This window comes from Streptomyces roseolilacinus, from assembly GCF_014649335.1.
Classification (GTDB): Bacteria; Actinomycetota; Actinomycetes; order Streptomycetales; family Streptomycetaceae; genus Streptomyces; species Streptomyces roseolilacinus.
Window position 1 is genome coordinate 1 of record NZ_BMSV01000004.1, and the last position, 57218, is coordinate 57218.

General features: G+C 74.0%; 48 protein-coding genes (1 of these 48 running past the window's edge). 21 read left to right on the forward strand and 27 right to left on the reverse strand.

Translation table 11 applies throughout. From position 1 onward, the window contains the following. Positions 1 to 424: 424 nt before the first annotated feature. The gene (locus IE106_RS10290; RefSeq protein WP_189532285.1) at positions 425 to 1432 is read right to left on the reverse strand and encodes a stage II sporulation protein M; all 1008 of its coding nucleotides are present in this window, start codon (positions 1430 to 1432) and stop codon (positions 425 to 427) included. A 120-nt stretch (positions 1433 to 1552) separates the two neighbouring features. Between IE106_RS10290 and IE106_RS10295 the strand changes: the two genes are divergently transcribed. Further along, positions 1553 to 2536 (forward strand): RDD family protein, encoded by a 984-nt coding sequence (locus tag IE106_RS10295; RefSeq protein WP_189532287.1) that lies wholly within the window; start codon positions 1553 to 1555, stop codon positions 2534 to 2536. 22 nt (positions 2537 to 2558) lie between these two features. On the opposite strand, the gene IE106_RS10300 is transcribed toward IE106_RS10295, so the two are convergent. The 8 genes from IE106_RS10300 to IE106_RS10335 all read right to left on the reverse strand — a co-directional run bounded on the left by IE106_RS10300 (position 2559) and on the right by IE106_RS10335 (position 11038). Continuing rightward, a complete protein-coding gene (locus tag IE106_RS10300) occupies positions 2559 to 3173 on the reverse strand; it encodes a hypothetical protein (protein WP_189532289.1) in 615 nt (204 codons plus the stop codon). Between the two features lie 136 nt (positions 3174 to 3309). Beyond that, on the reverse strand, positions 3310 to 4767 hold the full coding sequence (gene ahcY, locus IE106_RS10305) for an adenosylhomocysteinase (RefSeq protein ID WP_189532291.1): 1458 nt from the start codon (positions 4765 to 4767) through the stop codon (positions 3310 to 3312). 312 nt (positions 4768 to 5079) lie between these two features. Continuing rightward, positions 5080 to 5997, reverse strand: a complete 918-nt coding sequence (locus IE106_RS10310; protein WP_189532293.1) for a cation diffusion facilitator family transporter — start codon at positions 5995 to 5997, stop codon at positions 5080 to 5082. 97 nt (positions 5998 to 6094) lie between these two features. Next, positions 6095 to 7270 carry a mannose-6-phosphate isomerase, class I gene (gene manA, locus IE106_RS10315; protein ID WP_189532295.1) on the reverse strand — a complete coding sequence of 392 codons (1176 nt, stop codon included), beginning with the start codon at positions 7268 to 7270 and terminating at the stop codon, positions 6095 to 6097. A gap of 200 nt (positions 7271 to 7470) precedes the next feature. Beyond that, positions 7471 to 8610: an SIS domain-containing protein gene (locus tag IE106_RS10320; protein WP_189532296.1), complete on the reverse strand. Its 1140-nt coding sequence runs from the start codon at positions 8608 to 8610 to the stop codon at positions 7471 to 7473. Between the two features lie 47 nt (positions 8611 to 8657). Beyond that, positions 8658 to 8840 carry a Trm112 family protein gene (locus IE106_RS10325; protein ID WP_189532297.1) on the reverse strand — a complete coding sequence of 61 codons (183 nt, stop codon included), beginning with the start codon at positions 8838 to 8840 and terminating at the stop codon, positions 8658 to 8660. 292 nt (positions 8841 to 9132) lie between these two features. Further along, positions 9133 to 10494 carry a phosphomannomutase/phosphoglucomutase gene (locus IE106_RS10330; RefSeq protein ID WP_189532298.1) on the reverse strand — a complete coding sequence of 454 codons (1362 nt, stop codon included), beginning with the start codon at positions 10492 to 10494 and terminating at the stop codon, positions 9133 to 9135. A 115-nt stretch (positions 10495 to 10609) separates the two neighbouring features. Further along, entirely contained in the window at positions 10610 to 11038 is a 429-nt protein-coding gene (locus tag IE106_RS10335; RefSeq protein WP_189532299.1) for a DUF3499 domain-containing protein, read from the reverse strand. A 284-nt stretch (positions 11039 to 11322) separates the two neighbouring features. On the opposite strand from IE106_RS10335, the gene IE106_RS10340 reads away from it, so the two are divergent. Continuing rightward, positions 11323 to 11751, forward strand: a complete 429-nt coding sequence (locus tag IE106_RS10340; protein WP_189532300.1) for a metallopeptidase family protein — start codon at positions 11323 to 11325, stop codon at positions 11749 to 11751. A gap of 77 nt (positions 11752 to 11828) precedes the next feature. Here the strand turns inward: IE106_RS10340 and IE106_RS10345 are convergent, their stop codons facing one another. The 3 genes from IE106_RS10345 to IE106_RS10355 all read right to left on the reverse strand — a co-directional run bounded on the left by IE106_RS10345 (position 11829) and on the right by IE106_RS10355 (position 17659). Continuing rightward, a complete protein-coding gene (locus IE106_RS10345) occupies positions 11829 to 13484 on the reverse strand; it encodes a DUF5719 family protein (protein WP_189532302.1) in 1656 nt (551 codons plus the stop codon). Beyond that, positions 13481 to 17173, reverse strand: a complete 3693-nt coding sequence (locus IE106_RS10350; RefSeq protein ID WP_189532304.1) for a glycosyltransferase family 2 protein — start codon at positions 17171 to 17173, stop codon at positions 13481 to 13483. The genes IE106_RS10345 and IE106_RS10350 overlap by 4 nt, the downstream gene beginning before the upstream one ends. A gap of 222 nt (positions 17174 to 17395) precedes the next feature. After that, positions 17396 to 17659 carry a WhiB family transcriptional regulator gene (locus IE106_RS10355; protein ID WP_023588371.1) on the reverse strand — a complete coding sequence of 88 codons (264 nt, stop codon included), beginning with the start codon at positions 17657 to 17659 and terminating at the stop codon, positions 17396 to 17398. Between the two features lie 703 nt (positions 17660 to 18362). On the opposite strand from IE106_RS10355, the gene IE106_RS10360 reads away from it, so the two are divergent. The 3 genes from IE106_RS10360 to IE106_RS10370 are packed head-to-tail and all read left to right on the forward strand — an operon-like array spanning position 18363 to position 21160. After that, positions 18363 to 18890 carry a cysteine dioxygenase gene (locus IE106_RS10360; RefSeq protein WP_189532306.1) on the forward strand — a complete coding sequence of 176 codons (528 nt, stop codon included), beginning with the start codon at positions 18363 to 18365 and terminating at the stop codon, positions 18888 to 18890. A 12-nt stretch (positions 18891 to 18902) separates the two neighbouring features. Then, positions 18903 to 19859 (forward strand): 2-phospho-L-lactate transferase, encoded by a 957-nt coding sequence (gene cofD, locus IE106_RS10365; protein ID WP_189532308.1) that lies wholly within the window; start codon positions 18903 to 18905, stop codon positions 19857 to 19859. Beyond that, positions 19856 to 21160: a coenzyme F420-0:L-glutamate ligase gene (locus IE106_RS10370; protein WP_189532310.1), complete on the forward strand. Its 1305-nt coding sequence runs from the start codon at positions 19856 to 19858 to the stop codon at positions 21158 to 21160. The genes cofD and IE106_RS10370 overlap by 4 nt, the downstream gene beginning before the upstream one ends. A 178-nt stretch (positions 21161 to 21338) precedes the next feature. Here the strand turns inward: IE106_RS10370 and IE106_RS10375 are convergent, their stop codons facing one another. The 3 genes from IE106_RS10375 to IE106_RS10385 all read right to left on the reverse strand — a co-directional run bounded on the left by IE106_RS10375 (position 21339) and on the right by IE106_RS10385 (position 25381). Then, on the reverse strand, positions 21339 to 22505 hold the full coding sequence (locus IE106_RS10375; RefSeq protein WP_373295931.1) for a DNA-3-methyladenine glycosylase family protein: 1167 nt from the start codon (positions 22503 to 22505) through the stop codon (positions 21339 to 21341). A gap of 65 nt (positions 22506 to 22570) precedes the next feature. After that, the gene (gene manB / locus IE106_RS10380) at positions 22571 to 23653 is read right to left on the reverse strand and encodes a mannose-1-phosphate guanylyltransferase (protein ID WP_189532314.1); all 1083 of its coding nucleotides are present in this window, start codon (positions 23651 to 23653) and stop codon (positions 22571 to 22573) included. 153 nt (positions 23654 to 23806) lie between these two features. Beyond that, positions 23807 to 25381 (reverse strand): peptidoglycan recognition protein family protein, encoded by a 1575-nt coding sequence (locus IE106_RS10385; protein ID WP_189532316.1) that lies wholly within the window; start codon positions 25379 to 25381, stop codon positions 23807 to 23809. Between the two features lie 128 nt (positions 25382 to 25509). Here IE106_RS10385 and IE106_RS10390 point away from each other — a divergent pair, with 128 nt between their 5' ends. The 4 genes from IE106_RS10390 (at position 25510) to IE106_RS10405 (ending at position 31664) form a co-directional block, all read left to right on the forward strand. Further along, entirely contained in the window at positions 25510 to 26283 is a 774-nt protein-coding gene (locus IE106_RS10390; RefSeq protein WP_189532318.1) for a TIGR03089 family protein, read from the forward strand. 260 nt (positions 26284 to 26543) lie between these two features. After that, the gene (locus tag IE106_RS10395) at positions 26544 to 27743 is read left to right on the forward strand and encodes an LCP family protein (protein WP_189532321.1); all 1200 of its coding nucleotides are present in this window, start codon (positions 26544 to 26546) and stop codon (positions 27741 to 27743) included. 259 nt (positions 27744 to 28002) lie between these two features. Continuing rightward, positions 28003 to 29826 carry an LCP family protein gene (locus tag IE106_RS10400; RefSeq protein ID WP_189532323.1) on the forward strand — a complete coding sequence of 608 codons (1824 nt, stop codon included), beginning with the start codon at positions 28003 to 28005 and terminating at the stop codon, positions 29824 to 29826. A 341-nt stretch (positions 29827 to 30167) separates the two neighbouring features. Then, positions 30168 to 31664, forward strand: coding sequence for an LCP family protein (locus IE106_RS10405; protein WP_229840258.1), 1497 nt, complete (start codon positions 30168 to 30170; stop codon positions 31662 to 31664). Between the two features lie 70 nt (positions 31665 to 31734). On the opposite strand, the gene IE106_RS10410 is transcribed toward IE106_RS10405, so the two are convergent. After that, complete coding sequence (locus IE106_RS10410; protein WP_189532326.1) at positions 31735 to 33018, reverse strand: LCP family protein; 1284 nt, start codon at positions 33016 to 33018, stop codon at positions 31735 to 31737. A gap of 119 nt (positions 33019 to 33137) precedes the next feature. Between IE106_RS10410 and IE106_RS10415 the strand changes: the two genes are divergently transcribed. Next, positions 33138 to 33671 carry an acyl-CoA thioesterase gene (locus IE106_RS10415; RefSeq protein ID WP_189532328.1) on the forward strand — a complete coding sequence of 178 codons (534 nt, stop codon included), beginning with the start codon at positions 33138 to 33140 and terminating at the stop codon, positions 33669 to 33671. 18 nt (positions 33672 to 33689) lie between these two features. Here the strand turns inward: IE106_RS10415 and IE106_RS10420 are convergent, their stop codons facing one another. Further along, entirely contained in the window at positions 33690 to 35225 is a 1536-nt protein-coding gene (locus tag IE106_RS10420) for an LCP family protein (RefSeq protein ID WP_373295932.1), read from the reverse strand. A 208-nt stretch (positions 35226 to 35433) separates the two neighbouring features. Between IE106_RS10420 and IE106_RS10425 the strand changes: the two genes are divergently transcribed. Further along, a complete protein-coding gene (locus IE106_RS10425) occupies positions 35434 to 36444 on the forward strand; it encodes a glycosyltransferase family 2 protein (protein ID WP_189532333.1) in 1011 nt (336 codons plus the stop codon). Positions 36445 to 36537: 93 nt separating this feature from the next. Here the strand turns inward: IE106_RS10425 and IE106_RS10430 are convergent, their stop codons facing one another. Beyond that, a complete protein-coding gene (locus tag IE106_RS10430; RefSeq protein WP_189532334.1) occupies positions 36538 to 36813 on the reverse strand; it encodes a GntR family transcriptional regulator in 276 nt (91 codons plus the stop codon). Between the two features lie 175 nt (positions 36814 to 36988). Between IE106_RS10430 and IE106_RS10435 the strand changes: the two genes are divergently transcribed. Then, positions 36989 to 37321 carry a hypothetical protein gene (locus tag IE106_RS10435; protein WP_189532336.1) on the forward strand — a complete coding sequence of 111 codons (333 nt, stop codon included), beginning with the start codon at positions 36989 to 36991 and terminating at the stop codon, positions 37319 to 37321. Continuing rightward, complete coding sequence (locus IE106_RS10440) at positions 37318 to 37518, forward strand: hypothetical protein (RefSeq protein WP_189533245.1); 201 nt, start codon at positions 37318 to 37320, stop codon at positions 37516 to 37518. The genes IE106_RS10435 and IE106_RS10440 overlap by 4 nt, the downstream gene beginning before the upstream one ends. Before the next feature lie 157 nt (positions 37519 to 37675). Here IE106_RS10440 and IE106_RS10445 read toward each other — a convergent pair whose 3' ends face one another. Beyond that, positions 37676 to 38248, reverse strand: a complete 573-nt coding sequence (locus IE106_RS10445) for an ArsR/SmtB family transcription factor (RefSeq protein WP_189532338.1) — start codon at positions 38246 to 38248, stop codon at positions 37676 to 37678. Between the two features lie 77 nt (positions 38249 to 38325). Here IE106_RS10445 and IE106_RS10450 point away from each other — a divergent pair, with 77 nt between their 5' ends. Then, entirely contained in the window at positions 38326 to 39057 is a 732-nt protein-coding gene (locus tag IE106_RS10450; protein WP_189532340.1) for a hypothetical protein, read from the forward strand. 264 nt (positions 39058 to 39321) lie between these two features. On the opposite strand, the gene IE106_RS10455 is transcribed toward IE106_RS10450, so the two are convergent. Continuing rightward, a complete protein-coding gene (locus IE106_RS10455; RefSeq protein WP_189532342.1) occupies positions 39322 to 40479 on the reverse strand; it encodes an acyl-CoA dehydrogenase in 1158 nt (385 codons plus the stop codon). A gap of 196 nt (positions 40480 to 40675) precedes the next feature. Here IE106_RS10455 and IE106_RS10460 point away from each other — a divergent pair, with 196 nt between their 5' ends. Then, positions 40676 to 42019, forward strand: coding sequence for a UDP-glucose dehydrogenase family protein (locus IE106_RS10460; protein ID WP_189532344.1), 1344 nt, complete (start codon positions 40676 to 40678; stop codon positions 42017 to 42019). A gap of 100 nt (positions 42020 to 42119) precedes the next feature. Here IE106_RS10460 and IE106_RS10465 read toward each other — a convergent pair whose 3' ends face one another. The 4 genes from IE106_RS10465 to IE106_RS10480 all read right to left on the reverse strand — a co-directional run bounded on the left by IE106_RS10465 (position 42120) and on the right by IE106_RS10480 (position 47365). Next, positions 42120 to 44351 (reverse strand): FG-GAP repeat domain-containing protein, encoded by a 2232-nt coding sequence (locus IE106_RS10465; protein ID WP_189532345.1) that lies wholly within the window; start codon positions 44349 to 44351, stop codon positions 42120 to 42122. Between the two features lie 137 nt (positions 44352 to 44488). Further along, complete coding sequence (locus IE106_RS10470) at positions 44489 to 45703, reverse strand: dipeptidase (protein ID WP_229840260.1); 1215 nt, start codon at positions 45701 to 45703, stop codon at positions 44489 to 44491. Beyond that, positions 45700 to 46197, reverse strand: a complete 498-nt coding sequence (gene purE / locus IE106_RS10475) for a 5-(carboxyamino)imidazole ribonucleotide mutase (RefSeq protein WP_189533129.1) — start codon at positions 46195 to 46197, stop codon at positions 45700 to 45702. Before purE ends, IE106_RS10470 begins: the two co-directional genes overlap by 4 nt. A gap of 28 nt (positions 46198 to 46225) precedes the next feature. Continuing rightward, positions 46226 to 47365: a 5-(carboxyamino)imidazole ribonucleotide synthase gene (locus tag IE106_RS10480; RefSeq protein WP_189532347.1), complete on the reverse strand. Its 1140-nt coding sequence runs from the start codon at positions 47363 to 47365 to the stop codon at positions 46226 to 46228. 151 nt (positions 47366 to 47516) lie between these two features. On the opposite strand from IE106_RS10480, the gene IE106_RS10485 reads away from it, so the two are divergent. After that, a complete protein-coding gene (locus IE106_RS10485; protein ID WP_189532349.1) occupies positions 47517 to 48080 on the forward strand; it encodes a GtrA family protein in 564 nt (187 codons plus the stop codon). A gap of 80 nt (positions 48081 to 48160) precedes the next feature. Here IE106_RS10485 and IE106_RS10490 read toward each other — a convergent pair whose 3' ends face one another. Together IE106_RS10490 and IE106_RS10495 are read right to left on the reverse strand one after the other, a co-directional pair. Further along, positions 48161 to 49450 (reverse strand): sensor histidine kinase, encoded by a 1290-nt coding sequence (locus IE106_RS10490; protein WP_189532351.1) that lies wholly within the window; start codon positions 49448 to 49450, stop codon positions 48161 to 48163. Positions 49451 to 49462: 12 nt separating this feature from the next. Continuing rightward, entirely contained in the window at positions 49463 to 50140 is a 678-nt protein-coding gene (locus IE106_RS10495; RefSeq protein ID WP_189532353.1) for a response regulator transcription factor, read from the reverse strand. A gap of 416 nt (positions 50141 to 50556) precedes the next feature. On the opposite strand from IE106_RS10495, the gene IE106_RS10500 reads away from it, so the two are divergent. From IE106_RS10500 to IE106_RS10510, 3 genes are all read left to right on the forward strand, one after another. Continuing rightward, positions 50557 to 52056, forward strand: a complete 1500-nt coding sequence (locus IE106_RS10500) for a peptide MFS transporter (RefSeq protein WP_189532355.1) — start codon at positions 50557 to 50559, stop codon at positions 52054 to 52056. Between the two features lie 155 nt (positions 52057 to 52211). Then, positions 52212 to 53294 carry an LCP family protein gene (locus IE106_RS10505; protein ID WP_189532357.1) on the forward strand — a complete coding sequence of 361 codons (1083 nt, stop codon included), beginning with the start codon at positions 52212 to 52214 and terminating at the stop codon, positions 53292 to 53294. 288 nt (positions 53295 to 53582) lie between these two features. Further along, entirely contained in the window at positions 53583 to 54293 is a 711-nt protein-coding gene (locus IE106_RS10510) for a CDP-alcohol phosphatidyltransferase family protein (RefSeq protein WP_189533131.1), read from the forward strand. On the opposite strand, the gene IE106_RS10515 is transcribed toward IE106_RS10510, so the two are convergent. After that, entirely contained in the window at positions 54283 to 54756 is a 474-nt protein-coding gene (locus tag IE106_RS10515; RefSeq protein WP_189532359.1) for an FAD synthase family protein, read from the reverse strand. The genes IE106_RS10510 and IE106_RS10515 overlap by 11 nt on opposite strands. A gap of 139 nt (positions 54757 to 54895) precedes the next feature. On the opposite strand from IE106_RS10515, the gene IE106_RS10520 reads away from it, so the two are divergent. Both IE106_RS10520 and IE106_RS10525 read left to right on the forward strand, forming a co-directional pair. Next, positions 54896 to 56185, forward strand: a complete 1290-nt coding sequence (locus IE106_RS10520) for a glycosyltransferase (protein ID WP_189532361.1) — start codon at positions 54896 to 54898, stop codon at positions 56183 to 56185. Further along, a protein-coding gene (locus IE106_RS10525; protein WP_189532363.1) for a lipopolysaccharide biosynthesis protein crosses the window boundary here: on the forward strand, positions 56182 to 57218 show its 5' portion. 796 nt of this gene lie beyond the right edge of the window; only the first 1037 of its 1833 coding nucleotides appear in the window; its start codon is at positions 56182 to 56184; the stop codon falls past the right edge of the window. Before IE106_RS10520 ends, IE106_RS10525 begins: the two co-directional genes overlap by 4 nt.

Below are 57218 nucleotides of genomic sequence, written 5' to 3' on the forward strand. Positions count from 1 at the left end.
CGGTGTTTCCAGCCTAGCAGATCCGATTTCCGTCTCCGCCACCCGCTGGACCGGGCCGCCGAGCCGTTCTCCGCTTCCGCGTTTCCCTTTCCGGCGATTCCGACTTTACCAGACCCTTTTCCGTTCCGTTTCCGGTGCGGATTTCGTTTCCGGTGGCCGTTGGAGGGCCTTTCGCCTTTCGGCTTGATTCAACTTTATCAGAGTCATCTCGACTGATTGAAATCAGCTTCGCGATCCGAATGGAGGAATCGATTGGCTCCGGCGAGAACCTGTCCGGTTCACCGCGGAGCGAGAGAGACTCTAACCGTTGCACCCGAGCTTGTCCAGCTCCCGGCAACCGTTTAAATCTACCTCCCCACCTCGCCCGTGTCAACAGGTCTGGCGGCGAAGAGGACACTAGCAGGTCAGCGGGGCCGTACGCACATCAGGCGGCGGTCGGCAGCTCCGCGCTGCGGTCGGCGGACGCCACGTCGCCCGCCTCGCCGGCCCGGACCGCCCGGCCGCCGAGCACGTACACGTACACGAGGAAGGCGGCCTCGGCTGCGACGCCGATGGCGATGCGGGCCCAGGTGGGGAGGCCGGACGGGGTCACGAAGCCCTCGATGACGCCGGACACGAAGAGGACCAGGGCCAGGCCGATGGCCATGCCGATCGCGGCGCGGCCCTGCCGGGCGAGGGCAGTGCGGCGCGAGTACGGGCCCGGGTCGATGAGGGTCCAGCCGAGGCGGAGGCCCGTGCCGGCGGCGACGAAGACGGCCGTCAGTTCCAGCAGGCCGTGCGGGAGGACCAGGCCGAGGAAGGTGTCGAGGCGTCCCGCTGAGGCCATGAGGCCGATGCCGATGCCGAGGTTGAGCATGTTGAGGAAGAGGACCCACAGCACCAGCACGCCGAAGAAGGCGCCGAGGACCAGGCACATGGCGGCGGCCTGCGCGTTGTTCGTCCAGACCTGGGCGGCGAAGGAGGCCGCCGGGTGGCTGGAGTAGTACGTCTCGTACTCGCCGCCGGGGCGGGTCATCTGGCGCAGTTCCTCGGGGGCGGCGATCGCCGCCTGGACCTCGGGGTGCGTGCCGATCCACCAGCCGATGACCGCGGCGAGGAGGGTGGAGAGGACCGCGGTGGGGATCCACCAGTGGCGTGAGCGGTAGACCGCGGCGGGGAACCCGGCGGTGAGGAAGCGGACGACGTCGCGCCAGGAGGCGCGGCGGGTGCCGGTGACGGCGGCGCGGGCCCGGGCGACGAGCTGGGTGAGGCGGGCGGTGAGCGCCGGGTCGGGCGCGCTGCTCTGGATGACGGAGAGGTGGGTCGCGGTGCGCTGGTACAGCGCCACGAGCTCGTCCGCCTCGGCGCCGGTCAGTCGGCGGCCGCGGCCCAGGAGGTGCTCCAGGCGCTCCCACTCGGCGCGGTGGGCGGTGACGTAGACGTCGAGGTCCATGATCGGCTGATGCTCCAGTGCACGGGGTGCGTACGGTTCGTACTACTGCGGCGCGCTGTCGGTCAGCTTGGCAGACTGGCGTGGGGAGCGGTCGGGCAAGGTCGGAGAAGGGTGGGCGGCGTGAGTGAGGTCGTGACGGGGGACGCGGTCGTCCTGGGGCTGCGGCCGGCCCGGTTGCCGAGCCGGGCGCTGGCGCTGCTGATCGATCTGGTCGTCGTGTGGACGGCGTACCTGCTGATATCCATCGGCCTCGCCTTCGCGACGGCGTCGCTCGACGAGGCGGCGCTGGCGGCGGTGTCGATCGCGTCGTTCCTGCTGGTGCTGGTGGGCGGCCCGATCGCGGTGGAGACGCTCAGCCACGGGCGGTCGCTGGGGAAGCTGGCGTGCGGGCTGCGGGTGGTGCGGGACGACGGGGGGCCGATCCGGTTCCGGCACGCGCTGGTGCGGGGGTTGATCGGGATCGTGGAGATCCTGATGACCTTCGGGGTGATCGCGTGCGTCGCTTCGCTGGTGTCGGCGCGGGGGCGGCGGGTCGGCGACGTGTTCGCGGGGACGCTGGTGGTGCGGGAGCGGGTGCCGGTGGGACGTACGACGCCGGTGCCTCCGCCGCCGCCGTGGCTGGTGGGGCGGTTCGCGCAGCTGGACCTGTCGGCGGTGCCGGACGCGCTGTGGCTGGGGATCCGGCAGTGCCTGACGCGGATGCGGCAGCTGGATCCGGAGGCGGGCCGGGTGCTGGCGGAGCGTCTGGCGGACGAGGTGGTGGCGCGTACGGGGGCGCCCGCGCCTCCCGGGGTGCCCGCCGCGGTGTTCCTGGCCGCGGTGGTGCACGAGCGGCAGGCGCGGGACGCGCGCCGGGTGGCGCCCGCGGGTGTGGGTGTTGATGCGGGTGTGGGCGGGGCTGCCGGGGTTCGGGGGGCCGGGGTTTTCGGGGTGGGTGTCTTGGGCGGGGTCGGGGAGGCTTCGGTGCCGGCCGGTGCGGGTGGTGCGGGGGGTTCTGCCGGGGTGGCCGTGCCCGGTGCGGGGGCGCCTGCGGTGCGGGGTGCGGCGGAGGAGGGCGCGGGGCCGTCCCGGAAGGCCGCCACCGGGTTCGCTCCGCCCGCCTAGCCGCGCTGGCCGCCCCTGGCGGTCAGGGGAGGACGGACGGCGGGGTCTGGAGGTCCTCGAGCTCGACGCCCGGGGCCGCGAGGACGACGTCGCCGGCGATGTGGACGCTGTGCCGCTCACCCGTGTCGAGGGCGGTGACCTGGTATTCGTCCACGGTCAGGAGGCCGTTGTCAGTGGGGTGCGTTTCACTGTCCACCAGGGCCCAGGACTGGTCGACGGTGAGGGGGGCGAGGACCGGGTCCGTGAAGGCGACGAGGCGGACGCGGGTCGAGCCGGAACCGGGGGTGAGGCGCAGGAGCCGGGTGAGGGCCACGAGGAAGGCCGGGGAGCTGCCGGTGAAGGCGTGGGCGCGCACGTTGCCTTCCGTGGCGTGCGAACCGGTCGGGTCGGTGCGAACCCAGGTGACGCCGTCGAGGGCGGCGCCGCGTACCTGCCAGCCGCCGGCGTGGAGTTCGAGGCGGATGGGGCGGCCGAGGTCGTCGAGGGCGAGGTCGACGGAGCCGGCGTGGTCGCCGGAGGGGGTGGTGAGTTGCGAGACGTAGCGCCAGCCGGAGGGGCCGGGCGCGCAGTGGAAGTGTTCTTCGCCGAGGGGGGTGCGATCGTGCGGATCGTGGAGCGAATAGCGGCCTCGGGGCATGGGTCCTCGGGGTTCTGGTCGGGGTCTCGGCACCGCCGCTGAGCGGTGGTCGGGCCGGCCGGGTACGGGGCAGGCCCCCGACACGGGGGTGCGGGGGCCTGCCTGGGTACCTGCTGCCGGTGTGGCCGCGGGGCGGTCAGTAGCGGTAGTGGTCCGGCTTGTAGGGGCCTTCGACCTTGACGCCGATGTAGTCGGCCTGCTCCTGGCGGAGGGTGGTGAGCTTGACGCCGAGCGCGTCCAGGTGGAGGCGGGCGACCTTCTCGTCGAGGTGCTTGGGCAGGACGTACACGTCGGTCGGGTACTGCTCCGGCTTCGTGTAGAGCTCGATCTGGGCCAGGGTCTGGTCCGCGAACGAGTTGGACATCACGAAGGACGGGTGGCCGGTGGCGTTGCCCAGGTTCAGCAGGCGGCCCTCGGACAGGACGATGATCTTCTTGCCGTCGGGGAAGGTCCAGGTGTGGACCTGCGGCTTGACCTCGTCCTTGACGATGCCGGGGATCCTGGCGAGGCCGGCCATGTCGATCTCGTTGTCGAAGTGGCCGATGTTGCCGACGATGGCCTGGTGCTTCATCTTGGCCATGTCCGCGGCCATGATGATGTCGCGGTTGCCGGTGGTGGTGATGAAGATGTCGGCGGTCTCGACGACCTCGTCGAGGGTGGTGACCTGGTAGCCGTCCATCGCCGCCTGGAGGGCGCAGATGGGGTCGACCTCGGTGACGATGACGCGGGCGCCCTGGCCGCGGAGGGACTCGGCGCAGCCCTTGCCGACGTCGCCGTAGCCGCAGACGACGGCGACCTTGCCGCCGATTAGGACGTCGGTGGCGCGGTTGATGCCGTCGACCAGGGAGTGGCGGCAGCCGTACTTGTTGTCGAACTTCGACTTGGTGACCGCGTCGTTGACGTTGATCGCCGGGAAGAGCAGCGTGCCGTCGCGGTGCATCTCGTACAGGCGGTGGACGCCGGTGGTGGTCTCCTCGGTGACGCCGCGGATCTCGGACGCGAGGCGGGTCCACTTCTGCGGGTTCTCGGTGAGGGTGCGGTTGAGGAGGCGGAGGATGTGGCCGTACTCCTCGCTGTCCGCGGTGGACGGGTCCGGGGCCTGGCCGGCCTTCTCGAACTCGACGCCCTTGTGGACGAGGAGGGTGGCGTCACCACCGTCGTCGAGGATCATGTTGGGGCCGCCGGTGGGGCTGTCCGGCCAGGTCAGGGCCTGCTCGGTGCACCACCAGTACTCCTCCAGCGTCTCGCCCTTCCAGGCGAAGACGGGGACGCCCTTCGGGTCGTCCGGGGTGCCGTCGGGGCCGACGGCGATGGCGGCGGCGGCGTGGTCCTGCGTGGAGAAGATGTTGCAGGAGGCCCAGCGGACCCGGGCGCCGAGGGCGACGAGGGTCTCGATGAGGACGGCGGTCTGCACGGTCATGTGCAGGGAGCCGGTGATCCGGGCGCCGGCCAGGGGCTGGGTCTCGGCGTACTCCTTGCGGATCGCCATCAGGCCGGGCATCTCGTGCTCGGCGAGGGTGATCTCCTTGCGGCCGAACTCGGCCAGGGAGAGGTCGGCGACCTTGAAGTCCTGTCGGTGGTCGACAGTCGTCATTTCGAGCTGCTCCTCGTTGTCGGGTCGAGGTGGGTAGGGCTGGCTCCGCGCCGGCGGACACAAGGATGCCCGGGCACGCGCGGTGCAGTCGTCGGAGGCCCTCTCTCCCTCGGCCGATCCGTGGGGACCGCCCGACCGCCATCAGCAGCGACGTCTGTCTCGGTATTCGAATCTACACCGATCGGGTGCGCGGGCTTCAAGTCCGCCGGGAGCGGTGCGGGCCGGCGCGCGGGAGGGGCGCAGGCCGAAGGCCCCGGCGGGGGGCCGGGGCCTTCGGGTGCCGGGCGGGCCGGCGGGGTGGTGCGGTGGTGCTCAGCGGGTGGTGCGGAGGATGTCGGGTTCCAGGTAGATGACCCGGGCGATGGGGACGGCGGCGCGGATGCGCGTCTCCGCCGCGTCGATCGCGGCGGCGACCTGCGTGGCGGTGTCGTCGTGCTGGACGGCGATCTTGGCGGCGACGAGGAGCTCCTCGGGGCCGAGGTGGAGGGTGCGCATGTGGATGACGCCGGTGACGGTGGTGCCGTCGACGAGGGCTTCCTCGATCTTGCGGACCTCGTCGAGACCGGCGGACTCGCCCAGGAGGAGCGACTTGGTCTCGAGGGCGAGGACGATGGCGATCAGGATGAGCAGGACGCCGATGCACAGGGTGCCGATGCCGTCCCAGACGCCGTCGCCGGTGACGAGGGCGAGGCTGACGCCGACGAGGGCGAGGATCAGGCCGACGAGGGCGCCGAGGTCCTCCAGGAGGACGACGGGCAGCTCGGGTGCCTTGGCGGTGCGGACGAAGTCCTTCCAGGAGCGCTCGCCGCGGAGTTCGTTGGACTCCTTGATGGCGGTGCGGAAGGAGAACGACTCGGCGATGATCGCGAAGACGAGGACGCCGACGGGCCAGTACCAGGCCTCGATCTCGTGGGGGTGCTTGATCTTCTCGTAGCCCTCGTACAGGGCGAACATGCCGCCGACGGAGAAGAGGACGATGGATACGAGGAAGGCGTAGATGTACCGCTCTCGGCCGTAGCCGAAGGGGTGCTGGGGGGTCGCCTCGCGCTGGGCCTTCTTGCCGCCGAGGAGGAGCAGTCCCTGGTTGCCGGAGTCGGCCAGGGAGTGCACCGATTCGGCGAGCATCGACGACGAGCCGCTGAAGACGAACGCCACGAATTTGCTCACGGCGATCGCGAGGTTGGCGACGAGTGCCGCCACGATCGCCTTGGTTCCGCCTGACGCGCTCATGCGTGTCCTGTCCCTTCACTGGTCCCTGGGTGGGCTCGTGGGTTCGGCCGGTTCTGTACGGCGGGACATTGTTGCAGCACCGGACGGCGGCGGTGGTTCAGGCCACCGCTGTGGCTCTGAAGAGGGTGCCGCTGCCCGACAGGGCGACGTCCTCCCCGGCCGGTACGAAGACGGAGTGGCCGGGGGTGAGGGTGAGGTCGCCGAGGCGTGGGGCGCCGGCGGTGGCGAGGAGGATCTGCGGGGTGGGGGCGGTGAGGTCGACGGGGGCGGCGCCTTCGGGGCGTACGTACCGGGAGAGGCGGAACTCGTCGGCGGGGGTCTCGTACACCTCCTCGCCGGAGGGGGACGCCTCGGGGCGCAGGACGCCGGGGTCGCCGGCTTCGAAGCGGACGACGCGGAGGAGTTCGGGGACGTCGACGTGCTTGGGGGTGAGGCCGCAGCGCAGGACGTTGTCGGAGTTGGCCATGATCTCCACGCCGAGGCCGCCGAGGTAGGCGTGGGGGACGCCGGCGCCGAGGTACAGGGCTTCGCCGGGCTGGAGCCGTACGTGGTTGAGGAGGAGCGCGGCGAGGACGCCGCGGTCGCCGGGGTGGTGGTGGGCGAGGGTGGCGTACGGGGCGTGGGCGCCGCCGAGGCGGGCGCAGGCGGCGGCGGTGTCGTGGACGGTGGCGGCGATGCCCTCGGGGTCGGCGGTGAGGACCGCGGTGAGGACCTCGCGGAGGGCGGCGTCCTCGGGGTGGGCGTGGAGGAGGTCGACGTAGGGCTTGAGGGAGTCGACGTCGAGGGCGGCGAGGAGGTCGGCGGTCCGGACGGGGTCGCGGAAGCCGCAGAAGCCCTCGAAGGGGGTGAGGGCGCAGATGAGTTCGGGCTTGTGGTGGGGGTCCTTGTAGTTGCGGTGCGGGGCGTCGAGGGGGATGCCGGCGCGTTCCTCGGCGGCGTAGCCGGCCTCGGCCCGGGCGGGGTCGGGGTGGACCTGGAGGGAGAGGGGGGCCTCGGCGGCGAGGATCTTCAGGAGGAAGGGCAGGTGGGGGCCGAACCTGGCGACGGTGGCGGGGCCGAGTTCCCTTTCGGGGTCGGCGGCGATGACCTCGTTGAGGGGCTGCTCGCGGTCGCCCTCGGGGGTGGGGCGGGTGACGCGGGAGGGTGCGCCGGGGTGGGCGCCCATCCACATCTCGGCCTGGGGCTCGCCGGTGGGGGCGGTGCCGAGCAGTTCCGGGATGGCCGTCGTGGAGCCCCAGGCGTAGGGGCGGACGGTGGTGGAGAGGCGGTCCATGTGCGGTGGGCTTTCCGTGTGCGGGCGGGGCGTCGGTCCGGGGTCGGCGGGGCCGGTCCTCGGGGTCGCGGGTGCGGTGCCGGGAGGGGTGGGTCCGGTTCCGGGGCCGGCGCGCCCGGGGCCGATCGCGGGTCGGGGACGGCGGCCGGTCGTGGACCGGCTGACGGCGGCCGGCCGCGGTCGGAGCCGGCGGCCGGGGGTCAGAGGCGGCGGCCGGAGGCCAGGGCGAGGTAGCAGGCGGCGAAGTCGGTGACGGCGAGGAGTTCGGCGAGGGCTTCGAGGGGGTTGCCCTCCTCGGGCTCCAGCTCGCTGAAGGGCGTGTCGTGGCCGAGGGCGAGTTCGCGGGCGGTGGGGGCGGCGGTGAGGCCGCCGGCGTCGGCGGGGCGGTCGCGGAGGAGGACGACGCGGGCGTGCAGCGCCTGCGGGTCCTCGACGCGGTCGCGGAAGAAGTCGTCGGGGTCGGCTCCCCCGGCGAAGTCGCCGGCGAGGAGGCCGCCGTGGGCGTCGAGCGCCTCGGGGAGCTCCGCGGCGAGGGCGGGGCGGCCGGCGAGTTCGGCGAGGACGGCGGCGAAGCGGCGGCCCACGGGCGCGGCGGCGGTGCCCTCGGTCCAGATGAGGGGCAGGGCGTCGGAGAGCTCGGCGGCGAGGGTCTTGGCCGGGTTGCCGTACGTGGCGACGGCGGGGCCGCAGCGTTCGGCGGTGCGGTCGAGGCGGTCGGCGACCTTCTCCAGCGTGTCGGCGGGGGCCGTGAACAGGCCGACGCGGTCGAGGAGGGCCAGGAGCGGGGTGAACAGCGCCCAGAGCGCGCCGGGGCCGGCGGCCTGCGGCTCGTCGTACAGCTCGTGGGGTGCGGTCGCCATGGGGACGACGAGGCCGTGGGTGTTGCCGACGGCCTCCGTGATGAGCGAGCGCTGCGGGGCGACGGTGACGACGGTGACGCCCCGCCGGTAGGCCTGCTCGGCGAGGGTGACGAGGCCGGGTTCGGAGCCGTCGTTGGTCGGGATGAGCAGCAGGTCGACGGAGCCGGCCCAGCCCGGGAGGGTCCAGCGCAGCGCGCCCGCGGCCGCGGCGACGCCGGTGGGGCGCAGCCGGGTGACGGGCGCGGAGGCCCCGGCGAGGGCGGCGATCAGGTCGGCGGCTCCGGTGGCCGCCGTGCCGGTGCCGGCGACGAGGACGGTGCGGGGGCGCCCCTCCGGCTGGAGGGCGGTGACGCCGGCCTCGGCCGCGTGCCGGGCGGCGGTGCGTACCCGGGCGCCGGATTCGGCGGCGCCGCGCAGGAGTCCGCGGCGGTCCGCCTGGGCCAGGGCGTCGGGAGCGTCGAGCAGCGACTCGTCGAGCATGGGTGGGGCCTCCGATCGCCGGTGCGGGATGTCGCCGGGGCGGTGGGTCAGGCGGGGCGGCGGGCCTCGTCGACGAGGAGTACCGGGATGCCGTCCCGTACCGGGTAGGCGAGGCCGCAGTCGTCGCTCGTGCAGACCAGCTCGGGGGTCTCCTCGGCCGTGCGGTCGCCGAGGGGGGCGCGGCAGGCGGGGCAGGCGAGGATGTCGAGGAGGCCGGCTTCGAGCGGCATGGGGCGGTTCCCTTCGGGTGCGTTCGCGGCGCCGGGCGGGGACCGGGCGTGGTCCGGCCGGTCCGGTGCGGTGCCGCGGTGTGCGGCGGTTTCCTGGCGTCGTCAGCCTACCGCCGGGATGCGGGGGACGTCGGGTCGGCGGGACGCCGTGACGCGGGCGGGTGGGGCGCCGTGGTCCGGGGGCCGGGCGGGGCGCCCGGGGGCCGGGGCGGAGGTGGGCGCCGGCCGGGTCCGGTGCCCGTCCGCGCGGGGGCGGGACGGGCACCGGACCCGGGTGCCGTGCGGCGGCCGGTCAGGCGCGGACGAGGGCGAGGACCTCGTCGCGGACCTCGGCCATGGTGGCCTCGTCCCGGGCCTCGACGTTGAGGCGGAGGAGCGGCTCGGTGTTGGACGGCCGGAGGTTGAACCACCAGCCGTCGCCGCCGATGGTGAGGCCGTCGAGCTCGTCGGTGGTGACGCCGTCGCGGGACGCGAAGGCCGCGCGTACGGCGGCGGTGCTGGCGGCCTGGTCGGCGACGGTGGAGTTGATCTCGCCGGAGGCCGCGTAGCGGTCGTACTCGGCGACGAGCGCGGACAGCGTGCCCTCCTGGCCGCCGAGCGCGGCGAGGACGTGGAGCGCGGCGAGCATGCCGGTGTCGGCGTTCCAGAAGTCGCGGAAGTAGTAGTGCGCGGAGTGCTCGCCGCCGAAGATCGCGCCCGTGCGGGCCATCTCGGCCTTGATGAAGGAGTGGCCGACGCGGGTGCGGACGGGGACGCCGCCGTTCTCGCGGACGACCTCGGGGACGGACTGCGACGTGATCAGGTTGTGGATGACCGTTCCGCCGGGGTGCTTGGCCAGCTCGCGGGCGGCGACCAGCGCGGTGATCGCGGACGGGGGGACGGGCTCGCCCCGCTCGTCCACGACGAAGCAGCGGTCGGCGTCGCCGTCGAAGGCGAGGCCGATGTCGGCGCCCTCGGCGCGGACGCGCTGCTGGAGGTCGACGATGTTGGCGGGGTCGAGCGGGTTGGCCTCGTGGTGGGGGAATGTGCCGTCCAGCTCGAAGTAGAGGGGGACGAGCGTCAGGGGCAGGCCCTCGAAGACGGTGGGGACCGTGTGGCCGCCCATGCCGTTGCCCGCGTCGACGACGACCTTGAGGGGGCGGACGGAGGTGAGGTCGACCAGGGACCTCAGGTGCTCCGCGTAGGCGGTGAGGGTGTCCGTCTCGGTGATCCGGCCGGGGGTGGCGGCCGGGGCGGGGCCCTCGGAGTCCCGCCACGTCTCGACGAGGGCGCGGATGTCGGCGAGGCCGCTGTCCTGGCCGATGGGGGCGGCGCCGGCGCGGCACATCTTGATGCCGTTGTACTGGGCCGGGTTGTGCGACGCCGTGAACATGGCGCCCGGCAGGCCCAGGTGGCCGGAGGCGAAGTACAGCTGGTCGGTGGAGCACAGTCCGATGAGAGTGACGTCGGCGCCCCGGGCGGCGGCTCCGCGTGCGAAGGCGCCGGACAGGCCGGGGGACGACGGGCGCATGTCGTGGCCGACGACGATCGCGTCGGCGCCGGTCACCTGGACGAAGGCCGCGCCGAACAGCTCGGCGAGCGTCTCGTCCCACTGGTCCGGCACGACTCCGCGGACGTCGTACGCCTTGACGATCTGCGACAGATCAGCAGTCACTGATCAACCTCCTGCGAGCCTGTGTGGAGTACACAAACTACCCGCAGAGGTGACAAGTACGTGGGGAGGGATGCGCGGGGCGTCGCCGGGGCGGAGGCGCCGGGCTCGCCGGGCGTCAGGAGTCGGGGGAGCGCAGCACGCGCAGGTGGCCGCGGCGGCCAACCTCGACGGGGTCGCCGCTGCGGGCGCCGCCCTTGGCGTCGGCCTGGGCCGTGCGCTCCTGGGGGCGGGCCGCCTCGCGCACGGCGTTGGCGAGGGCTTCCAGGTCGTCGCCGCTGGGGCGGGTGGGACCGGAGGCGTCGGACAGGCGGACGACCTCCCAGCCGCGGGGCGCGGTGAGGCGCTCGCTGTGCTCGGCGCACAGGTCGTAGCAGTGGGGTTCCGCGTAGGTGGCGAGCGGGCCGAGGACCGCGGTCGAGTCGGCATAGACGTACGTCAGTGTCGCGACGGCAGGGCGGCCGCACGCGGTGCGCGAACAGCGACGTACAGGGCTCACGACGTTGGACGGTACCGCACTCTTGAGCGGGCCGCGACGACTCTCCACCGGGTCACTCGCCCGTGTCGCGGTGTGACGTCGGGCACAGGGGGGTTTGGGAGGGGTGTTCCGACCTGCGCGGGAAGGGCGCGGGGGGTGTCCGGCGGGGGGCGGGAGGGCCGTCCGGCCGGGCGGTTCGGCGAACGAATCCGGTCATTTCCCACGGGCGGGCCGACCCGGCAAGGGTGCCGAATCGCGCCCCCGCATGGCTGGAATGCCCATCCGGCGACATGCCGGGGCGCGGCGCGACGGGGGAACGCTGCGCGTCCGGGAGGGCTACGCTGCGTCAGGTGATGGACAGTCCAGGACCACCCCGCCCGACCGAGCCGCGACCGCGCCGCCGTGATCGCCACGGCCGAGGGATGCGCGGCCCCGTGGCGCCGCCCCAGGTTCCCCTGTCCGCCACGCGGGCGGACACCTTCCGCGACCTGGTGCAGGACTCCGTGGAGCGCCTGGAGCGGCGGTGGCCCCAGCTCGCCGAGGTCGACTTCCTGGTGCTGGAGGTGCCGGCGCCGCAGGACGACTCCGTGCCGCTGGGCAGTTCGGCCCCGGCGACGCGGGAGCGGCACGCGCGCGTGGTCGTGTACCGGCGGCCCGTGGAGCTGCGCGCCAAGAGCCGGGACGAGCGGGCGCTGCTGGTGCACGAGGTCGTGGTGGAGCAGGTCGCCGATCTGCTGGGTCTGGCGCCCGAGTCGGTCGACCCGCGGTACGGGCAGGACTGACCGGCGCGGGCCGGTCCGGGGAAGCCGGCGCGCCCGCACGGACGGGGTGTCCGTACGGGCGCGCGGGCCGGGTCCGGCTAGTCGTCCAGGACGGCGAGGTCCTGTTCCGCCTCCGGTACGGCCACCTTCGCGCGGTCGTCGGTGAGGGCCTGGAGGGTGAACATCGCGATGCCGTCCTCCGGCAGGGCCAGCATGCGCACCGCGTGGACGGGGCCGCCGGACAGGGTCTCCACGGTCAGGGCGTAGGAGCCCTTGAGCCCGGCGGGCACGGGCGGGGCGACCGCCAGGGTCGTGCCGGCCTTGACGGTGTACGTCTTGGTGGCGGGCGTGCCGCCCTCGGTGCCCGGGGAGGCGGTGACGCGGACCTCGGCGGCCTTGCCGGGCGCGGTCAGCGACAGGGTGGTGCCCTTGGCGCGGTTGTCGGCGACGGTCGCCCGCTCCCCCACCGGGCCGGTGGCCGGGATGAAGGCGACCTCCTGCTTCTCGCCGGAGCCGCGCACCACGCGCAGCGCGGCGACGACGGGGGTGGCCCGCCCCGCCTGGGCCGGGGTCAGCAGCAGGGCGCCGGCCTCGCCGCTGGTGAGGTCCCCCAGGTCGGCGGAGGCCGTCATCCCGGACTTCACGCGGATCGTCTGCTGGGCGGCGGGGGTGATGGTGCCCGTGGCGCCGGCGAGCTGGATCTTCAGCTCGGCGTCGTCCTCGCCGGGCGCGTACGCCATGAGCTGCACGGACGTGGCGTCCGCGGGGATGCCGGGGAGGACCAGTGAGGGGGCGGGGTCGACGGAGGCCGGCAGCCAGTCGCTGCCGAGCTGGTCGACGGCGGAGCGGATGACCGCGCCGACGCGGCCGCTGCGGGTGGTGACGTGGACGGTGACGTCGGAGGTGGCCGGGTCCGCGGTGAGCGTGGACAGCAGCACCGGGACGCTGGACCGGGCGGGGACCGGGATGCCGTCGGTGAGCTGCGACTTCAGGGCGCCTTCGGGCCCGTACAGCTCGATGTCGACGACGGCGGCGGTGTCGTCGGGGTTGGTGAGGTGGACGTAGTCGCGGCGGTTCTCGGCGGTGGAGGTGCCGGGGAACCAGAAGGCCGTGTCGGGGGGCGTGCAGGTGACGCCGAGGAGGCCGCGGGCGCCTCCGGCGGGGACGACGGTGGTCTGCTGGGTGGTCCAGCCGGGGGCGAGCCGGCCGGAGGCGACGCCGATGAGGGCGGGCACCTCGGCCCCGTTCTCCTCCGCCGCCACGGGTGTCCCGGGGGTGGTGGCGGTGAGGACGGCCTTGTCCGCGGCCGGCTTCCTCGCGGCCGTCCCGGTCTTCCCGCCGTCCTTCGCGGTCTTCTCGGCGTCCTTCTCCTCGGTCTCCTCGCCGTCCGTCTTCTCGCCGTCCTTCTTCTCGTCGTCCTTCTTCGGGGCGACGGTCGTCGTGTCCTGGGTGACGGCGGACGGCTTCAGCTCGGCCCTGTCCAGCAGGGCGTCCTTGCCGGCCGGGGCGCCGGAGCCGGGCTTGCCGGCGCCGCCGGTGGCGGGGGTGAACGAGACGTACGTCGTCTCGGCGACCTCGGAGGAGCTCGGTGCCGGGCACAGGACGCTGCTGCGTTCGACGGGCAGCCGGGCGGGCGCCGCGCCGGCCGCCCGGACCGGGTCGTCGTCCGCGCCGGGGGACGTCAGGGCGGCGAGGCCGGTGAGGGCGGCGAGGGCGGTCGCGGCGGCGAGGAGGGAGAGGGTGCTGCGGTTCACTGGTGGCTGCTCCCGTCGGGACGCTGCTCGTTGTCGTAGCCGTACGGGTCGTACGGGCCCTGCTGCTGGTAGGGGTACGGCTGCTGGTCGTACTGCTGCCCGGGGTACGCGGCCGGGTCGTAGGGGGCCTGCGGGTACGGGGCGCCGTCGTAGGGCTGGGCGTAGGGCTGCTCGTCGTACGCCGTCCGCTGTCCGTGGCCCTGGTCGCCGTAGGGCTGCTGCCCGTACGGCTGCTGCTCGCCGTACCCCTGGCCGGCGGGCGGGGTGCCGGGCCAGTCGGTGCCGGGTCCCGCCTGGGGCGGGACCTGCGGGGCGGGCATGGCGTACGGGTCGGCGTCGGTGCCGTCGGCCGGGTCCGGTACGGGGTCGGTGTCCGGGTCGGCGGCGGCGGCGCGCAGCCGGCGCGCGCGGCGCCCGTCGCCCGTGGCGTCCTGGGGCGGGAGCGCCGGGGCGGCCTCCTCGGGCAGGTCGTCGTCGATGTCGCGGCGGCGGCCGGGCAGGGCGAGGACGAGCAGGACGACGACGAGGGCGCACTGGGCCCAGATCCACGCGGTGCGGGTGAGCGGCGCCTCGTAGGTCAGGTCGAGGCGGCCGCCCTGGGCGGGCAGCTCGAAGCCCTGCGCCCAGCCGTCGACGGTGGTCTTCTCCAGGGGCTTGCCGTCGAGGGTGGCCTGCCAGCCGTCGTCGGCGCGGTCGGCGATGCGCAGGACGCGGCCCTCGCCGCCGGCGGGGATGTCGCTGTGCGCCTCGACGGGGCCGGAGCCGACGGGGAGGGGTTCGGTGCCGGCCTCGGCGCCCGCGGCGGCACCGGCCGCGGCGGGGACGATGACGGCGCGGGCGACCTGGCGGTCGACGCGCCACAGGGCGCTGCCGTCGCGCTGGCTGAGCCGGCTGAGGCCGGGGGTGGCGTCGAGGACGCGGCCCATCTCGCGGGGCGCGCCGTCGCGGACCAGTACGTAACGGATGGCGAAGCCGCTGAGTTCGGCGGTCTGGTCGGCGCCGGAGCCGGCGACGAGGTGGGCGACGACCTTGTCCAGGCGGGGGTCGCCGCCGCCCGTGGCGGTCAGCTCGGCGTCGCCGAGGCGGGCGCCGGAGCCGCGGACGAGGGCGTAGGTGACCTTGGCTGCCGACGGGCCGTCGAGGACCAGGGTGCGGGGCTGGTCGCGGGTGACGCTCTCCTCGGCGACGAACGCGGGGACCTGGGTCGGGTCGCGGCGCTCCAGGGGGCCGGCGGCGCCGCCGATCATCCAGTTGGCGGCGGACACCAGGGGGCCCACGGCCGCGGCGAGGGCGACGAGGGCGGCGACGGGCTGGCGCCAGCCGAAGCTCTGCGCGGCGACGCGGGTGCGGCCGCCTTCGGCGCCGAGGACGCCGGCGGCGAGGAGGGCGAGGCCGTAGACGAGGGTGGCGGGGCCGGCCCAGCCGGTGGCGTGGTCGCCGGAGCCGTTGGTGAGGACGGCGAAGAGGAGGCCGACGACGGCGGCGGCCCAGGCGCTGCGGATCGCGAACCCGCGCTCCGCGCGGAGCAGGGCGGCGAGGGCGGCCAGGACGAGGCCGAGGAGGACGAGGCCGCCGACCGTGCGGGGGCCGCCGGGGCTGGTGCCGAGCAGGTCGAGCGCGCTCGCCGGGCCGGTGCGGATCTCCGTGCCGGCTTCCCTGAGGAAGGCGGCCGGGTCGGTCAGCAGGGACAGCGACCAGGGGGCGAGGACGAGCAGCGGTGTGCCGGCGACGGCGAGGAAGCGCAGCCCGTACGCGGTGATGTCGTCGCGGCGCAGGACGAGGGCGGCGACGCCGAGGACGACGGCGATCGGCCAGACGACGGGCGTGAAGGCCGTCGTGAACGTCAGGAGGAGCGTGTACGCCCAGGTGGCGCGCCAACTGCCGCGCGGGGCGCCGGGTCCGCCGCCGCGCAGCCCGTACGCGGCGACGGCGGCGCGGGCCATGAGGGGCAGCAGGATCGCGAGGACGGCCGTGCCGAGGCGGCCGGTGGCGAGGGCGCCGGTCGCGGCGGGCAGGAAGGCGTAGGCGATGGCGGCCCACGCGCGCAGGAGCCGCGACTCGACGAGGGAGCGGGAGGCGAAGTACGCGGTGAAACCGGCGAGCGGGACGGAGCACACCAGCAGCAGGGTGAGCGCGAAGCCGGTGGAGCCGAGGAAGAGGCCGGACAGGGCGGCCAGCAGGGCGAGGTAGGGCGGGGCGCTCTGGGTGCCGCCGGTGCCGAGGGGGTGCCAGGCGTCGGCGTACCGGCCCCACAGGTCGCCGACGTCGTCGGGGACGGGCAGCAGGGCGCCGCCGGCGAGGGAGCCGCCGCCGAAGAGGCCGCGGCAGGCGATCAGGGAGACGAGCAGGAGCAGGGCGAAGAGGACGGGGCCCGGTTTGCGGGCGATCTTCTTCAGCCGGGCGAACTGCTCGATCTCCAGGTAGTCGGCGTCGTCGCCGCCGGGGCCGGACTCGACGGCGCCGTGCCGGGAGCCGCCGGCGTCGGCGTCCGTGCCGCCGACGTTGGAGGCGACCTGCTCGACCGTGGCGCGGACAGTGGCGCCGGGCGGCGGGAAGAGGGGGCGCAGTTCGGCGGGGTCGACGGCGCGGGAGGCGCGTCTGCGGCGGGCGGCGACGATCCGCTCGGGGCGGAGGAGGACGCCGCACAGGCCCATGACCTCGTCGACGGCCTGGACGGGGGCCTTGCCGAGGAGGTAGGCGAGGGTGCGCAGGAGGGTGCCGACGACGAGGCGGACCAGGACGTACGGGAGGGCGGCTCCGCGCGCGTTGGCGAGGAGGGTGTAGACGGCGCCGGCCTTGTCGACGCGGTGGGGGTTGGCGACGGAGCGGCCGGCGCAGTCGACGGTGCGGCGCTCGCGGGAGGCGGCCTCGGCGTGGCGCAGGACGGCGTCGGGGGCGACGAGGACGCGGTGGCCGGCGGCGTGGACGCGCCAGCACAGGTCGACGTCGTCGCGCATGAGGGGCAGGCGGCGGTCGAAGCCGCCGAGTTCCTCGAAGACGTCGCGGCGGACGAGCATGCCGGCGCTGGAGACGGACAGGACGGGGCGGATCTGGTCGTGCTGGCCCTGGTCCTGTTCGCGGCGGTCGAGGCCGGTCCAGCGGCGGCCGCTGTTGGCGATGCTGACGCCGACTTCGAGGAGCTGCTTGCGGTCGTACCAGCCGAGGAGCTTGGGGCCGACGACCGCGGCGTACTCGTCGGCGTCGGCGACGCGGAGCAGTTCGGCGAGGGCGTCGGGGGCGGGCGCGCAGTCGTCGTGGAGGAGCCACAGCCACTGGACCGGTTCGCCGTGCGGCAGGTCGGGCATCTCGTGGGCGTCGTCGCGCCAGGTCCTGGCGACGGGGTCCCAGCCGCTGGGCCGCTTCAGGTAGGGCAGGTCCTCCGGGCCGAGGACGGGCGCGGTGCGGACGGCCTCCTCGACGGCGGCGCCGAAGCCGGTGCGGCGGGCGAGGTGCAGCACCCGCTCGTCGCCGATGGCGTCGCCGACGAGCCGGGCGGACTCGTCGGAACTGCCGGTGTCGGCGGCGATGGCGTACTGCACGGGGCGTTCCTGGCCGAGGAGTCCGGCGAGGGCGTCCGGCAGCCAGCGCGCCCCGTCGTGGGAGACGAGCACGGCGGTGACGACGTGCCGCGGGAACTCGGGCTGCTGCGGCAAAGAAGCGGCGGAAAACGCGGCTGTGGTGGCGGACATCGAGGTACGGGCCCTCCGGCCAGGGGGTCGCCCGCGTCGCGGGGCGTCGGAGCGTCTTTGACGGGGCTCCACACTAATGGCTGGCACGGCAGCGGTCCGCCGCCCGTGGACGGAGCACGGATGGCGGACCGTTGGGCGGGTACGGGCCGGTGGCGTCCGCGGCCGGGCGGCGGTCACCGGCGGGGACGGCTGCGGGCCGCAGGGGGGCGGCCCCGGGGAGGGTCAGACGGCGGCCTTCTTCAGGCGGCGGCGCTCGCGCTCGGACAGTCCGCCCCAGATTCCGAATCTCTCGTCGTTGGCGAGTGCGTATTCGAGGCATTCCGAACGGACCTCACAGGCGAGGCAGACCTTCTTGGCCTCGCGGGTGGAACCGCCCTTCTCGGGGAAGAAGGACTCCGGATCGGTCTGGGCGCACAACGCGCGCTCCTGCCAGCCGAGTTCCTCGTCCGCGTCCTCGACCAGCAGTTCCTGGAACAACTCGGTCATCTGCGCCCCTCGTCTGTCTATATACGTCCCCGTGATGCCGCCGCTTCCCGTTTTCGGCCGAACGACACGAGCGAAATTACAAGTGTGTAGCTCCGGGGCAGTCAAGCTGGGATCTGCTATTGGGCCCGGTATTCACTCTGCGGAACCAAGGCGGTGCAGAAAGTGTTCAAATCAGTAAAAATGAGACACTGCCTGCAGCCTCCCCCGCAACCCGCCGCCGGAGGCCCCTCGCCAAGGAGGACGGCCGAGGCCGTGATCTTGTTGCGGCCGGGCCGGCGAAGCGACCCGGATCACAGTCGGATCACGACCCCTCGACGGTGTTTGCGCGGGCGGTTCCTGCGCCATGTGTCCCGGACCCGGCGAGCACAAACCTTTCTGCCGGCGGCCTGACCGGATGAGGTGAACCAATACCGCCAAACCGGTCACCGGTTTGACAGAACGAATCGGACCGGTCCACCGTTGGGGGCATGCCAGCGACCACAGCGCCCTTCGCGACCCACGTTGCCCGTGGGTTCCGCCGCGCTGTCCACGCGCGCTGTTGCTGTTCGTGCTGTTGACGCCCTAGCGCTCCGGCCCCACCCCCAGGCGAGTCCCCCGCCGCGCCCGCGCACGCCCGGTCCCCCGGGCACCGCCGCGCGGGCCCGTACCCGCCGCACCCGCTCCGCCTCCCGCCGAACAGCCCCGCCGAGGACACACCGCACCCATGAACAGCGACAGCGACCTCCAGATCGCCGGCGACATCCTCGCCGTCCAGCACCTCCTCCAGCCCGCCAGGGAACATCCGGGCACCGTGGCGGAGTTCGCCGGTCTCGCCCGCTCCATCGCCGCCGACCGCGCCCTGTGGGCGCCGCTCGTCGCGTACGACGCCACGACCCGCTGGTACCACCGGCTGCGCACCGGGCCCGGCTACGAGGTGTGGCTGCTGTCGTGGCTGCCCGGCCAGGGCACCGGACCGCACGACCACGGCCGCTCGTCAGGCTACTTCACCGTGCTGGAGGGCGAGCTGACGGAACGTACGGAAGGGGGCGTGCGGACGCTCACCGGGGGCGCTCAGGGCGCGTCGGGCCGGGTCGTCGCCCCCGGCCGGGTCCACGAGATCGTCAACGACTCGCTCGAACCGGCCGTCAGCCTGCACCTCTACTTCCCGGGCCTCACCGAGATGCCGATGCGCGAACCGGTCGGGGTCATCCACAGTTTCGCCCCGAGTGCCCGGAGTGTCGCCCCCGCCTGACAGACTGCCCGCATGCGCATGGTGGTTCTGGCCGGTGGCATCGGCGGTGCCCGCTTTCTGCGCGGCCTCAAGCGGGCCGCGCCCGACGCGGACATCACGGTCATCGGCAACACAGGTGACGACATCCATCTCTTCGGGCTGAAGGTCTGCCCCGACCTGGACACGGTGATGTACACCCTCGGCGGTGGCATCGACGAGGAGCAGGGCTGGGGCCGTGCGGACGAGTCCTTCACGGTCAAGAGCGAACTCGCGGCGTACGGGGTCGGCCCCGAGTGGTTCGGCCTCGGCGACCGCGACTTCGCCACGCACATCGTCCGTACGCAGATGCTGGGCGCCGGCTATCCGCTCAGCGCCGTCACCGAGGCGCTGTGCGACCGGTGGCGTCCCGGCGTGCGGCTGCTGCCGATGTCCGACGACCGGGTCGAGACGCACGTCGCGGTCGAGCTCGACGGCGAGCGGCGGGCGGTGCACTTCCAGGAGTACTGGGTGAAGCTGCGCGCCTCCGTCGACGCGCACGCGGTCGTGCCGGTCGGCGCCGAGCAGGCCAAGCCCGCGCCCGGCGTGCTGGAGGCGATCGCCGAGGCGGACGTCGTGCTGTTCCCCCCGTCCAACCCGGTGGTGAGCATCGGCACGATCCTCGCCGTGCCGGGCGTCCGGGAGGCCATCGCGGAGGCCGGCGTCCCCGTCGTGGGCCTGTCCCCGATCGTCGGGAACGCCCCGGTGCGCGGCATGGCCGACAAGGTCCTCGCGGCGGTGGGCGTGGAGGCGACGGCCGGCGCGGTCGCCCGGCACTACGGCTCGGGGCTGCTGGACGGCTGGCTCGTCGACACGGTCGACGCGGCCGCGGTCCCGGAGGTGGAGGCCGCGGGGATCCGCTGCCGGGCCGTGCCGCTGATGATGACCGACGTCGACGCGGCCGCGGCGATGGCCCGCGAGGCGCTGGCCCTCGCCGAGGAGGTACGCGGATGACCGCTTCGTACCGGGTGTGGGCGCCGGCCGGGATACCGGAGGTCGCGAAGGGCGACGACCTGGCCGCGCTGATCGCCACCGCCGAGCCGGACCTCGCGGACGGTGACGTCGTCCTCGTCACGTCGAAGATCGTGAGCAAGGCGGAGGGGCGGATCGTCGCCGCCGAGGACCGCGAGGCGGCCATCGACGCGGAGACCGTCCGCGTCGTCGCCCGGCGCGGCACGCTGCGGATCGTGGAGAACCGCAACGGGCTGGTGATGGCCGCGGCCGGCGTCGACGCGTCCAACACCCCCGCCGGGACGGTCCTGCTGCTGCCCGAGGACCCGGACGCGTCCGCCCGCGCCCTGCGCGCCGGGCTGCGCGACCTGCTCGGCGTCGACGTCGGCGTCGTCGTCACCGACACGTTCGGGCGGCCCTGGCGCAGCGGGCTCACGGACGTCGCGATCGGCGCGGCCGGGGTGCGCGTCCTGGACGACCTGCGGGGCGGCACCGACGCGTACGGCAACCCGCTCGTCGCGACCGTCGTGGCCAGCGCGGACGAGCTGGCCGCCGCCGGCGACCTGGTCAAGGGCAAGGCGGCCGGGCGGCCCGTCGCCGTCGTGCGCGGCCTGCCGCACCTGGTGACCGGGGACGGCGGGGACGACCCGGGCGCGCGGGCGCTGGTGCGCGGCGCGGACGGCGACATGTTCCGGCTCGGCACGTCGGAGGCGATACGCGAGGCGGTCGCACAGCGCCGCACCGTGCGGGCGTTCACCGACGACCCGGTCGACCCCGGCGCCGTACGGCGCGCGGTGGCCGCGGCGGTGACGGCGCCCGCGCCGCACCACACGACGCCCTGGCGGTTCGTGCTGCTGGAGAGCGCCGCGTCGCGGGTCCGGCTCCTGGACGCCATGCGGGAGGCGTGGATCGCGGACCTGCGGCGGGACGGGCGGGACGAGGAGGCCGTCGCCCGGCGCGTCCGCCGCGGCGACGTCCTGCGGAACGCCCCGTACCTGGTGGTGCCGTGCCTGGTGACGGACGGCGCCCACCACTACGGGGACGCGCGCCGGGACACCGCCGAGCGGGAGATGTTCGTGGTCGCGGCGGGCGCCGGGGTGCAGAACTTCCTGGTGGCGCTGGCGGGCGAGCGGCTCGGTTCGGCGTGGGTGTCGTCGACGATGTTCTGCCGTGAGGTGGTGCGGGAGGTGCTGGGCCTGCCGGACGACTGGGACCCGATGGGCGCGGTCGCGATCGGGCGGCCCGCCGAGCCGGCGAAGCCCCGGCCGGGACGGGACCCGGAGGACTTCCTCACCGTGCGGTGAGGGCCCGCGGACGTGCGGTGCGGATCGCGGACGTGCGGTGTGGGCCGCGGGTCGCGGGGCGCGCCGGGTGGTTCGCTGCGGGCCGGCCGTCGCGGGCGGTCGGCTCTCTTCGGTCCCTCTCGGCTCCTCTTGGGCCGTCCGTCGCCGGGCCGTCCGTCGCGGGTGGTGGGCGGAGGGGTCAGAGGGGGGCGATGTCGCGCGGTGTCATGCGCGGGGCGCGGCGGGCCGGGGTACGGCCGCTGAGCAGGATCAGCCGGGCGGCGCGGTGCCGCTGTCCGGCGTACGGCTCCAGCAGTTCCAGCATCTCCGCGTCGTCCGCGTCCCGGCGGTCGGCCAGGGCGTGGCCGACGATGCCGGGCAGGTGGTAGTCGCCGGTCGTCACCGCGTCGGGCGCGCCGTGGCTGCGCTGGACCGTCTCGGCGGACGTCCACGCGCCGATGCCGGGCACCAGCTCCAGCCGGCGCCGGGCGTCCTCGGGCGCCATGCCGGCCGCCTCCTCCAGGCGGGGCGCGACCCGCACGGCGCGGAGCACGGTCGCCGAGCGTTTGCCGTCGACCCCCGCGCGGTGCCACTCCCAGGACGGGACGCGCGCCCACGTACGGGGTTCCGGCACCACGTGGAGGCGGAGGCCGGCGGGGGCGCCGGGCGCGGGGTCGCCGTACGCGCGCACCAGCAGCCGCCACGCGCGGTACGCCTCGTCCGTCGTGACCTTCTGCTCCAGGATCGACGGGATCAGCGACTCCATCACCAGCCCGGTGCGCACGAGCCGCAGTCCGGGGCGGCGGCGCCGGGTCAGGGCGAGGAGGCGGTGGCGGGGCGTGAACGCGTCCGGGTCGTCCTGCTCGCCGAGCAGGATGGGGAGCCGGTCGAGGAGCCAGTCCGCGCCGCTCCCCCACGCCTCGGCCTCGACGGCACCGCCGCACGCGGTGATCCGCAGCGTGCCGGGGCCCTCGGGAGTGCGGCACGTCCGCCAGAACGCCCCGTCGGGCGTGGCCCGGAAGGTGGGGTCGCCGGGGCCGCGCCGCAGCGGGCCCAGGGTGAGTCCGAGGTCCAGTGGCCACGGCGGCACCCAGCCGCGCCGCCGGGACCCCGCCGCCGACGCGCCCGCCCGGACCGGTGCCGGGACACGCGGGGCGTGCCCGGCCGGTGCCGGTGCCGGTGCCGGTGCCGGGACGGACGTGGAGTGCCCGGCCGGAACCGGCCCCGGGACGTGCGCGGGGTGCCCGGCCGCCACGCCCGTGGCGTGTCCGGTCGCCGTGCGCGGCGGTCCGGGAGGGGCCGCGGGCACACCCGTCCCGCCGGGCGCGGGGGCGCGCCGGGGGCGGGGGGCGTAGCGGCCGGCCACGAGGGCTCCAGGGTGCGGTGCGGGACGTTCGGGTCCCGGCCAGGGTAGCCCCGGACGGGCTTCCGCTACTGGTCGGAGGAGAAGCGCACCGACGCGTCGGGCAGGCGGGCGCCGCACCAGACGCGGACGCCGTCGCGCAGTTCGTTGTCGGCGCCCACGTGCGCGCCGTCGCCGATCACCGCGCCGTGCAGCACGGTGCGGGCACCGATCCGGGCGCCCTCGCCGACGAGGGAGTCGGTCACCACCGCGCCGGGCTCGACGACCGCGCCCGCCATGACGGCGCTGCCGTCGATCCGGGCGCCCTCGCCGACCGTGGCGCCCGCGCCGACGACCGTGCCGCCGGTGAGCTTGGCGTCCGGGGCGACGGTCGCGCCGTCCACGACCAGGCGGTCGCCGCAGCGGCCCGGCACGGCCGGGGAGGGGGCGCGGCCCAGGACGAGGTCGGCGGAGCCGCGGACGAACGCCTGCGGGGTGCCGAGGTCGAGCCAGTACGTGGAGTCGACCATGCCCTGGAGGTGGGCGCCGTCCGCGAGGAGGCCGGGGAACGTCTCGCGCTCGACGGAGACGGGCCGGTCGGCGGGGATGGTGTCGATGACGGACCGGCGGAACACGTACGCGCCGGCGTTGATCTGGTCGGTGACGATCTCCTCCGGGGTCTGCGGCTTCTCCAGGAAGGCCGTGACGCGCCCGGTGGGGTCCGTGGGGACGAGCCCGAACGCCCGCGGGTCCTCGACCCGGGTCAGGTGCAGGGAGACGTCGGCGCCCGAGGTCTCGTGGGTGTCGACCAGGGCGCGGATGTCGAGGCCGGTGAGGATGTCCCCGTTGAAGATGAGGACGGGCTCGTCCGGCCCCGACGTGAGCCGCGAGGCGACGTTGCGTATCGCGCCGCCGGTGCCGAGCGGCTCCACCTCGGTGACGTACTCGAGGTGGAGCCCGAGTGCCGACCCGTCGCCGAAGTACGGTTCGAACACCTCGGCCAGGTACGAGGTCGCCAGCACGATGTGCTCGACGCCCGCCGCGCGGGCCCGGGCGAGCTGGTGCGTGAGGAACGGCACACCCGCTGCGGGGACCATCGGCTTCGGCGTGTTCACCGTCATCGGTCGCAGCCTGGTTCCCTTGCCGCCGACCAGGAGGATCGCTTCTGTCACCTGTCGTCTCTGCTTCCTGCTGGGCCGGTCGTGGGGTGGTGCCCGATCCGGTGCTCCGGCCCCGTCCGGAGGTCGCTCATATGATCGGCACGACCAGGCAGTGTAGGCAGATCCTAGGCAGACCTGGACAGACGGTTCGACACGGCGCCCGGGTCAGGGCCTGCCCTGGTACCCGGCGGCGGTGGAGCGGATCGTCCCCAACTTGCCGTACAGCTTGGCCCCGGGGCAGGCGGTGGAGTAGCCGTCGCGGTGCCCGGAGATGGTGTTGAGCTGGACCTTCGTGCCTTTCTTGTACAGGTTTCCGCCGCCCGACGTCAGCGTGCTCTTGCCGAGCGGGTTCTTCCCGTAGAGGCCCAGTTTCCACGCCGTCAGCTTCGACACGGCGGTGACGGCCTTGGCGGGCGGGGTGGCGGAGGAGAACGATCCGAGGACCGCGATGCCGGTGGTGTTGTTGTTGAACCCGAGGGTGTGGGCGCCCTGGACGGGCTTGGCCACGCCGCCCGCGCGGCCCTCGTAGATGGTGCCGCACTTGTCGACGGCGAAGTTGTAGCCGAGGTCGCGCCACCCCATGCTCTGGACGTGGTAGCGGTAGATGCCGCGCAGGACGGAGGGCGCCTGGGCGCAGGTGTAGTTGTTGCCGGTGGCGCTGTGGTGGACGAAGGCCGCCTGGACGGACTTGCTGTAGAGGAAGTTCGCTTCGCGTAGCTTCTCGTCGGCGCCCCAGCCCTTGCGGGTGACGATGCGCGGGCGCGGGCCGATGTACGGCTTCGCGGCGGTGGTGTTCGGCAGGTCCTCCTCGGTCTCGGTCTTGGACAGCTCCGGGATCTCCACGGCGCCGAGGGCGACGAGGTCGGCGTTGACGGCCGAGGCGGCGGACTCCTCCGGGCTGAGCAGGACGGCGCCCTGGCCGGCGTTCGTGGGATTGGCCGGGCCCTCGTCCACCGGGTCGGTGGTGCCGGTGCCCTCGCCGGTGTCCTCGTCGGCGCCGGTCTCCTCGTCCGCCGGGTCGGCGGTGCCGTCCTCCTCGCCGCCCGGGTCGGTGGTGCCGGTGTCCTCGTCGGCGGGCTCGTCCGCGTCCGGGTCCGGGTCGGCCTGCGGGGCGTCGTCGTGGGGCGCGTCGTCGTGCGGGGCGTCCCGCAGGTCCTGCGGGGGCCGTGCCCCGTCGGCCGGCCCGCCGCCCGGGTGGACCAGTTCGACGCGCAGGCCGCGCGGCAGGGCCGGCGCCGCGGCGCCGCGCTCGTCGGGCGCCTCGGGCCGTACGCGCACCTCGACGCCGTCCGAGTCGCCCACCCACAGCGGGGCGGTCCCGCCGCGCACCGCCCCCGAACGGGCCTCGGCCGTACCGGGGTCGGCGGCGTGGTCCCCCTGGTGGGTCTCCAGGTCCTGCCAGGCCGACCAGGCGCCGGTCGCGGTGGACCGCGTACGCACCTGGACGGTGCCGTGCAGTTCGGTGTCGGGCTCCTCCCAGACGACGCCGACCAGCGAGAAGGGTTCGACGTCCCGACGCGGGAGGCCCTGGGCCGCGGGGGTGCCGGGGGCCGCGCTGCGCTCGCCGTCGGGGAGCGGCACGAGGGGCAGGGAGCGGGTGGAACCGGGATCCGGCGCGTCGCCCGCCGCGGGTGCGGCGACGGCCGACGCGGACAGGGGCAGGGGCAGCGCGAGAGCGGAGCCGGAGGCGGTGGCGACCGCGACCGCTACGCCGATCAAGGGAACTCGAATGGAACGCATAGCCAGATACTGGACATTTCACCAGAGTTGCGCTTCTCGGATTCCCTGACGCCCCGTCGACCCGTCCGGAGGACGGGGTCACCCGCTCGGCCCCGCCGCGCCCACCCCGCCCGCGTACCCTTGCCCGCGTGAACGCCAGCGACCGCACCCCTGCCGACCTGCTGCGATCCGCGCTCGCCGCGGACCCGGCCCGCCCCTTGGTCACGTACTACGACGACGCCACCGGTGAGCGCGTCGAACTCTCGGTGGCCACCTTCGCCAACTGGGTGGCCAAGACGGCGAACCTGCTCCAGGACGGGCTCTCCGCCGAGCCCGGCGAGCGGGTCGCGCTGCTGCTGCCCGCGCACTGGCAGACCGCCGTCTGGCTGCTCGCCTGCGCGTCCGTGGGCGTGGTGGCCGACCTCGACGGCGATCCGGCCGCCGCGGACCACGTGGTGGCCGGCCCCGACCGGCTCGACGAGGGCCTGGCCTGCTCCGGTGGCCGCCTCGCCCTGTCGCTCGCCCCGCTGGGCCGCCGCTTCCCCGCGCCGCCCGCCGGCTACGACGACTACGCGGTCGAGGTGCCGAGCCAGGGCGACCGGTTCGCCCCCTACGTCCCCGTCGCCCCGGACGCCCCCGCCCTCGCCGTACGCGACCGCGCGGGCGGGCGTACGGAGCTGACGGGCGCCGAGCTCGTCGAGCGGGCGCGCGCGGAGGCGGCCCGGCGCGGCCTCGGGCCCGGTTCGCGCCTGCTGTCCGGGCTGGCCTGGGACTCCTGGGACGGCGTGGCCGCGGGGCTGTACGCGCCGCTGGCGGCGGGCGGCTCGGTCGTCCTGTGCCGCCACCTGGACCGGCTGGCGCCCGAGGCGCTGGCCGCGCGCGCCGAGAGCGAGCGCGTCACCGACCGGGCCGTCACCGCCTGACCCGGCCCGGGGCCGGCCGACCCGGAGCCACCCGGTCCGGGACCACCCGGCCCTGAGCCGGCCGGCCCGGGGCCACCCGGCACGCCGCCGTCCACCCGTCCGGCGGACGGCGTGCCGAGTCCGCCGGGTCCCGGGGACCTCTCCGGTACATCATCGGCGGTACGCCTCACCGGGCGCGCAACCCCGCGCGGGGTTCGGCCGTCTCACCACGCGACGGCCGCGCTGGGTGCCGCCGACGCCTCGAAGGACGGACTGACGACGTGACGGACACCGCCGGCACTCCCCCCGACCCGGACACCCCGGCCGGTCGCCGGCCGGTGTGGCTGCGCTGGGCGGCGCTCGGCTCGTCCCTCGTCGTCCTCGCGGCGGCCGGCGCCGGCTGGTGGCTGTACCGCAAGCTCGACGGCAACATCACCACCGACGCGACGGCGGTGGCCGAGCTGAAGCGCTACGAACGGGAGCGCCCCGCCCCCGTCCCGCGCGGCGGCCGGAACATCCTGCTCATCGGCTCCGACAGCCGGGCCGGGGAGAACGCCGAGTACGGGCAGGACCAGGGCACGCAGCGGTCCGACACCACGATCCTGCTGCACCTGTCGGCGCGCGGCCACGGCGTGACGGCCGTGTCGGTCCCGCGCGACCTGATGGTGGAGGTCCCGGACTGCCGCACGGGCGCGGGCAAGCGGTCCGCGCCGCGGTTCGCCCAGTTCAACCTGGCGTTCCAGCTGGGCGGGACGGCGTGCACGATCCGTACGGTCGAGAAGCTGACCGGCATCCGCGTCGACCACCACATGGTGATCGACTTCCGGGGCTTCAAGGACATGGTGAACGCGGTCGGCGGCGTACGGGTGTGCGTCCGCGAGCCGATCGACGACCCGGACGCCAGGCTGAGGCTGCCGGCCGGGCCGCAGACGCTCGACGGCGAGGAGGCCCTCGGCTACGTACGGGCCCGCAAGTCGCTCGGCGACGGCAGCGACACCGAGCGCATGAACCGGCAGCAGGAGTTCCTCGGGGCGCTGGTGACGAAGATGCAGAGCAACGGCGTCCTGCTCAACCCGGCGCGGCTGTACCCGGTCCTGGACGCGGCGACCCGGTCGCTCACCACGGATCCGGGGCTCGACTCGCTGAAGGACCTGTACGACCTGGCGCGGCGGCTGCGCAGCGTACCCACCGACAAGGTGCAGTTCCTGACGGTTCCCAGGAAGCCGTACCATGCCGATCCGAACCGTGACGAACTGGTACAGCCGGACGCGGGGCGGCTGTTCAAGCGGCTGCGCGCGGACGCGGCGGTGGCGGTCGTCCCGGCCGCCGAGCGGGACGGCGGCGGGGCGTCGCCCTCGACGCCGGCGACCGGGGGGCCGACCGGAGCGCCCAGCGCGAGCGCGTCGCCGGGCGGTTCCGCGTCCCCCGCGCCGGTGCCCACGTTCACCGGGACCAACGCGGCCGTGAACGCGTGCCCTTAGTGCGCGGGACCACAGGGGACCCACAGGGAGATGTGAGGAAAGTCGTGACGGGGGCGGCGGAGTATGACGATTGGGCGGAATGCCCGCTTGTAAGGGACGTGGAATTTGTCACGGACGTCGACCCGCGTTGAACTGGGCGGATAGTGTGACGCGATCCGGTGCGAGCGACCGAGCAGGACGCGCACCCGTGGATCGAAAGACCGAGCGCCCGATGGGGGAGGGGCGCCTCGCGTGGCACCGACGGAGGATTCAGGCGACCGTGGACGCGCACAGCCGTGGAGGGGCGGAGGGCATCGACCCCGCCGACCAGTGGGTGTTGAACCCGCAGACCGGCAACTACGAACTGCGACTGGAACACTCCGAAGGGCAGCCACCGACCCCCTCCCCCCACACCGGGACCACACCCCCCCGGGGGCGCCGTGCCGCCCGCAAGCCGTCCTCGCCCGCCCCCGCGCCGGCCTCCTCGGCCGAGGAGGCGCCGACGGGCTCCCGGCGCCGCGCGGCGGAGGTCCCCGGGCAGCGCAGGCGCCGGTCCGCCGAACCGCCCGCGCAGGGCGGCGGCGGTCGCCGCGGCGCGGCCCCGGCCGCAGCCGCGGCCGGCCGGCGCCGCGGGAAGGCGAAGGCGAAGGACAAGAAGACCCGCACGAAGAAGGCGCTCATGTGGACGGGCGGGGTCACCGCCTTCGTCCTCCTCGCCACCGGCGCCGTCGCCTACTACCTGTACGAGCGGCTCGACGGGAACCTCAGCACCATCGACATCGCGGGCGCGGGCGGTGGCAGCGGCTTCAAGAAGGACCAGGCCATCAACATCCTGGTCATCGGCACCGACAAGCGCACCGGCGACGGCAACTCCGGCTACGGCGACAAGAACAGCCCCGGCCACGCCGACACGACGATCCTGCTGCACGTCTCCAAGGACCGGACGAACGCCACGGCGCTGTCCATCCCGCGCGACCTGATCACCGACATCCCCGAGTGCACCGCGAAGGCCGAGGACGGCTCGGAGAAGAAGATCCCCGCCCAGAGCGGCGTGCGGTTCAACACCAGCCTCGGCCAGATGGACCGGAACCCGGGCTGCACCATGGCCACCGTCCACAAGCTCACCGGCGTCCCCGTCGACCACTTCATGATGGTCGACTTCAACGCCGTGAAGACGCTGTCGTCGGCCATCGGCGGGGTCGAGGTGTGCGTCGAGCAGCCCGTGAAGGACAAGAAGTCCGGACTGGACCTGCCCGCGGGCACGAGCACCATCGAGGGCGAGCAGGCGCTGGCGTTCGTCCGCACCCGGCAGGCGTTCGGCAACAAGAGCGACCTGAGCCGCATCCAGACCCAGCAGCAGTTCATGGGCTCGATGTTCCGCAAGATGAAGTCGAGCGACACGCTGACCAGCCCGTCGAAGCTGCTGGACCTCGCGGACGCGGCGACGAAGGCGCTCACCGTCGACAGCGGCATAGGCAGCGTCAAGAAGCTCCAGGAACTGGGCATGGAGATCGCCAAGGTCGACCCGAAGAACATCACCTTCGCCACGGTCCCGGTGCTCGACAACCCGGCCGAGAGGATCAAGGCGACGGTCGTCCTCGACGAGGCGAAGGCCCCGTCGCTCTTCTCGATCATCCAGAACGACATCTCGCTCAGCGAGGTGGAGCAGAAGGAGAAGGACGCCAAGAACGCCGAGAAGGAGGCGCAGGCCGCGCTCCTCAAGGGCCCCCGGGCCGAGCCCTCCGACGTGCGCGTCGACGTATACAACGGCAGCGGGATGCGCGGCGGGGCCCAGGCGACGATCGTCTGGCTGCAGAACTCGGCGGGCGTCCTCAAGTCGGCGAACAAGGCCAACGCCCCGGCGGAGGTCGAGAAGACGACGCTGGAGTACGCGCCGAACCAGGCGGACCAGGCCCGCGCGCTCGCGGACCTGATGGGGCTGCCCGCGACGGCACTGAAGCAGGGCACGGCGGACGCCGGGGAGCGCGAGCCGATGAAGCTGACCCTCGGCAGGGACTTCAAGGGCGCGGGCGTCCCCCTCACCGGTCCGGCGAAGGCGCCGGAGGGTGCGATGGCGGCGGACAAACAGGTGTGCGCGAAGTGACGCGGACCTGATCAACAGGGGAGACATGGGTGGGACACAGCAGCGTGCGTGGGGAGGGGACGCGAAACGGCGTCCCGCACGCCCGAAGCGCCCGTGACCGGGACCGAGGCGACGGTCCCGGCGAAACGGGTCCGGCGGACGACCGGACCGGCGGCGGCGCCGTCGCGACGGACGACGCCACGAGTACGGGTACCGGCGCGGCGCCCGGCACCGGGCGCCGCGCCCGGCGCGCGGGCGGCGGCGGCCCGGACGGGGGGAAGGGCGGCGGGGCCGCGCCCGGCACGCGGGGCGCGGGAGGCGGCCGGCGGCCGCGGCGGCGCGCCGACGGCGGCAAGCGGCGGGTGTTCCGCTGGATCGCCTCGGTGGTGTCGCTGCTGATACTCGCCACCGCGGGCGCCGGGTACCTCTACATCGAGCACCTCAACGGCAACATCCGCAGCGGCGGCCGCAGCGGCGGCGACAGCGGGGTGGAGAAGGCCGCGCCCGACGCGTCCGGCCACACCCCGCTCAACATCCTGCTGATCGGCGCGGACGGCCGTAACTCCAAGGAGAACCTGGCGCTCGGCGGCGCCAAGGACACCGTCGGCGACAAGCCGCGCGGCGACGTCCAGATGCTGCTGCACGTCTCCGCCGACCGCAGGAGCGCCGCCGTGGTGAGCATCCCGCGCGACACCCGCGTCGACATCCCCGCCTGCAGGGACGACGAGACCGGCGAGGAGTACCCGCCGACCAACCGGATCATCACCGAGTCGCTGCAGCGCGGCGGGCCCGGCTGCACCCTCACCACGTGGGAGAAGCTGACCGGGGTCTACGTCGACCACTGGATGATGGTCGACTTCGCCGGCGTGGTGCGGATGGCCGACGCGGTCGGCGGTGTCCCGGTGTGCGTCAAGCAGGGCGTGTGGGACCGGCCGACCCCGCAGGTCCCGGGCGGCTCCGGGCTGAAGCTGAGGAAGGGCGAGACGTACGTCAAGGGCGAGCAGGCCCTGCAGTGGCTGCGCACCCGGCACGCGTTCTTCAACGACCAGGGCCGCGCCCGCGCCCAGCACATGTACATGAACGCGATGCTGCGCCAGCTCAAGGCGCAGAACGCGTTCACGGACACCGGCCGGATCACCGACCTCGCGGAGGCCGGGACGAAGGCGATCAAGGTGTCCGAGGAGCTCGGGACGGTGAGCAAGCTCTTCGACCTCGCCATGGAGCTGAAGGACGTCCCCACCAACCGCATCACCATGACGACGCTGCCGACGGTCGAGGACCCGCAGAACCGCGCGCACCTGCTGCCCGTGAAGGACTCCGCGCAGCGGATCTGGCGGATGCTCCGCGAGGACGTCCCCTTCGACGCCAACGGCGGGCCGGCGGCGAAGCCGAAGCCGACCGCCGCGCCGAAGGAGACCGGTCCGGCCGCGGCCGCGCCGTCCTCCCTCGCCGTCACGGTCGTCAACGGCACCGGGGCGGAGGGGCGGTACGCGGTGAAGGGCCGCGCCGGCGGGATCGCCGAGGTGCTGCGCGGCAAGGGCTTCACCCGGGCCGACGCCTCCCGGGCCACGGAGCCCGCGGCGGAGACGGTCCTCGCCTACCCCACGTCGTCCGGCGCGCAGGGCAGGGCGGACGCGCTGTCCGTGGCGAAGGCGATCGGCCTGCCGGCCGGCGCGGTGCGGGCCGCCGGCGACGTGGACGGGCTGAGGCTGACCGTCGGTGCGGACTGGCGCGAGGGCGACGCGTTCCCGCGGCAGGAGGACCCCAAGGCCGGCGACCTGCCGCCGGACGCCGAGAACTCCAACGGCGCCAAGGCCGACTGCATGGACGTGTACAAGCCCTACCAGTACGACTGGTAGGGGCCCGTGCGGTGACGGGGCGGGGCCGGCCACCCCCGGGTGGCCGGCCCCGCCCCGTACCGGCGGAGGGTCAGTTCCCGGTGACGGTGACCTTCTCGTCGTTCTGGATCTGGCGCACCAGCTCCTTCACCTTCGTCCTGTCCCAGACGAGGTTGCCGCCGCGGCTGCCGGAGACGGGCATGTTCATCGACTTCCCGTCACCGCCGTTGACGCTCTTCATCGCGAAGAACATCTCGGCGAGGTCGAACAGCGACATGTCCTTGTCGACGATGAGCGTGTCGAGGCCGGCGCCGAGTGTCGGGTACAGCGCGAACGGGTTGAGGACCGTGCCCGGCGTCGCCGCCTGGTTGGCGAGCGCCGCGAGGAACTTCTGCTGGTTCTTCGTCCGCGCCAGGTCCGACTCGGCGAAGGCGTAGCGGGTCCGGACGAACGCGAGCGCCTGCTCGCCGTCGAGGGTCTGCTTGCCCGCCTTGAAGTCGGCGCCGGACTTCTTGTCCTTGAAGCCCTTGTCGATGGTCAGCTCGACACCGCCGAGCGCGTCGACGATGTTGGCGAAGCCGGCGAAACCGATCTCCGCGTAGTGGTCGATGCGCAGCCCGGTGTTGTGCTCGACGGTGCGGACGAGCAGTTCGGGGCCGTCCTCGGCGTACGCCGCGTTCAGCTTCACGCGGCGGCCGGTGCCCTTGAACGTCTTGCCGGACTCCGAGCCGACGAACGTGGGGATCTCCACGTCCGAGTCGCGCGGCAGGGAGATCATCGTGTTCCCGCTGCCGCAGGCGGCGAGGATCATCATCGAGTCGGTGCGCTTGCCGTCGGCGGAGCCGGTGTGCAGGCGCTTCTTGTCCTCGGCGGTCATGCCCTCGCGGCTGTCGGAGCCGACGATGAGGTACGTGGTGCAGTCGCCCTCCTGCGGGCGCTCGACGACCTTGGAGAGGTCCACCTCGCGGCGCATCTTGCCGTCGGCCCAGAAGTACGTGCCGATCGTCGTGGCCAGGACGACGACCGCGACCGTGATCGAGCCGACCTTGATGCGGCGGCCCCAGTTCGGCGCGGAGCGCGCGCCCGGGCCGTACGGCGGCGGGGGCGGCGTGCCGGGGCCGCGGCCGCCGCCCCCGCCCGGCGCCCCGCCGTGGCCGCCGTCGCGGGGGATGCCGTAGACCTGGCCCGTGTTGTAGCCGCTGTCGTACGGCGCGGTGTGGCCCGCCACGTCGTCGTACCCCTGCCGCTGCTGCGGCGGTACGGAGCCGGGCCGCACGTGGGGCATCACGCGGGCGCCCTCGGGCTGGGCGTCGGCGCTGCCGCGGCCGTGACGCGCGTCACGGCCGCCGGACCATCCTTCAGGCCAGTCATTCATGCGCAACAGTGTGCCGCGCGCCCGCGCGGTCCTTACAGGGCGGGTGGGAAATCGGGGCTCCGCTGTAGCCAAGCTGATGCAATGCGGACCTTCCCGACCTCGGGCATATGGTGGAGGGCATGACAGATCAGGCCATCCCCGAGGGCAAGCCGACCTCGGCGTCCCGCACCACGCTCAGCCACATCATGACGGGCAACGACACCAACCTGCTCGGCACCGTGCACGGCGGAGTGATCATGAAGCTGGTGGACGACGCGGCGGGCGCGGTCGCCGGCCGCCACTCCGGCGGGCCCGCCGTGACCGCTTCCATGGACGAGATGGTCTTCCTGGAGCCCGTCCGCGTCGGTGACCTCGTCCATGTGAAGGCGCAGGTCAACTGGACCGGCCGGTCCTCCATGGAGGTCGGCGTGCGGGTGCTGGCCGAGCGGTGGAACGAGTCCACGGCGGCCACCCAGGTCGGCTCGGCGTACCTGGTGTTCGCCGCCGTCGACGCGGACGGCAAGCCCCGTCCCGTACCGCCGGTGCTCCCGGAGACCGAGCGGGACAAGCGCCGCTACCAGGAGGCCCAGATCCGCCGCACCCACCGGCTGGCCCGCCGCCGCGCCATCAAGGAGCTGCGCGAGCGCCGGGCGGCGGAGGGCATCGACGACTGAGCGCCGCCCCGGGCCCTCTCAGGAGCAGACGACCTGGTCGCCGGTGAGGGCCTCGTACCCCCCGCCGGGCCGCGGCGCGGGGGCCGGGTCCTCCGCCCGCACCCGGCGCACCTCCGTGAAGTCCGCGCCGGCCGTGACCTTCATCAGCGGCCCCTGACCGGGCACGGCCATCAGCCGGGCGCCGGGCAGCGCCGCCGCGAGGGACTTCACCGAGCGGTCCCAGGCCGGGTCGTACGCGACGACGGTCCGCTTCGCGTCCTGCCGGTCGGCGTTGTACGGGGTGCGGGTCGTGTCGAAGCCCGTCGCCCGCAGCGCGGCGTCCACCCGGGCGCCCAGGCCGCGGACCCGGGTGCCGTTGTACACCTGGACCCGGACGTCCCGGGGCGGCACGTCGACGACCCCGCGGCGCGACGCCGGCCCGGCGGGGCGGGTGGTGAGGGGGCGGTCCCGGCGGATCGACTCGAACAGCTCCTGCGCCTGCACGGCGTCCCACTTCACCGTCGACCCGACGCCGTCGATCCGCACGCCCACCGCCCCGACCGGTACGGACGTGAACTCGGACGACGCCGTCGTGAAGCCGCGCATAGCCCTGGCCAGCGCCAGCATCTCCTCCGTGCCGAACCCCCGGTCCGCGCGGACCGAGCCGGCCATCGCGTCGAGGACGTCGCGCAGCCGCACCGGGTTGAACAGCGCGCCGCTGCTCGCCGCCCGGTCGATCAGCGCGGCGACGAACCGCTGCTGCCGCTGCATCCGCCCCAGGTCGGACGCCCCGTCGACGTGGCGGGACCGCACGTACTGCAGGGCCCTGCCGCCGTCGAGGGTGTGCGTCCCGGCGGGCAGGTCCAGGCCCGTGTAGGGGTCCTTCACGGGACGGTCGGTGCAGATCCGGACGCCGCCGAGGGCGTCGACGGTGCGCATGAAGCTGGTGAAGTCGACCTCCAGGTAATGGTCGATCTTCACGCCGGTCATCTGCTCCACGGTGCGGACGGTGAGGTTGGGGCCGCCCTCGGCGTAGGCGGCGTTCAGCTTGACCGGGTGGCCGGCGTGGCGCTCGCCGGTGGTCGCGTCGGTGTGCTCGGGCAGCTCGGCGTACGAGTCGCGGGGCAGGGACACCAGGCTGGCGCGCCGGCGGTCCTCCGAGATGTGCGCCAGCATGATCGTGTCCGTGCAGCGGCAGGGGGCGCCGCCGAGCCGGTAGCGGGCCTTGTCCGCGGGCGTGACCTCGTCGCGGCCGTCCGTGCCGACGAGCAGGATGTTCGTGCCGTGGCCGGGCGCGGGGCGGTTCTTCATGTCCTTGAACGCGTCGACCCGGCCGATGCCCGTGTCGAGGCTGGTGACGACGGCGTGGCCGACGCCGCCGGCGGCGAGGACCAGGACGGACAGGGCCGTCGCCAGCCGCGTCCCCCACCGGGCCCCCCGTCCGCGGGACCGCCGCTCCGACCGCCCCGCCCCGGGCGCCGCGGGCCGTCCGGCCCCGGGCGCCGCCGGCCGTCGCGCACCGCGGGCCGGCGGTCGGGGGACCGGTCGTGCGGGTCGGCGGGGCGGCGTGGGCACGAAGGACACCTCCGCGGGCGGATGGGGGGATCGCCACAGTAGGCCCATACGATCAGCGGCCGGCCGCACCACCCTGGGCGGCGCGCACCGGTGTCGCCCGTTCGCGGTAACGTGGCGGGCGTTACCGCTGTCCGCCCGCCGGGGGTCGCCCCCCGGGCCTCCGGGGCCGTCGCCGCCCCGGGACGTCCTTACGCACCTCCGAGGAGCCATGTCCCTGCCCCCGGTCTCCGTGATCATGCCGGTCCTCAACGAGGAGCGGCATCTTCGCAACGCGGTCCGTCACATCCTCGAGCAGGAGTACGACGGCGAGATGGAGGTGGTGATCGCGCTCGGCCCGTCCACGGACCGCACCGACGAGATCGCCGCCGAGCTGGTCCGCGAGGACCCGCGCGTGCACACCGTCCCCAACCCGTCGGGCCGCACGCCCGCCGCGCTGAACGCGGCGATCAGGGCGTCGCGCCACCCGGTCGTGGTGCGCGTCGACGGGCACGGCATGCTGTCGCCGAACTACATCGCGACGGCGGTGCGGCTGCTGGAGGAGACCGGCGCGCAGAACGTCGGCGGCATCATGCACGCCGAGGGCGAGAACGCCTGGGAGGACGCCGTCGCCGCCGCGATGACGTCCCGGATAGGCGTGGGCAACGCCGCGTTCCACACGGGCGGCGAGGCGGGCCCGGCGGAGACGGTGTACCTGGGCGTGTTCCGGCGCGAGGCGCTGGAGCAGCAGGGCGGGTACAACGAGGAGTTCATCCGCGCGCAGGACTGGGAGCTGAACTTCCGCATCCGCGAGGCCGGCGGGCTGATCTGGTTCTCCCCCGAACTGCGCGTGCAGTACCGGCCGCGGCCGTCCGTACGGGCGCTGGCCAAGCAGTACAAGGACTACGGCCGCTGGCGCCACGTCGTCGCCCGCTACCACCAGGGCTCCATCAACCTGCGCTACCTGGCCCCGCCGACGGCCGTCTGCGCCATCGCGGCCGGTCTCGTCGTGGGCGCCACGCTCACGCCGCTGGGCTTCGTCGTCCCGGGCGGCTACCTCGCGGCGATCGTCCTGGGCTCGGTGCCGGCGGGCAGGGGCCTGTCGCTGAAGGCCCGGCTGCAGATCCCGGTGGCGCTGGCGACGATGCACATGTCGTGGGGCTTCGGCTTCCTGACCAGCCCGCGCTCCCTGGCGAGGAAGGTCATCGCCAGCCGCCGCCCGTCGGTCCGCACGGCGGCCTGACACTGACGGCACGTACGAAGGCCCCGGCGTCCTCGGACGCCGGGGCCTTCGTACGTGCCGTCAGTTTGCGGGGCGCGCAAGCCGGTGGGCGAGTCAGCCCGTGGGTTCTCCGCCCTCGGGACCGCCGGGCTTCGCGATGACGAACACGCCCTTGCCCTGGACGCCCTGCACGATGCCCTCGGCCTGGAGCACCTCGATGGCGGACTTGATGGTCCGGCGACTGACCGTACCGCCCGTCTCCTGCTCCAGCTCGTAGTGGGAGGGGATGCGGCGGCCGACCGGGATGTCGCCGTTCCTGATGCGTTCCCGCAAGGCGGATGCCAGCTGCAGATACATCGGGGTGATGCTCTCGCGGTCGATCTCGATCATGACCTGGAGCCTAAGTGGTCATCCCAGGTCAACATAGGTCGCGCCATTACGTCCCTTCACGTACATGGACGTGCTATGACGTACCAAGTGGCGTACAGTCAGGAGCGACAGAAGACCCCCGCGACGGATGGAGCCGTCCGGGGGCGCGGCCACCAGCTTTCGAGGAGCTGACGACATGAGCATTATCCACGCGTTCACACGCCTGGTCCTGGACCTGTTCGCACCCGGCACCGGCAGGCGCCGGGCCGGGGCGCGCCCCGCGGGCCCGGTCGGCGCCGCACGGTCGCCCCGGCCGGGCCCGGGCGCCTGGCGACTTCCGGCGCCGCGCTCCCCGTACGGACTGGGCGGCCCGCTCGACGGGGAGGAGACGGCGCTGGTGCGCCCGTACCTGGCCGCCCACGAGGCGCGACACCGGCAGGCGTGGCGGCGCGTCGCCCTCGTCCTCGCGGCGGACTTCGGCGTCGACCTCGACGAGCGGGACCTGCACGGGCTGGGAGCCGCCCGGTGAGCGGGGCGGCGCCCCGGCGGCCGGTCCGCATGTGCGTGCGCTGCGACCGGATCACGGACTCCCCCGTGCTGGTCTCCGTGGTCCACCAGAACTCCGGGCCCGGCTGGAGCGTCTACGCCTGCCCCGGGTGCGCGCCCTGCCTCCCACCCGTCCCCGACGTTTTCGAGCTGTGGGAGCGGGGCCCCGGGGAGGAGTGAGGAACACCCCCGGCTCCCCCTCGGATACGGGAGGGCCCGGCGCGCGCCGCCCGCGGCCCGGTCCCTCCCACCTTCGCGGGTGACCGGGCCGTCGGCGGCGTCCGACCGTCGCGGCACCGCGCGGGTGAGTGCCGCCGGGGCCACGACCTGCCGCCGGTCAGTCGGCCGGCAGGCCGAACCAGCGCAGCAGGACGGGCCGCGCGTCGTCGGGGGCGTCCTCGGGGCCGCGGGCGTAGCGCGCGAGCAGGGCCAGGTAGTCGTCGTGGAACGCGTCCAGCTCGCCCTTCGTGAGGTGGGTGAGGCTGCGCGAACCCCGCATCCAGCCTTCGGACTCCGCCTGTCCGGCGGCGAACCGCCGGGCGAGCTCGACGTCCTCCTCCGCCCTCATCCGGTCGAGCTCGGCCGACACGGCGCGCTCGGCCTCCGTCAGCTCGTCCTGCGGGGGCCTGCGGATGTCGAGGCCGCGCACCCCGCGCCACCAGCGCTCCCGCCCGGTGGAGCGCTCGGGTATGTCCTCGATGAGGCCGCTGCGCTCCAGCATGCGCAGGTGGTAGCTGAGCGTCCCGGTGTTCTCGCCGAGGGCGGCGGCCAACGTGGTCGAGGTGGCCGGGCCCACCGCGCCGAGATGGCGCAGGACGCGCAGGCGCAAGGGGTGCGAGAGGGCCTTGAGCACCTCGGGGCTGTCCACCGTGCGCCGTGCCGCGTCGTGCGCTTTCCGCTCTTCCGTCATGGTGGCAGTCTACCCGACTTGCAGAGATTTCTCTGCAGACCTTGTTCTGCAGAGAAATCTCTGCAAAGCTGTTCCGCATGACGCCGAACCGAACGACCTCGAACCGCGCCCGCCGCTTCACGAGCGTTGCCGTGGGGGTGCTGCTCACCGGACTCACCCTGGGCGCCGCGCCCGCCCACGGGGCCGACCGGACCGCGACCCTGCCCGCGTTCGACTTCTCCGCCTGCCCGGCCGTCGACGAACTGCCCGTGGGAGCCGACCCCGGGACCTGGCGCTGCGAGGTCATGCACGCCACGGGACGTCTGCGCATGGGCACCGTCGACGAGCCGCTCGCCGAGCCCATGAGGATCGCTTTCGCGGAAGGCCGTGTGGGCGGCGAGTTCCGCCAGGTCTTCGGCGGGATGACCGCCGCGCCGATCCGTGTGGGCGGCACTCCGCTGACCCTGACCCCGCGGTACGGCGGCTTCTCGGACTTCCTGTCCGACGAGACCCGGCGCGGCGAGTTCGCCCTCACGTTCGCCATAGGCCGGGCGCACGGACTGCCCGCCGCGCCCTCACCGGGCTGCTCGGTGGGCGGGGACGGGGACGCGGTCCACCTGGTGCTCAAGGACACCGACCCCACCCGGGTGATATCCCAGGACCCCCTGGTCGTCGCCTTCGGTGCCCGGGACGCGCGGTTCGCCGCCCCGGGCACCAGTGGCTGCGGCCCCCTGGGCCGCGTACTCGACCGGGCCTTGGGCCTGCCGTCCGCAGCGGGGGTGAACGTCTTCGACATGAAAGTCGTGGTGGGCATCCGGCCCTACGCGTAGAGCGGGGGGCCTCCGGCCCGCACGGCCGGGACTTCCGTCGGACTGCCCGGCGGCCCGCACGCGAACGGCCCCCGGCGCGGTGCCGGAGGCCGTTGTGCTTCCGCAGGTCGGGCGCCCTTCCGCCCCCGTCGCCCGCCCGGGACTCCCCCGGGGTGATGTCCGGGAACGGGCCGGAACGGGCTCCGGCGGGCGGGCTCTGGCGGACGGGAGGCCGTGGCCGGCTCACCGGACCGCCGGAGCAGGGGCCGACGTGCGAGGTCCCCGTCAGGGGAGGTTGCGGGCCATGACGATGCGCTGGACCTGGTTGGTGCCCTCGTAGATCTGGGTGATCTTGGCGTCGCGCATCATGCGCTCCACCGGGTAGTCGCGGGTGTAGCCGTAGCCGCCGAGGAGCTGGACGGCGTCCGTGGTGACCTCCATGGCCACGTCGGAGGCGAAGCACTTGGCGGCCGCGCCGAAGAAGGTCAGGTCGGCGTCGACGCGCTCGGACTTGGCGGCGGCCGCGTAGGTGAGCTGGCGGGCCGCCTCCAGCTTCATCGCCATGTCGGCGAGCATGAACTGCACGCCCTGGAAGTCGGCGATCGGCTTGCCGAACTGCTTGCGCTCCTGGACGTAGCCCTGGGCGTAGTCGAGGGCGCCCTGGGCGATGCCGAGGGCCTGGGCGGCGATGGTGATGCGGGTGTGGTCCAGGGTCTTCATCGCCGTGGCGAAGCCGGTGCCCTCCTCACCGATCATGCGGTCGGCGGGGATGCGGACGTTGTCGAGGTAGACCTCGCGGGTCGGGGAGCCCTTGATGCCGAGCTTCTTCTCCGGGGCGCCGAAGGAGACGCCCTCGTCGGACTTCTCGACGACGAAGGCGGAGATGCCCTTGGAGCGCTTGGTCGGGTCGGTGACGGCCATCACCGTGTAGTACTCGGAGACGCCCGCGTTGGTGATCCAGCGCTTCACGCCGTTGAGGACCCAGAAGTCGCCGTCGCGGACCGCCTTCGTCTTCATGCCCGCCGCGTCGGAGCCGGCGTCCGGCTCGGACAGGCAGTACGAGAACATCGCGTCGCCCTTGGCGAGCGGGCCCAGGTACTTGCTCTTCAGCTCCTCGGAGCCGGAGAGGATCACCGGCAGCGAACCCAGCTTGTTCACGGCCGGGATCAGGGACGAGGAGGCGCAGACACGGGCCACCTCCTCGATGACGATCACGGTCGCGAGGGCGTCCGCGCCCGCGCCGCCGTACGTCTCGGGCACGTGCACCGCGTGCAGGTCGGAGGAGACCAGGGCGTCCAGCGCCTCCTGCGGGAAGCGGGCCTCCTCGTCCACCGCGGCGGCGTACGGCGCGATCTTGGCCTCGGCGAGCGAGCGGACGGTGTCCCGGAGCATGTCGTGCTCCTCGGACGGGCGGTACAGGTCGAAGTCAGGCGTTCCCGCCATGTCTGTCTCACTCCCCTGAGCTGCGGTGCTAACTACCGTTAAGTAACCAGAATTTTAGTGGGCGGCGGTCCGTCCGGCATATGTGGGGATCACGTGAGCTTGCCGACAGCCGACGCGCCGCCCGATCCCTGCCCTGCGCGGCGCCCGACTATGCTCGGGACGCATTCCCGGCACGTACAGCACTGGAGCAGCACACATGGCCCTGAAGATCACCGTGATCGGCACCGGCTACCTCGGCGCCACCCACGCAGCGGCCATGGCGGAGATGGGCTTCGAGGTGCTCGGGCTCGACATCGTCCCCGAGAAGATCGAGATGCTGTCGCGGGGCCGCGTCCCCATGTACGAGCCGGGGCTGGAGGAGCTGCTGCACCGGCACGTCGCCGGGATCGAGGGGTCCACGGGGCGGCTGCGCTTCACCACCTCCTGGGAGGAGGTCGGCGACTTCGGCGACGTGCACTTCGTCTGCGTGAACACACCGCAGAAGCACGGCGAGTACGGCTGCGACATGAGCTACGTCGACGCGGCGTTCGGCGCGCTCGCCCCGCACCTGAGGAAGCCGTCGCTGGTCGTCGGCAAGTCGACCGTGCCGGTCGGCAGCGCGGAGCGGCTGTCGCGGCTCCTGGCGGAGCGGGCCCCGGCGGGCGTCGACGTGGAGCTGGCGTGGAACCCGGAGTTCCTGCGCGAGGGCTTCGCCGTGCAGGACACGCTGCACCCGGACCGGATCGTCGCCGGCGTGGAGAGCGAGCGCGCGGAGAAGGTCCTGCGCGAGGTGTACGAGGTGCCGATCGGCGAGGGCTCGCCGTTCGTCGTGACGGACTTCCCGACCGCCGAGCTGGTGAAGACCGCCGCGAACTCCTTCCTCGCCACGAAGATCTCCTTCATCAACGCGATGGCGGAGGTCTGCGAGGCGGCCGGCGGCGACGTCGCCAAGCTGGCGGAGGCCATCGGCCACGACGACCGGATCGGCGCCAAGTTCCTGCGCGCCGGCATCGGCTTCGGCGGCGGCTGCCTGCCCAAGGACATCCGGGCGTTCATGGCCCGCGCGGGCGAGCTCGGCGCCGACCAGGCGCTGACGTTCCTGCGCGAGATCGACTCCATCAACATGCGGCGCCGCGGCCAGATGGTCGGCATGGCCCGCGAGGCGCTCGGCGGCGACACGTTCCTCGGCAAGCGGGTCGCGGTGCTCGGCGCCACCTTCAAGCCCGACTCGGACGACGTGCGGGACTCGCCGGCGCTGAACGTCGCCGGGCAGATCCACCTGCAGGGCGGCCAGGTCACCGTGTACGACCCGAAGGGCATGGACAACGCCCGCCGCGTCTTCCCCACGCTCGGCTACGCGGACAGCGCCCTGGAGGCCGCGCGCGGCGCGGACGTGGTGCTCCACCTCACCGAGTGGCGGGAGTTCCGCGAGGTCGACCCGAAGGAGCTGGGCGAGGTCGTGAACGCGAGGGTCATCCTGGACGGCCGCAACGCCCTGGACGCCGACCTGTGGCGCGCGGCGGGCTGGACGTTCCGCGCGATGGGCCGCCCGCGCGCGTAGGACGCCCCGGCCGCGGGCCGGGCGAAGCCCCTGGGGGCCGGGCCGCCCGCCGCGCGGAGGTCCGCGCGGCGAACGGCCCGGCCGGGTGGTCCGGCGGGGTCTAGGCGAGGGTGTTGAACCGGGTGCCCTCGCCCGCGTACAGGGTGGTCGTCTGCCGGCCGAACGGGGCCGTCGCCGAACCGGTCGAGCGGTAGACGTACGTGCCGTTCGCGCCGTAGGCGATCAGGTCGGGGCGGCCGTCGCCGGTGACGTCCCCGGCGCCGACGAGCTGGGAGAAGGCGTTCCAGCCGGAGCCGACCCTGACGCGGGCGGTGAAGTTGCCCGTGCCGTTGCCCTGGTAGAGCCACAGGACGCCGGAGGCGTCGGTGGCGACGAGGTCGCCGGCCGTGCCGCCCGCGATGTCGCCGACGGCGGTGATCTGGTGGTAGACCTGCCAGCCGGTGCCGAGCTTGACGCGGGTGGCGAAGGGGGCGGTCGCGCTGCCGGTGGCCCGGTAGAGCCACAGGACGCCGGAGGTGTCGGTGGCGACGAGGTCGGGGCGGCCGTCGCCGGTGAGGTCGCTGCCGCCGGTGATCCTGTCGTAGATCTGCCAGCCGGTGCCGACCTTGGCGCGGGCCGTGAAGGCGCCGTCGCCCCTGCCCAGGTACAGCCACAGGACGCCGGAGGCGTCGCGGGCCACGAGGTCGCCCGTCGGCGTGCCGGCGAGGTCCCCCGTCGCCTCGATCCGGTTGTAGACCTGCCAGCCGGTGCCGACCCGCGTCCGCTTGGCGGTGGTGACCTGGTCGCCCGACGGCCAGTCGAAGAGGTCGTCCCGCCACAGCACACCCGAGGCGTCCCGGGCGAGGACGTCCGTCGAGCCGTTGTCGTTGAAGTCGTGCGGGTTGGCCCGGCGCGAGACCGAGAAGCCCCCCGAGGCGGTCGCCGAGGCGCCGACGCCGTCGGCCGGGGTGGCGGTGATCTGCCAGGTGTAGGCGCCGTTCGGGGCGCTGGCGCCGTCCAGGACGCCGTCCCAGGCGAAGGCGAAGCGGCTGTCGGAGACCGGTTGGGGCAGGTTCCGGGTGAGCTTCGTGCCGGTGGCGGTGTGGGTGAGCACGAGGTCCACGGTGGCGTTCGGGCGGGACAGGGTCCACTCCATCGGGACCGCGGTGCCCGGCTTCTCCAGGTCCACCGCGGTGGGGACCTTCGACTCGGTCACCCGAACGGCCGTGACCCGGCCCGTGTCCGCCACGAGCGTGACGCTCGGGCGGGCGCCGACGGCCCCGTTCCGGATCCGGAACAGGCCGTCGGCCTCGGCGGTGGCGCCGCGCACGAGCAGGCTGCCGTCCGGGGCGTGGGCCACGCTGGAGAAGTGCTCCAGCAGCTTGTACGGCGCGGCGGTGGTGTGGGGGATGCTCCGCGCGTACAGCGGGCTCGGCGTCGCGCCGTCCGTCTGCCCGGGGACGCCGTAGAGCAGCGTGTCCCCGGCGATGCCGGCGATGACGGCGCCGCTCAGGGAGGCGTCCATGTCGAAGTTCCGGTAGCCCTCCCCGTCCACGGCGAACCGCGTGACCCCGCCGACGTACTCGGTCCACGCCTCGTAGTCGGCGGTGTGGGCGCCCGTGGACGTCTGCCGCCACGGGCCGATGCTCTCCACGCCGGTCCCGTCGACGGGCGCGCCGCTGCCGACGCGGGTGCGCGCCTTCCAGTAGTGGGTCCGGTAGCCGGCCCCGGAGAACACCCGGTTGGTGCCCAGGACGAGCACGTCGGTGCCGGTGAAGGCGACGACCTTGTAGTCCATCTGGTAGGAGCCGGACGTGAGCTTCGTCTTCTCGGTGGCCCCGTCGACCCGGGTGAGCTCCCACAGCTCGCGGTAGTCCCCGGTGGTCGGGACGCTCACGAAGAGGTGCGCGCCGGCCACGCCGACGAGCTTCGCCCCGGGCTTGAACTCGGCCGCGAGGTCGAAGGAAGCGGACCAGGCGGCGCCCGCCCGCATGTCCCGCAGGAAGACCGTGCTGCCGCCGTCGCCGGTCACGACGACGTCGGAGTTGCTGTCGTACCCCACGGTGCCCGCGTCGACGGGCAGCACCGAGCCGTCGGCGTACGTGCGCCACTCCAGGACCGTGCCGCCGGAGGCGTCCTTCCGGGAGGTGAGGTAGCCCGTGTCGCCGGTGCTGACGACCTCGGCGTCCAGGGGCAGCCCCACCTCGTCGGTGGCGGCGGTGGCGGCCCCGGTCACGGCGGCGGGAGCGGCCACCGCGCCGGGCGAGGCCAGGACGCCGGCGCCGAGCGTCACGGCGAGGACGGTGGCGACGGCGGCGCCGAGACGGCGACGGGTGGTGCGTGCGGAAGCCAAGGAAGTCCCTCCTGATGAACCGGGCGGCGCGCACGTCGGTGCGCACCGCTCGATAGACCCGCGACGGAGGGAGGTGGTTGTACGCGTCGCCCCTGTTTCCGGTGGGAGATCAGTGGCCGGGGAGGCGTACGGGGCGGTCAGCCGTCCAGTGCGGCCAGGGTGGCGGTGGACGGGCCCCGGCGCCCGGACGCGTCGCGGGCGACGGCCTCCGCGTCGCGCAGGACGCGGACCGCGTTGCGCCAGGTCAGCTTGGACAGGTCCGTCCGGGACCAGCCGCGGGCGAGGAGCTCCGCGATCAGGTTCGGGTAGCCGGCCACGTCCTCCAGGCCCTCCGGGGTGAAGGCCGTGCCGTCGAAGTCGCCGCCGATGCCGACGTGGTCGACGCCGGCGGCCTCCCGCATGTGGTCGAGGTGGTCGGCGACCGTGGCGACCGTGGCGGCCGGGCGGGGGTTCGCCTCCTCGAAGGCGGCGTGCAGGCGCATCGCCTCCGGGGTGGTGTCCAGGGGGTGGAAGCCGTGCGCCCGCAGGTTCTCGTCCGCGCGCGCCGTCCACTCCGCCGCCGCGGGCAGGATGAACTTCGGGACGAACGTGGCCATGGCGACGCCCCCGTTGGCGGGGAGCCGCTCCAGCACGTCGTCGGGGACGTTGCGCGGGTGGTCGCAGACGGCGCGGGACGACGAGTGGGAGAAGACCACCGGCGCCTCGCTCGTGTCCAGCGCGTCCCGCATCGTCGTCGCGGCCACGTGCGACAGGTCCACCAGCATGCCCAGGCGGTTCATCTCCCGGACCACCTCGCGGCCGAACGCCGACAGCCCGCCGACCCGGGGCACGTCCGTCGCCGAGTCCGCCCACGCGACGTTGTCGTTGTGGGTGAGCGTCATGTAGCGCACGCCCAGCGCGTACAGGGCGCGGAGCGTGGCGAGGGAGGCGTTGATGGAGTGCCCGCCCTCGGCGCCCTTCAGCGACGCGATGCGGCCCTGGGCGCGGGCGGCCTCCATGTCGTCGGCGGTCAGCGCGGGGGCCAGCTCCCCGGGATGGCGGGCCAGCAGCCGGTCGACGCAGTCGATCTGCTCCAGCGTCGCGCTGACCGCGTCGTCGCCGGCCATGTCGCTGCGCACGTACACCGACCAGAACTGGGCGCCCACACCGCCCGCGCGCAGCCGCGGCAGGTCGGTGTGGAGGCGGCCGGTCTGGTCGGCGGCCACGTCGAGGCGGTCCAGGTCGTACCCGGCCTGCTCGCGCAGCGCCCACGGCAGGTCGTTGTGCCCGTCGGCGACGGGGAACTCGGCGAGCAGCCCGCGGGCCGCACCGAGGTCCCGTCCGCCGGGCACCGGGCTACCGCCGGCGGTCACTTCGCGAAGCCGAAGGACGTGGAGCCCTCGACCTTCGCCCGCAGGCGCTTGCCCTTCTCCGTGGCCTGGTCGTTCAGCTCCTGCTGGAACTCCTTCATCCGCGCCAGCAGGTCCGCGTCGTGCGCGGCGAGCATCCGCACCGCGAGCAGCCCGGCGTTGCGGGCGCCGGCCACGGAGACCGTGGCGACGGGGACGCCGGCCGGCATCTGCACGATGGAGAGCAGCGAGTCCATGCCGTCGAGGTACTTCAGCGGCACCGGCACGCCGATGACCGGCAGCGGGGTGACCGAGGCGAGCATGCCGGGCAGGTGGGCGGCGCCGCCGGCCCCGGCGATGATCGCCTTCAGGCCGCGGTCGGCGGCCCGCTCGCCGTACGCGACCATCTCGCGCGGCATGCGGTGCGCGGAGACGACGTCGACCTCGTACGGGATCTCGAACTCGTCGAGTGCCTGCGCGGCCGCCTCCATGACGGGCCAGTCGGAGTCGGAGCCCATGACGATGCCCACGAGCGGCACGAGTGCATTACTCAACGATCGTTCCTCGCAGATAGTCGGCGGCGTGGCGGGCGCGCTCCAGCACGTCGTCCAGGTCGTCGCCGTAGGTGTTGACGTGGCCCACCTTGCGGCCGGGCTTCACGTCCTTGCCGTACATGTGGATCTTGAGCTGCGGGTCGCGGGCCATGCAGTGCAGGTACCCCTGGTACATGTCGGGGTAGTCGCCGCCGAGGACGTTCGCCATGACCGTCCACCGGGCGCGCGGACGCGGGTCGCCGAGCGGGAGGTCGAGGACGGCCCGGACGTGGTTGGCGAACTGCGAGGTGACCGCGCCGTCCTGGGTCCAGTGCCCGGAGTTGTGCGGGCGCATCGCCAGCTCGTTGACGAGGATGCGGCCGTCGCGGGTCTCGAACAGCTCGACCGCGAGGTGGCCGACGACACCGAGCTCCTCCGCGACGCGCAGGGCGAGGCCCTGGGCCTCCAGGGCGCGCTCCTCGGGCAGGCCGGGCGCCGGGGCGATGACCGTGTCGCACACGCCGTCGACCTGGCGCGACTCCACGACCGGGTAGGCGACGGCCTGGCCGTGCGGGGAGCGGACCACGTTCGCCGCGAGCTCGCGGACGAAGTCGACCTTCTCCTCGGCGAGGACCGGGACGCCGGCGAGGAACGGGTCGCGGGCGTCCTCCTCGGAGCGCACGAACCACACGCCCTTGCCGTCGTACCCGCCGCGCACCGTCTTCAGGATGATCGGGAACCCGTCGCCCTCCGCCGCGAACGCCGCGGCGTCGGCGGGGTCCGCCACGATGCGGTGGCGGGGGCAGGGCACGCCGATCGCGTCGAGCCTGGCGCGCATCACCCCCTTGTCCTGGGCGTGCACGAGCGCGTCGGGCCCGGGGCGGACGGGGACGCCGTCCGCCTCCAGGGCCCTGAGGTGCTCGGTCGGCACGTGCTCGTGATCGAAGGTGATCACGTCACAGCCGCGCGCGAAGTCACGCAGCGTGTCCAGGTCGCGGTAGTCGCCGATGACGACATCGCTCACCACCTGGGCCGCGGAGTCCTGGGGGGTGTCACTGAGAAGCCTGAATCTGATGCCGAGGGGGATGCCCGCCTCGTGGGTCATACGGGCGAGCTGTCCGCCGCCGACCATGCCGACTACCGGGAACGTCACCCTCCTAGGGTATCCGCCGCCCGTCGCGGCGCGTGACGGTGCCCGCCGGAAGGGTCTTCCCGGGCTCGCTTACCCGCGCGTCCCGACCGGGTGATGGTTAGCATGACGGGGTTGACGCACACGGCCGGCGGACGGGACTGAAACGATCATTATGACGGAACAGAGCGCCGTGCGGGTGCGGCTGGAGCGGCTCGTCCGGGAGATAGCGAAATTCGGTCTCGTCGGCGGAATCGGCCTGCTGGTGAACATGGCGGCCTTCAACGTGCTGCGCCAGACCACCGACCTGCCCGTCGTGCGGGCGAGCCTGCTGGCCACGGTCATCGCCATCGCCTGCAACTACGTCGGTTTCCGCTATTTCACCTACCGGGACCGGGACAAGACGCGGCGGACCCGTGAGGCGACGCTGTTCTTCGTCTTCAGCGCGGCCGGAATGGTGATCGAGAACGGAATCCTGTACGCGGCGACGTACGGCTTCGGCTGGGACAGTCCGCTGCAGAACAACTTCTTCAAGTTCTTCGGCATCGGCGTCGGCACGCTGTTCCGGTTCTGGTCCTACCGCACGTGGGTGTTCCGGACGCTCCCGGAGGCCCGGGCGGAGGAGGAGACGGAGGCCGACGCCGACGCGGACGCCGACGCCGACCCGGCGCCCGGGAAGCCGGCGATCCTGGGTCAGCGGCGGCCCGAGGACGCCCCCGCACCCGCGGGCCGGCGCTGACGGTCCACGGCCACGGCTGACGGCTGGCGGCTGGCGGCTAGCGGCTAGCGGCTGGCGGCTGGCGGCTGGCGGCTGGCCGGCTAGCGGATCGGGCGGGGCGGCGGGGGTTCGTCGTCGTGGCGGTCGCCGTCCCTGCGGACGGTCTCGCGGCTGAGGAAGAGCGCGAACACGGCGGGCTTCAGCTGGACGAGCTCCAGCCGGCCGCCGTCCGCCTCCGCGAGGTCGCGGGCCACCGCCAGGCCGATGCCCGTGGAGTTGCGCCCGCTGATGGTCCGCTCGAAGATCCGCGCGCCGAGGTCCTCGGGAACGCCCGGCCCCTCGTCGGTGACCTCGACGACGGCCTGGTTGCCGGTGACGCGGGTGCGCAGGGCCACCGTGCCGCCGCCGTGCATCAGCGAGTTCTCGATCAGGGCGGCCAGCACCTGGGCGACCGCGCCCGGCGTGCCGACGGCCCGCATGCCGGTCTTCCCGGATCGTACGACCGCCCGGCCCGCGCTGCGGTAGGCCGGCCGCCACTCCTCGATCTGCTGCTTGACGACCTCGTCGAGGTCGAAGGCGACCGCGGAGCCGGTACGGGGGTCGCGGGAGTTCGTGAGCAGCCGCTGGACGACGTCCGTGAGCCGTTCGACCTGCGCGAGCGCGATCGTCGCCTCCTCGCGGGCGGTGTCCAGGTCGTCGGTGACGGCGATCTCCTCCAGCCGCATCGACAGCGCGGTCAGCGGGGTCCGCAGCTGGTGGGAGGCGTCCGCGGCGAGCCTGCGCTCGGCGGTGAGCATCCGCCCGATCCGCTCGGCGGACGCGTCCAGCACGTCCGCGACCCGGTCCAGCTCGGGCACCCCGTAGCGCCGGTGGCGCGGCCGGGGGTCGCCGGAGCCCAGCCGCTCGGCGGTCTCGGCGAGGTCGGTGAGGGGGGAGGCGAGCCGGTTGGCCTGCCGTACGGCGAGGAGGACGGCCGCCACGACGGCGAGCAGCGCGACCGCGCCGATGATCAGCAGCGTGCGGCCGACCTCGCGGGTGACGGACGAGCGGGACTCCTCGACGGTGACCTTCTCGCCGTGCTCCCCCACGGCCGTGCCGCGGATGACGCTGCCCTCGGGGCGGGTGCCGACCTCGATGACGGGGCTGCCGGGGATCTCGATCCGGGCGTACCGCTCGGCGCCGCCGTGGTCGGAGAGGATGTCGGGGTCCACGCGCTCGCCGCCGACGAGGCGGCTGTCGACGATGCTGGCGAGCCGCAGCGCCTCCGACTCGACGCTCTCCTGGGCGCTGCTGGTGATCGTCCGGGTCTCGACGATGACGAGGGAGACCCCGAAGACGGAGATGACGACCAGCACCACGGCGAGCGTGGAGTTGATCAGGCGGCGGCGCACGGAGGAGTCGCCTCAGCTCTTCTCGAAGCGGAAGCCGACACCGCGCACGGTGGCGATGTAGCGGGGGTTCGCCGCGTCGTCGCCGAGCTTCTTGCGGAGCCAGGAGATGTGCATGTCGAGGGTCTTCGTGGACGACCACCACGTGGTGTCCCAGACCTCGCGCATCAGCTGGTCGCGGGTGACGACCCGGCCGGCGTCGCGGACCAGGACGCGCAGCAGGTCGAACTCCTTCGCGGTGAGCTGGAGCTCCTCGTCGCCCATCCAGGCCCGGTGCGACTCGACGTCGATGCGGACGCCGTGCGTGGCGGGCTGCGGGGCGGGCTCGGCGGCGCCGCGCCGCAGCAGGGCCCGGACGCGGGCGAGCAGCTCGGCGAGCCGGAACGGCTTGGTGACGTAGTCGTCGGCGCCGGCGTCGAGCCCGACGACGGTGTCGACCTCGTCGGCGCGGGCGGTCAGCACGAGGATCGGCACCGTGTGCCCCTCGGAGCGCAGCCGGCGGGCGACCTCCAGGCCGTCCATGCCCGGCAGGCCCAGGTCGAGGACGACGAGGTCGACGCCGCCCCGCAGTCCCGTGTCGAGCGCGCCGGGCCCGTCCTGCCGCACCTCGACCTCGTACCCCTCGCGCCGCAGGGCGCGGGCCAGCGGTTCCGAGATGGAGGCGTCGTCCTCGGCGAGCAGTACACGCGTCATGCAGTGATGGTAGTCCGCGCGGCGTGTGGGTCGTGGGGAGATCGAGTCATGATCATCCTGCCCTGGGGCTCACGGGTGTCATCCTGGTGATGACCTTCGATTGTGTGCGCGCGGTTCCTTCGGTGCCTGTGATCCATCTCTCAAGTCCTTCCATATGCCGTACTGTCGTGGCGTATGGTGGCGAGACGTTCGAAGTGGTAATCGGGGACCTTTGGTGGCATCACTCGTTGACGCACCAAAGGTCTCTTTTCTGCTCGGCGAAGGAAAGACCTGTGGGCCGGGCCCGCGGCGCGACGTTCGACTCGCGCGGCGGGTGTGGATCCCGGTGCGGCCCCCGCCGTACCGGTGCCGGCCGCCCGGAGCGGGCGCGGGCCGCCCATGAAGCGACACGCGTCCCGAACGAACAAGGATCGACCATGGCGTCCAGCCTGACGAAGGACTCGGCCAGTACCCCTGGTTACGAGAAGACCTTCCTCGGCCACCCCCGCGGCCTGGCCAACCTCTTCATGACCGAGATGTGGGAGCGCTACAGCTATTACGGCATGCGCGCCCTGCTCGTGCTGTACCTGTCGGCCGAGGTCGCCGACGGCGGTCTCGGGTTCGAGGACGCCACAGCCATCGCCATCTACTCGGTGTACAACGCGATGGTGTACCTGCTCGCCCTGCCGGGCGGGTGGTTCGGTGACCGCGTCTGGGGCGCCCGCAAGACGGTGGCGATCTCCGGCACGGTCATCATGATCGGCCACTTCCTGCTGGCGCTGCCGACCACCGTGTCGTTCTTCGTCGGCCTGGGCTTCATCGCCGCCGGTTCCGGCCTGCTGAAGGCCAACATCTCGACGATGGTCGGCCACCTCTACCGGGACAAGAACGACCCGCGCCGCGACGGTGGCTTCACGATCTTCTACATGGGCATCAACCTCGGTGCCTTCGTCGCCCCGCTGACCATCGGCTGGGTCGGCCAGAAGGTCAACTGGCACTACGGCTTCGCCCTGGCCGGCGTGGGCATGGCCGCCGGCCTGCTCTTCTACTTCCTGGGCTTCCGCAACCTGGCGCCCGAGTCGAGCCAGGTGCCGGCCCCGCTGTCCGAGACCGAGCGCGCGAGCATCATCAAGCGCGCCATGATCTGGCTGGCCGTCGCGGCCGTCGCGTACGCCCTGGTCGGCCTGAGCGGCCAGTTCACCATCGACTGGGTCCTGTGGCCGCTGACCGTCCTGGGCCTCGCGCTGCCGACGTACTACCTGGTGCGGGTGCGCCGCGACAGCGACCTGGAGCCGGTCGAGCGGTCCCGGATGTCGGCGTACGTCTGGTTCTTCGTGGCCGCCGCCGCGTTCTGGGCGATCTACGACCAGACCGGTTCGACGCTGACCCTGTTCGCGAAGGACAACACCGCCGGCTCCCTGTTCGGCTTCGAGTTCCCGTCGAGCTGGTTCCAGTCGCTCAACCCGCTGTACGTGATGGCGCTCGCGCCGGTCTTCGCCTGGCTCTGGGTGGCGCTCGCGCGCCGCGGCAAGGAGCCGAGCACGCTCAGCAAGTTCGCGACCGGCCTGGTGCTGATCGGCAGCTCCTTCTTCGTGATGATGCTGGCGCAGACCGCGTCGGCGGGCGGCGTCAAGGTCACCCCGCTGTGGCTGTGCTCGGTGTACCTGATCCAGACCGTGGGTGAGCTGACCCTCTCCCCCGTCGGCCTCTCCCTGACGACGAAGCTGGCCCCGGCCAAGTACGCGTCGCAGATGATGGGCGTCTGGTTCCTCGCCGTGACCGCCGGCTCGTCCGTGATCTCGCTGCTCCAGCTGGTCGGCGCGCCGACCGACACCGAGTGGTGGTTCGCCAGCCAGGGCGCCATCGCCGTGGCGGGCGGTATCGCGATCTTCATGTACCGCAAGCGGGTCCAGCCGCTGATGGGCGGCGTGCACTAGCCGCCGCGCGACCGCGAGGGGCGCCGCACCGGGTCTTCCCGGTGCGGCGCCCCTTTTTCGTCGTCCGGGGCCGCCGACGGCCTCCCCCGGCGCCGGGCGGACGTCTATAGTTCACCGACCGGTCGGGGGGCCGGGATCCGCGGGGAGGGGAAACCGTGACGGAGAGCACCAGGACGGACGGCGGGGACGGACGGGGGCCGGGAGGGCCGCGCGGACGGACCCGGCGGCGCGTGTGGCGGGGCGTCGGGATCGGGTGCGCCGCCGTGCTGGTCGCCACCGCCGCCGCCGGCTGGTGGGCGTACCGCAGCCTCGACGGGAACCTCACCGGCGTCGACATCGGCAGGGCCCTCGGCGACGACCGGCCGCGCAAGGCGCCCGGCGCGCTGGACGCGACGAACCTGCTCGTCCTCGGCTCCGACTCGCGGGCCGGGGAGAACGCGCGGCTCGACGGCGGCGCCGTGGCCGGCGCCCGGTCGGACACCGCCCTCGTGGTGCACGTGTCGGGGGACCGCGCGAAGGCCGTCGCCGTGAGCATCCCCCGCGACACCCTCGTCGACCGCCCGTCCTGCACGACGCCGGACGGCGGCGGGACCGGCCCGGCCGAGCGCGTGATGTTCAACTCCGTCTACGCGACGGGCGGCGCGCCCTGCGTGGTGAAGACGGTCGAGAAGATGTCCGGCGTCCGCATCGACCACTTCCTGGAGATCGACTTCGCCGGGTTCAAGGACCTCGTCGACGAGCTGGGCGGGGTGACCGTCGAGGTCCGCGAGCCGATCCGGGACACCAGGGGCGGCTTCTCCCTGGAGCCCGGCACGCACCGGCTGGACGGCACCGACTCGCTGAGGTTCGTCCGCACCCGGTACGGCTACCGGGACGGCAGCGACCTGGGGCGCATCGGCCTCCAGCAGCAGTTCCTCACGGCGCTCCTGCGCGAGGTGCAGCGGCAGGACCTGCTGGGCAGCCCGGCGAAGTCGTTCCGGATCGCGCGGTCCCTGACCGAGTCGCTGACCACGGACTCCGAGCTGGCCTCGCTGACCGCGCTCGTCGAGTTCGGCCGCGGCATGCGCGGGATCGACCCGGCCGCGATGGACACGGTCATGCTGCCCGTCGTGTACGACGGGGCCGACCCGAACCGGGTCGTGCCGGCCCGGCCGCAGGCGGACGCGGTGTGGAAGGCGATCCGGGAGGACACGCCCGTGCCGGCCTCGGCACGGAGGTCCCCGGCGTCGGCGGGCTGACCGGCACGGGTCGGGCCCGGGGCCGCGCCGGGGGCGGCCGGGGCGGGCCGAGGGCGGCGCGCGGACCGCGGACGGGGGACCGGACGGTGCCGTACGGGGGTGGCGCGGGGCCCCGGGCCGGTGCGCAGGGGACGGCCGACACGTGTGGGGCGGGCGGGGCGTGCGGGATGGGCCGATGCCGTACCGCGGGCCGGGGCCCCCTGCCATCATGAACGCTTCCACGGGGTGAGGACGCAGGGGGTGGCGATGGCCGGGGCGACGAGCGGCACGGCCGCGGGAGCGGCGCGGATGACCGGGGGCGAGGCCCTGCGGCGCCTGGGCGGGGCCCAGAAGACGGCCAAGGGGGTGTCGCTGTACTCCCGGTTCGTGAACCGGCCGGCGGGCCGGGTCCTCGCGGCCGGCTCGTACGTCGCCGGGCTCTCGCCCAACCAGGTCACCCTGGTCAGCGCGGCGTTCGGCTTCACCGGAATCGCGGTGCTCGCGCTGGCCGCGCCGTCGTGGTGGACCGGGGTGCTGGTGTGGCTGGCGCTGGCCGTGGGGTTCGCCTTCGACTCGGCGGACGGCCAGCTCGCGCGGCTGCGGGGCGGCGGCAGCCCGGCGGGCGAGTGGCTGGACCACGTGGTGGACTGCGCCAAGACGACCGCGCTGCACAGCGCCGTGCTGATCGCCTTCCACCGCCACCCCGAGCACTTCGGCACCGGGTCCGACGGGTGGCTGCTGGTGCCGCTGGTGTTCCTCCTCGCCTCGATCGTCACGTTCTTCGGCGGGCTGCTCACCGAGCAGCTCAAGCGGAGGGCCGCGCCGGGCGGTGCCCCGCCCGCGCCGTCGGTGCTGCGCGCGGTGGCGCTGCTGCCGGTGGACCACGGCGTCTTCTGCCTGGTGTTCCTGCTGCTGGGCGGCGGGCCGCTGTTCCGGTGGGGGTACGGGCTGCTGGGCGTCGCGGCCGTGCTGTACCTGCCCGTGTTCCTGGTGAAGTGGTTCCGCGAGCTCAGCCGTTGAGGTGCCCGCCCGGCGGGGCGGCCGCCGTCTGCTGAGTCAGGGCGTCCAGGGCGCGGCGCAGCTGCGTGCTGGAGGTGTGCACCGTGTACGGGAAGTAGACGATGTCGACGCCCACGGCCGCGAAGTCCCGCTCCAGCCGCTCGCCGCGCGGGGTGCCGCGCCAGTCGTCGCCCTTGAACAGCACGTCGAACCGGACCTGCTTCCAGGTCTCCAGCTTGTCGGGCACGGTCTCGACGAACGCGGCGTCCACGTACTTGACGTTGCGGACGATCTCCAGCCGCTCGATGAGCGGGATGACCGGGCGGTGGCCCTTGGCGCGCTCCGCCATCTCGTCCGAGACGACGCCCGCGACGAGGTAGTCGCAGTGCTGCCGGGCGTGCCGGAGGATGTTCAAGTGCCCTATGTGGAACAGGTCGTAGGCCCCCGGTGCATATCCCACCCGATATGGTGTGCGCTCCGACATGGCTCGCTTGCCCCCCTCTGGAACGGCCTGTCCCCCCGTGTCTGGGCTCGTCCCGGCCGACAGTACCGTGCACACTTCGCGCAGGACAGGTGAACGATTAGGGTGCGGCGAGCGATCGTTCGTCACGAGGGGGCTGCGGATGCGGGACGCGGACGGGACCGGACGGGACGACGGCGGACGGCGACGGCGCCTGCTGCTGGTGTCCACCAACTACGCCCCCGAGCACACCGGGATAGGCCCGTACGCGACGCAGGTGGCCGAGCACTGGGCGGCGCGCGGACACGAGACGCACGTCCTGGCCGGCATGCCGCACTACCCGTCCTGGTCGGTCGACCCGGCGTACCGGGGAGCGTGGCGGCGCACCGAGACACGCGGGGGCGTGACCGTGCACCGCAGGCGCCACACCGTGCCCGGCCGGCAGACGGCGGTGCGGCGCGCGCTGTTCGAGGGGTCCCTGCTGGCGCACCAGCTGGCCGCGCCGCCCCGGATGCCGCGGCCCGACGCGGTCGTGGCCCAACTGCCCAGTCTCGCCGGGGGCGTGGTGGCCGCCCGGCTCGCGGCGCGCTGGCGGGTGCCGTACATACCCGTGGTGCAGGACCTGATGGGCGCGGCCGCCGCGCAGAGCGGCATCGAGGGCGGGGACCGGGCGGCGGCGGCAGCGGCGCGCGTCGAGGCGTACGCGCTGCGCCGGGCCACGCTCGTCGGCGTCATCCACGAGACGTTCACCGCACGGGTGACCGCGCTGGGCGTGCCGCCGGAGCGCGTCCGCACGGTGCCGAACTGGTCGCACGTGGCGGCTCCGGCGCGGCCGCGCGAGGAGACGCGCCGCCGCCTGGGGTGGGCGCCGGCCGACACGGTGGTGCTGCACTCCGGGAACATGGGCCTCAAGCAGGGCCTGGAGGTGCTGGTCGGCGCGGCCCGCCTCGCCCCGGGCCTACGGGTGGTGCTGATGGGCGACGGCAGCCAGCGCGGGGCGCTGGAGCGGCTCGCCGCGGACGTGCCCAACCTGGAGTTCCTGCCGCCCGTCGACGACGCCGACTTCCCCGAGGTGCTGGCCGCCGCGGACGTGCTGGCGGTGACGCAGCGGGCCTCGGTGCTCGACATGAGCGTGCCCTCCAAGCTGACCTCGTACTTCGCCACCGGGCGGCCGGTCGTCGCGTCGGTCGCCGACGGCGGCGGCACGGCGCAGGAGGTGCGGCGCTCGGGCGCGGGCGTGCTGGTGCCGCCGGAGGACCCGGCCGCGCTGCTGGAGGCCGTACGGGGGCTGGCGGCCGATCCGGGGAGGGCGGCCGTGCTGGGCGCGGCGGGGCCCCGGCACGTCGAGGCGCACCTGGGCCGGGCGGCGGGGCTGGCCCGGTACGACGCGCTGCTCGACGAGGTGCTGGCGGGGGGCGCCGGGGGCGCCGGGGTGGAAGGAGCGGGCCGGTGACGCAGGCGCAGGGCGGGGCGGCGGGGGTGCCCCCGGTCCCGGTGGACGACGAACCGGACCTCCTGCGGGACCAGTTCCGGCAGTTGCTGCGGTACCCGCGGCTGATCGCGGGCGGCGTGCTGCTCGGGCTGCTGGGCGGCGCCTGGCTCGGGTACAGCACCTCGGACACGTACGTGGCGACGAGCGACGTGGTGCTGCGGGTGCCGACCGAGGACCCGTTCAACCCGTCGATCGCCGTCGAGAAGACCCTCGACATGAACACCGAGCGGCAGGCCGCCACCAGCCGCCGCACCGCCGAACGCGCCGCCGACGCGCTGGACTTCCCCGGCGACCCGGCGGGCCTGGTGTCCGGTCTGCAGGTCACCAACCCGCCCAAGTCGCAGGTGCTGCGCTTCAGTTACACCACCGCCGACCCGCAGGTGTCGGCGCGCCGGGCGAACGCGCTGGTCGCGGCGTACCTGGCGGACCGCAGGGAGCAGACCGAGCAGATCCGCGACACGATGATCAGGGGGCTCCAGGCGCAGCTCGACCCGGTCGCCCGGCAGCACGACGAGCTCGCGCGGGAACTCGACGGCAGGTCCGCCGTCGAGGCGGAGGCGGACTTCGCGGTCAAGGCCAACCTGCTCAACCGGATCACCGAGCTGAGCAACCGGATCAGCAAGCTGAAGGCGCTCGACGTGACGCCCGGCAAGGTGATCAGGACGGCGACGCCGCCCACCGCGTCGGACGGTCCGGGCTGGGCGCTGTCCCTGGGGCTCGGCGGGGCCGTCGGTGTGGCGCTCGGACTGCTGCTGGCCTGGGTGCGGCTGGTGTTCGACCCGGCGGCCCGCTCGGAGGGAGACGTGGCGCGGGCGCTGCGCGCGCCCGTCCTCGGCTCGCTGCCGCGCAGCCGCGACACCGACCCGCTGCTGACGGAGGACCGGGAGGACTCGCCGCTCGCCGAGGAGTACCGCTCCATCGCCTACCGGCTCGCCTACGACCAGCGGTTCGCCGACCGGCGGCGGCTGCTGGTGGCGGCGCCGCGCGGCTCCAG

Coding starts and splice junctions, on each gene's coding strand:
- IE106_RS10445 (WP_189532338.1), bottom strand. CDS start 38,248: ATGACGGAAGAGCGGAAAGCGCACGACGCGGCACGGCGCACGGTGGAC.
- IE106_RS10425 (WP_189532333.1), top strand. CDS start 35,434: ATGTCCCTGCCCCCGGTCTCCGTGATCATGCCGGTCCTCAACGAGGAG.
- IE106_RS10495 (WP_189532353.1), bottom strand. CDS start 50,140: ATGACGCGTGTACTGCTCGCCGAGGACGACGCCTCCATCTCGGAACCG.
- cofD (WP_189532308.1), top strand. CDS start 18,903: ATGCGCATGGTGGTTCTGGCCGGTGGCATCGGCGGTGCCCGCTTTCTG.
- IE106_RS10350 (WP_189532304.1), bottom strand. CDS start 17,173: ATGTCCGCCACCACAGCCGCGTTTTCCGCCGCTTCTTTGCCGCAGCAG.
- IE106_RS10415 (WP_189532328.1), top strand. CDS start 33,138: ATGACAGATCAGGCCATCCCCGAGGGCAAGCCGACCTCGGCGTCCCGC.
- ahcY (WP_189532291.1), bottom strand. CDS start 4,767: ATGACGACTGTCGACCACCGACAGGACTTCAAGGTCGCCGACCTCTCC.
- IE106_RS10520 (WP_189532361.1), top strand. CDS start 54,896: ATGCGGGACGCGGACGGGACCGGACGGGACGACGGCGGACGGCGACGG.
- IE106_RS10515 (WP_189532359.1), bottom strand. CDS start 54,756: ATGTCGGAGCGCACACCATATCGGGTGGGATATGCACCGGGGGCCTAC.
- IE106_RS10320 (WP_189532296.1), bottom strand. CDS start 8,610: ATGCTCGACGAGTCGCTGCTCGACGCTCCCGACGCCCTGGCCCAGGCG.
- IE106_RS10500 (WP_189532355.1), top strand. CDS start 50,557: ATGGCGTCCAGCCTGACGAAGGACTCGGCCAGTACCCCTGGTTACGAG.
- IE106_RS10300 (WP_189532289.1), bottom strand. CDS start 3,173: ATGCCCCGAGGCCGCTATTCGCTCCACGATCCGCACGATCGCACCCCC.
- IE106_RS10355 (WP_023588371.1), bottom strand. CDS start 17,659: ATGACCGAGTTGTTCCAGGAACTGCTGGTCGAGGACGCGGACGAGGAA.
- IE106_RS10385 (WP_189532316.1), bottom strand. CDS start 25,381: ATGCGTTCCATTCGAGTTCCCTTGATCGGCGTAGCGGTCGCGGTCGCC.
- IE106_RS10290 (WP_189532285.1), bottom strand. CDS start 1,432: ATGGACCTCGACGTCTACGTCACCGCCCACCGCGCCGAGTGGGAGCGC.
- IE106_RS10325 (WP_189532297.1), bottom strand. CDS start 8,840: ATGCCGCTCGAAGCCGGCCTCCTCGACATCCTCGCCTGCCCCGCCTGC.
- IE106_RS10460 (WP_189532344.1), top strand. CDS start 40,676: ATGGCCCTGAAGATCACCGTGATCGGCACCGGCTACCTCGGCGCCACC.
- IE106_RS10435 (WP_189532336.1), top strand. CDS start 36,989: ATGAGCATTATCCACGCGTTCACACGCCTGGTCCTGGACCTGTTCGCA.
- IE106_RS10430 (WP_189532334.1), bottom strand. CDS start 36,813: ATGATCGAGATCGACCGCGAGAGCATCACCCCGATGTATCTGCAGCTG.
- IE106_RS10370 (WP_189532310.1), top strand. CDS start 19,856: ATGACCGCTTCGTACCGGGTGTGGGCGCCGGCCGGGATACCGGAGGTC.
- IE106_RS10455 (WP_189532342.1), bottom strand. CDS start 40,479: ATGGCGGGAACGCCTGACTTCGACCTGTACCGCCCGTCCGAGGAGCAC.
- IE106_RS10410 (WP_189532326.1), bottom strand. CDS start 33,018: ATGAATGACTGGCCTGAAGGATGGTCCGGCGGCCGTGACGCGCGTCAC.
- IE106_RS10510 (WP_189533131.1), top strand. CDS start 53,583: ATGACCGGGGGCGAGGCCCTGCGGCGCCTGGGCGGGGCCCAGAAGACG.
- purE (WP_189533129.1), bottom strand. CDS start 46,197: ATGGGCTCCGACTCCGACTGGCCCGTCATGGAGGCGGCCGCGCAGGCA.
- manA (WP_189532295.1), bottom strand. CDS start 7,270: ATGGACCGCCTCTCCACCACCGTCCGCCCCTACGCCTGGGGCTCCACG.
- IE106_RS10485 (WP_189532349.1), top strand. CDS start 47,517: ATGACGGAACAGAGCGCCGTGCGGGTGCGGCTGGAGCGGCTCGTCCGG.
- IE106_RS10450 (WP_189532340.1), top strand. CDS start 38,326: ATGACGCCGAACCGAACGACCTCGAACCGCGCCCGCCGCTTCACGAGC.
- IE106_RS10310 (WP_189532293.1), bottom strand. CDS start 5,997: ATGAGCGCGTCAGGCGGAACCAAGGCGATCGTGGCGGCACTCGTCGCC.
- IE106_RS10340 (WP_189532300.1), top strand. CDS start 11,323: ATGGACAGTCCAGGACCACCCCGCCCGACCGAGCCGCGACCGCGCCGC.
- IE106_RS10360 (WP_189532306.1), top strand. CDS start 18,363: ATGAACAGCGACAGCGACCTCCAGATCGCCGGCGACATCCTCGCCGTC.